The sequence below is a fragment of the Streptomyces sp. NBC_00846 genome, assembly GCF_045207325.1.
GTDB lineage: Bacteria > Actinomycetota > Actinomycetes > Streptomycetales > Streptomycetaceae > Streptomyces.
Window position 1 is genome coordinate 1552272 of sequence record NZ_CP108846.1, and the last position, 57671, is coordinate 1609942.

Genomic DNA, 57671 nt, shown 5'->3' on the forward strand with positions numbered 1-57671 from the left:
GCGCCACGAGGCGCAATGAAATCGAGTGAGGGTGAAAGGACCTCACCGCCGGTCAGTCGCAGCTGACCGGTGAAGCTGGGGGCAGCCGAAGTGCGGAAACGCGCACAACGGTGAGAGCAGCCCCGACAACGTACGGGACGGGTCGGCACTGTCAGATGGCCCGGGTCCGGCTAGCAGCGAGGAGAAGGTGTACGCGAGGAACCACTGTCCGAAGCTCTGTAACTGTCGCACTCGACTCAAACCTGACGGATACGGGTCGAGGTGCAGCGCGTGGCCGTCCCGGGATGCCGGGTTGGTCAACTCCGAAGCCGGATCGCGGGTCCGGTGGGGAGGCCATGTTGAAAGCCTGCGGCGTAGGCATGGCGAGGCTGCCGGGGTATAGGTGGGCACCTCCCTCCTTGATCGATTTCGTGGTGAACGTGGGAACCATCCGCAGTCGCCCTCTCCACCGGACAACCAGTCCGGTGGCGGGTAGGTCCGTTGTCGACTGAGGGCTGTCGGATGGGGCGGAGGCCCCGTAGTAGTCGTGGGAGTAACGACCCGTCAAGGAGACCGGGAAAGCCGGTCGCAGGGCCAAGGGGGCCAGCAAGCCAGCAGACGAAGTTACTGGAAGGTCAGGAGGTTGTCGCCGGTGAACACCGACGAACTTGAGCACGCCGTGTATCAGGCGGAGCGCAAGGTACTGAAGATCCAGACCAAGCTGCACTGTTGGGCCCGTGATGATCCTCATCGCAGGTTCGATGACCTCTTCAATCTCGTCGCCGATCCCGCCTTCCTTCTGGTGGCGTGGGATCGGGTGCGGAGCAACAAGGGTGCACGCACGGCCGGGGTGGACGGGCGCACAGCTCGATCCGTTGAGGCCGGGCAGGGCGTCGAGGACTTCCTCGACGGACTGCGGTCGCAGGTCAAGGACCGTAGTTTCCAGCCGCTGCCGGTGCGGGAACGGATGATCCCCAAGACGGGCGGCAAGCTGCGTCGCCTGGGAATCGCCACCGTGACCGACCGGGTGGTCCAGGCATCCTTGAAGCTGGTGCTGGAGCCGATCTTCGAGGCGGAGTTCCTCCCGTGCTCCTACGGGTTCCGCCCGAACCGTCGGGCTCATGATGCGGTGGCCGAGGTGCGTCACATGACGTCCCGCTCTTATGAGTGGATCGTCGAGGGCGACATCAAAGCCTGCTTCGACCGTGAACATGCCGCGAGCGGCCATCAGTTCGCGCAGGCGCCACCGGTAGCCGATCTGGCGTGCCATCAGCAGGTCCTTCCCGGCCGCAGAGCGGCTTCGATGGTGGCGTCCAGGACGCGGCGCAGGGAGCGGGTGCGGAAGTCGGAGGAGACGCAGGTGTAGATCGCAGTGGTCGAAGCATGGTCGTGGCCGACCTGTTGTTGGACGAACAGGGGGTCGTGGCCGTCCTCGATCAGGTGGGTGATGTAGGACCTGCGCAGCGAGTGGAACTCCAGCGCGGGGTCCAGGCCGACGGCTTCCCGGTAGGCGGCGAAGCGGGAGTCCAGCCGCTGGACCCCGACCCGCAGGCCTCGCTCGGACGGCCAGAGGGCCCGGCTTGGCGAATGCCGCATCCCGGGCCGCACCTCGCTGATCCATTCCTCGATCGTGCCGGGTGTCCAGTGCCAGACGGTCAGCACGCTGCGGCGCTTGGGTGGCGACCCCTTCTTGGCCTTGCCGTAGCGGACCAGCAGGGTGCCGAACTCACCGAACTCCCGGCCTTCTGGGTTGCGGCCGAAGTCGGTGAGGTCGAGCATCCGGGTCTCGTTGCGTCGAAGGCCGTAGGCGTAGGCGACCTTGAACAAGGTGGCGTCCCGGAAGGCCGGCAGCCAGCCCTTGCGGCCCTTGCCGCGAACACGCAGCACTTCCTCGTCGGCGTGGTCGAAGAACGCTTCCAGCTCGGGCCGGGTGAAGGCCCGTCGTTCCGGCTCGCCCTCGGCTTCGTCGGCGTGCGTTGCAGCGTTCCAGTCGTAGACCACCTGGACTGGGTGGGTACCGAAGTGCCGCAGGCACTCGTCGCTCCAGCCGTAGGCTGGGTTGGTCGGGAAGTCGCAGAACTGGCGCACGGAGCCCTGGTAGTTGCGCAGGGTGGAGCGGACGCATCCGTGCACGGCTCGCAGATCGGCCGACCACTCGTCGACGTGCTGCGGATTCCACGGCATCGCATCGGCGTGCCGGGTGAAGGCCCGTACCGTGCGTTCCTGGTCATCGGCGTACCCCAGCGAGAGATTCCGAGCGAGCTGCTGGTTGCGCCAGCCCTTGATCATCGCCTCAAAGACCTGCTCGTCCGGCCGCAGCAACGGCAGACCGTCAATCAGGTGCAGCCGAGCAGACCCTGGAACGAGGCCGTCCCCACCCATCCGCCATCACTCTCCGTCGATCGCATCTGACGCGAGAATTTCGCATCAGATGCGAGCCGGGGGCGTCTTCGCAGTTCAATCGCTCGATGGAGTGAGACCCGCAGATGTCCGCCGACAAGACCGCTACCGTACTTCCGAGACCAACGTGCCCGCGGGACTGCCGCCCTACAGCCCTGGGCCCGCCTCCAGGACGGGTGTCGCCTGTTCGCATCCGATGCAATTGGCGTCGGTAGGATCAATGGAACCGTGGTTATCGGTGAGATTGATCATGGTGGGGCTGGTGGGTGACACCGAACCCAGTGACGGCCCATCAGGTCCCTGCTCCGCGCCTCGGTAGGCTCGGTGCCAGCGCGGAAGGACCTCTGCGATTCAGCACCTTGTCCTCCAGGCCCCGGCACCCGTCATCGCGTAGGCCCTCGGCTACCACGACAAGACCGCCACCCGTCTGGTCACCGAAGCCGGCGGCACGTGGAGCCGATACGCCCCCGGCGACCGTGGACGGTGACGCCAGCCCCAAGGCGAACCCACCAATTTCACTGGCCGGTCACCGAACGTCGGTGGGGCGGCGCACGTAGGTGGCGGAGGGGTAGTCGGCAAGCAGAATCATCACCTCATCCCCATCGCGCAGCAGCGTGTCGTAGCGCGGGGCCGCATCGCTGGTGCCGGTCACCACATAGCGGGCGTCCTGCTCCTCGTCAGGATGCAGGGTGGTGGGTACCTGCGGCACCGCAACCCTCACCGGCAGCGCGTCGGGAAGGCCGGCCAGCGCTTGGCGGAGCTCGCCGACGGTCCACTCGGGCACGGCGTGCTCATAGGGCTCCACGTCATCAAGGCTCGTCACGCCCGGGATCGTAGCGGCGGGTATGTGCTGAGCACCAGGTACAGGCGCGCGATCGGGCGTGATCGATACCACCCACGACGCTCAGTAGCCACAGAACCGGTTTCCCGGCGAATACGCGACACATGAACATGCGGGCCTACCAGTCCCAAGGCCGTGCTTGAGCGGGGAGAGCCGGGCCACGTCCTCGTCCAGCACCGGGTGCTCGCGCTCCTCCGCGGGCAGCGCGCGCAGCTGCTCGACGGAGGCGTCCGGGTATCGGGTGGTCCACAGCACCGCGGCGTTGAGGACCAGGCCCAGCGCGCCGAGCTGGTCCTCCTGCCCCGCCGTGACCCGAACCCCTGCGCGAAGAGCACCACTCGTGGTATAGGCACCCACTCCATGATCCATCTCACCGATAACCACGGTTCCATTGATCCCCGAGGCCGAACACGTGCCGCAAGCCACTCACCCCTTACGAAGCAGCACGCACCCGCCTCCTCGCCCCCGCGGCTAAGGGACGCAAGGCACAGGCCGCAGGTAAGCCCCGTGGCGAAAAGGTCGACGGTGTCTCTTCTCCCAACTTGGGAGAAGAGACAGGCACGGCTCTGACCAGGGCAGGGGCGTAGCGCTACGGGAGCGGCGGGCCACGGCCACGACACCACGCTCGGCGACGAGCGTCCGCAGCTGCCGCAGTGGCGCGCCCTCGGCTGGTGACGGCGGCCGCGAAGGCACTCTCCACGCGTACGGACACCGGCCGGGGTGGGCAACGGATAGTTGCCCACCCCGGCCGGTGCTGGTTCCCATCCTGCCGGACGGCCGACGGGGAACGGTCGGTCAGGCGTCGACGCTGGAGCCCTCGTCCGCGGCCTTGTCCGCCTCCGCGACCGCCTCGGCCCGCTCCTGCTTTTTGTTGGCCACGAGGCTGGTGATCGTGGTGATCACCAGAACGCCGCAGATGACGCCGAGCGAAACCGGGATGGAAATCTCGGGGACGTGCACTCCGGACTCGTGCAGTGCGTGCAGCACCAGCTTCACGCCGATGAAACCGAGGATGGCCGAGAGGCCGTAGCCGAGGTGGACCAGCTTCTTCAGCAGGCCGCCGATCAGGAAGTACAGCTGCCGCAGCCCCATCAGGGCGAAGGCGTTGGCCGTGAAGACGATGTACGGGTCCTGGGTCAGGCCGAAGATCGCGGGGATGGAGTCCAGCGCGAACAGTACGTCGGTGGTACCGATGGCGAGCATGACGATCATCAGCGGCGTCAGAACGCGCTTGCCGTTGTTACGGATGAAGAGCTTGGTGCCGTGGTACCGGTCGGCGACCCCGAAGCGGCGTTCGATCGTCTTGAGGAGACGGTTCTCCTCGAACTCCTCCTCCTCGTCGGCCCGCGCCTCCTGGATGAGCTTCCAGGCGGTGTAGATCAGGAACGCGCCGAAGATGTAGAAGACCCACGAGAAGTTGGCGATGACGGCCGCACCGGCGGCGATGAAGATCCCTCGCAGGACCAGCGCGATCAGCACGCCCACGAGCAGTACCCGTTGCTGGAGGTGGGAAGGGACCGAGAACTTCGCCATGATCAGGACGAAGACGAAGAGGTTGTCGACACTGAGCGACTTCTCGGTGATGAAACCGGCGAAGAACTCACCCGATGCCTGACTCTCACCGAAGACCAGCAGGCCGAGTCCGAAGAGCGCGGCCAGTGCGATCCAGATGATCGTCCAGATTCCGGCTTCCTTGGTCGTCACGTCATGGGGTTTGCGCCCGATGAAGAAGTCGACGGCAATAAGGGCTGACAGACCAAGAATGGTCAGCACCCAGAGGGTCCATGAAACGTCCACTGCGCCTCCGGCAGTTCGCTACGGCTACTGATCAGCGTCGTCGCTGCCGGAGGTCTCTTCCACCCGGGCGCACGGGCTGCGCACCACGGGCCGGCGCCCCGGGACCGGTCACAGTCCGTACTGACGGGAACGCCGCGTATGGGAGTACTCCCCTCCGCTCAAAGAACAGTACAGGGATTACCAAGGAAAGGTAAAGACTAGGGTAAGGATCTTTCAAAAGAGCTGGTCAGATGGGTGAGTTTCGGTTGCCGCCGGCTTCGCCGCTCAGGCCCGCCGGGGGCGGCGGGCCGCGGCCACCCTGGCGAGCACCTGTTCGAGGACCCGGCTCCCGGGTGGCATCCTCAGTGGCTCGTACGTCCACGCGTGGCCCACCCAGGGATCGGCCAAGTGGTCGTCGGCGACCGGGGTGATCCGGAGCAGCGAGCGCCACAGCGGGTCGAGCACCGGTCCGTACGCGCCGGCGTCCTCCCGGTCCGCGACCATCAGCAGATGGACGCCGACCGAGGGTCCCTCGTCGGCGAGGTACCGGAGCTGGGTGACGGCCCGATCGTCGAAGCCGTGCGGGAAGTCGTTGACGATCAGCAGTTGCTCGCCCGTGTCCAGGTCCGGCGGAAGCGAATCCGCGGCACCGGCCCGTATCGCCATCTGCACCAGGTCGACGCGCCGGGTGAGCCGGGCGAGGACCGAGGCCACGCCCCCGGCTCCGGCGGCGGGCTGCCCGGCAAGGGCTCCGGCTTCGGCCAGCGGCGCGAGCGCTCCGGCCGCCGAGCCCGCAGGGTCGATGACATGGACGGAGAACTCGTCGGCCGGGTACACGGCCAGCAGCCGGGCCGCGTGCGCGACAGCGTTGTCCATGGCGAGGCGGCGCAGCTGAGCCGTATCCATGAGAGCCGCGGCCTCGGACGCCGTACGGCCGCTGTCGACCCAGATGCCCCGCTCCAGCGGCAGCCGTACCAGCAGCGGGATGCGCAGCTCCGGGCTCTCGGGCAGATGGAGCTCGCCGATGCTCAGCGCCATGGGGATCTCCATCGGGACGCGATAGGCGTGCCAGACGGGGTTGTCCCACCCCGCGAACGCGGCGGGGAGCGCGGGTTCGACGACGGCGGACTCGGCGGCGAGCTGGGCGAGGTCACGGTCGAGGGCCTCGCGGGCCCGGGCGGTCAGCTCGTCGCGCCTGGCCCGGGCCTGTTCGCGGGCCCGGTCACCGGCGCCGCCGATCCGGTTACGCGGGTCGGACAGAGCCCGGTCGAGTTCCTGGTCCATGCGGGACTCGGCGAAGTCGACGGCACTGCGGTACGCGGCGGTGGTGCGGGCCAGGTCCTCGAACATGCCCCAGATCTGGTTGTAGAGGCGCTCGTCCATCGACCAGCCGGTCGCGTCCCCGGCGACGGGCTGTGCGGGGCGGCCCGGCTCGGCGGGTGACGCGGTGGGCGGCGGCGGCGGGGGCGCGGTGGCCTGGCGGCGCGGGTGCGCGTAGTTGATGGGGCGGCCCGCCGTGGCCGCGGACGGCGGGGCGGTGGGTTCGGTGAGCGGTTCGGGTGGCTGGGCGGCCGTCGGTGGTGCGACGGGTGGCCGGGGGCGGTCCGCGTGCGCCACCGGGCCCGTGCCGTGACCGATCCGGCCGGTGTCCGGGGTGCGCGGCGGGGGCGGGGCGACCGAGCGGGCCGTCGCGCGAGCGACCGCGTCCTGGATCGCGTGGGCCAGCTCGGCCGCCTGGGGGAGCCCCTGGTCGGCGAGCATGGCGGAGAGGCCGGCCGCGTAGCCCTGGCCGACGGCACGGACCTTCCAGGCGCCCTGGCGGCGGTAGAGCTCCAGGGCGGTGACCGCGGACTCGGTGTCCAGGCCGGTGAGGGTGAAGGTGGCGATCTCGCTGCCGTCGAGCCCGGTGACGGCGACGTACGGCGCGGCGACCGCGCCGAACCGGACCGGGCAGTCGGCGCCCGTGGGCAGGGCCAGCAGCACGGTGACCCGGTGCACCGGGTCGGGCAGCGCGTCGAGGTCCACGGCGAGCCGGTGGTCGGCGGCGGCCTGTCGGGACACTTCGAGCCCGGGCAGCTGGGGCGATCCCGGGTGGGCGATCCACTCGGTGCCGCGTACCGTGCCGTTCTCGTCGCCGAGCGTGGCACCGGCCACGACGGGCGTACCGGCCGATACCCGGATCTCCAGACGGGTCTGGGGCAAGGTGTGGTTCTGCCCCCGGACCAGCTCGGCCGTCATTGCCCTGTCCCCTCGGTGAGTTGCTGCTGCGTCATGCGGTGCCGCGCGATGCGGCGTCATGCGGTCCGACACCGTAGGGACCGGTGCTATGTGGACCGGTGCCATGTGGTGCAGCTCCCGGCGGCCGATGCCTCCGGGAGCTGCGCGTGCCGATGTCGACCGGCCGGTCGGGCCGTGCCTACAGGTGCGGCAGGATCGCCGGCATCAGGTCCTGGAAGGTGCGGCCGTTGGCCGGGTTGCCGAGGGCGGTCATCTGCCATCCGTTCCCCGAACGGTGCACCTTCGCCATGATCTGGGCGGTGTACTGCCCGCCGCCGTCCAGCGTGTAGCGGGCCAGCTCCTGGCCGTTGGTCTCGTCGACGATGCGGCAGAAGGCGTTCTGCACCTCCTGGAACGTCTGCCCGGTGAAGGAGTTCACCGTGAAGACGATCTGGTCGATGTGGACCGGCACCCGCTGCAGATCGACGAGGATCGCCTCGTCGTCGCCGCCGGAACCGGCGCCGCCGACCAGGTTGTCCCCGGTGTGCTTGACCGATCCGTCGTCACTGACGAGGTGGCGGAAGAAGACCACGTCGACCGGCTGCTTGTCGGCGAACAGCACCGCCGACGCGTCGAGGTCGATCTCCCGCGTACGCGAACCGAACAGACCACGGCGCGGCGCCGCCTGCCAGCCGAGCCCCATCCGTACCGCGGTCAGGGTCCCCCCGTCGCTCTTCTGCAGGCTGATGGCCTGACCCTTGGTCATATTGACCGTCACGCGCTGTCCCCTCTCCGCTTGCCCCGCATCCGTCCGTGCGCGGTTTTCCCAGCACCCTACGCAGTCGCGCCGGAGGCGCGGCCGCTTGGGGCGATTTTGTATCGGTCCTGCAACACACCCGCCGCGACGGGGTCAGGCGAGACCCGCCTCCCTCATCTGGCGCAACTCCTTCTTCAACTCACCGACCTCGTCGCGCAGTCGGGCCGCCACCTCGAACTGCAGGTCCGCGGCGGCCGCCCGCATCCGGTCGGTCATCTCCTCGATGATTCCGGCCAGTTCGGCCGCGGGCCGGTCGGTGACCACCGCGCCCTTGCCTCCGGCCTTCTTGGCGCCGGCCGTCTTCGCGCCTGCCGTCTTGACGCCCAGCGTGGGAACGGGGGCCTTGGCACCCTTCGCCTGGCGGTAGCCGCTGCCGAGCAGCTGCTCGGTGTCGACCTCCTCCCGGGCGATCGTGGCGACGATGTCGTTGATCTTCTTGCGCAGCGGTTGCGGGTCGAGGCCGCGCTCGGTGTTGTAGGCGATCTGCTTCTCGCGGCGACGGTTCGTCTCGTCGATGGCCTGCGCCATCGCCGGGGTGATCTTGTCGGCGTACATGTGGACCTGTCCCGAGACGTTTCGGGCGGCGCGCCCGATGGTCTGGATCAGGGACGTCCCCGAGCGGAGGAAGCCCTGCTTGTCCGCGTCGAGGATGGCGACGAGCGACACCTCGGGCAGGTCGAGGCCCTCGCGCAGGAGATTGATGCCGACCAGTACGTCGTACTCGCCGGAGCGCAGCTCGCGCAGCAGCTCGATGCGGCGCAGGGTGTCGACGTCGCTGTGCAGATAGCGGACCTGGATGCCGAGCTCCAGGAAGTAGTCGGTGAGGTCCTCGGCCATCTTCTTGGTGAGGGTGGTGACGAGAACCCGCTCGTCCTTCTCGGCGCGCGTGCGGATCTCGTGCACCAGGTCGTCGATCTGGCCCTCGGTGGGCTTGACGACGACTTCCGGGTCGACGAGGCCGGTGGGGCGGATGATCTGCTCCACGAAGCCGTCCCCCCTGGACAGCTCGTACTTTCCGGGTGTGGCGGAAAGATAGACGGTCTGGTTGATCCGGCCCAGGAACTCCTCCCACTTCAGCGGGCGGTTGTCGAGCGCGGAGGGGAGCCGGAAGCCGTGGTCGACGAGGGTCCGCTTACGGGAGGCGTCGCCCTCGTACATGGCGCCGATCTGCGGGACGGTGACATGCGACTCGTCGAGGACGAGGAGGAAGTCCTCGGGGAAGTAGTCGAGGAGGGTGTTGGGGGCGGTGCCGGGTGAGCGGCCGTCGAAGTGCATCGAGTAGTTCTCCACACCGGAGCAGGTGCCGATCTGCCGGAGCATCTCGATGTCGTACGTGGTGCGCATCCGCAGCCGCTGGGCCTCCAGCATCTTGCCCTGCTTCTCCAGCTCGGCGAGGCGCTGCTCCAGCTCCTGCTCGATGCCGTTGACCGCCTTCTCCATGCGCTCGGGGCCGGCGACGTAGTGGCTGGCGGGGAAGACATGGAGGGACTGGTCCTCGCTGATGACCTCGCCGGTGAGCGGGTGGAGGGTGGAGAGCGCCTCGATCTCGTCACCGAACATCTCGATGCGGACGGCGAGCTCCTCGTAGACCGGGAAGATCTCGATGGTGTCGCCGCGGACCCGGAACGTGCCGCGGGTGAACGCGAGGTCGTTGCGGCTGTACTGGATCTCGACGAAGCGGCGCAGCAGCTGGTCGCGGTCGATCTCGTCACCGACCTTGAGCTGGACCATCCGGTCCACGTACTCCTGGGGCGTACCGAGGCCGTAGATGCAGGAGACGGAGGCGACCACGATGACGTCGCGCCGGGTGAGCAGCGAATTCGTCGCGGAGTGGCGCAGCCGTTCGACCTCCTCGTTGATCGAGGAGTCCTTCTCGATGTAGGTGTCCGACTGCGGGACGTACGCCTCGGGCTGGTAGTAGTCGTAGTACGAGACGAAGTACTCGACGGCGTTGTTGGGCAGCAGCTCGCGGAACTCGTTCGCCAGCTGGGCCGCGAGCGTTTTGTTCGGCGCCATGACGAGGGTGGGGCGCTGCAGCTTCTCGATCATCCAGGCGGTGGTCGCCGACTTGCCTGTGCCGGTCGCACCGAGCAGGACGACGTCCTTCTCATCCGCACGGATGCGACGCTCCAGCTCTGCGATGGCCGCGGGCTGGTCGCCGCTGGGCTGGTAGGGACTGACGACCTCGAAAGGCGCCACCGAACGTTCGATCTTCGAAACGGGCCGCATGCAACCACCGTACGACCCACCACTGACAACCGGGCCCGGCCGGTCGTGGTACCGGTCCGGGGGTCACCATTCCCCTGGCGGCGCGGGGTCGCGGGGCCTGGAGTGGAACGACGCCGGATCGGCATGTGTTCCGAACCTGGGGACCTGCCGCGGGACCGGCCGGGGGGCCGGGATTCCGGGGCGGCGTCCGGCCCCGTTCAGGGCCTTGGGGTCGTCCCAGTCCGGGGTGCCCATCACCATCAGGGGGTCGAACATCACGACCACCGCGGCCAGGAGCAGGAAGCAGCCGGGGCCGATCATCAGCGGTACGAGGGGGGCGGTCGGCCCTTCGTCCGAACCGGCGCCGACGAGGGCACCGGGATGCAGGTGGACGCTGAGCGCGGCCATTCCGGTGTAGTGCATGCCGCTCACCGCGACGCCCATCACGACACTCGCGCCGAGGCTGGGCAGGAAGCCGTGGATGGAGACGGCCGCCCAGAGCGCGACCGTGGCGGCCACCACGGCGATGACCACGGAGAGGGTCACGGTGACCGTGTCGTATTCGAACTGCCCCGGAAGACGCATTCCGGCCATACCCAGGTAGTGCATGGTGGCCATGCCGAGCCCGGTGATCGTGCCGCCCGTCACCAGTGCCATGCGGGTGGCGCCCCGGTACCCGACGATGAAGATGCCCATGGCGACCATGCCGATCGCGACCGCGAGACTGGCGAAGGTGATCGGCTTGTCGTAGTCGATGACCACCCCTTCGACGGAGAACCCCGTCATCGCGATGAAGTGCATCGTCCAGATTCCGGAGCCGATGGAGGTCGCGCCGAGGGCCAGCCAGCCGGCCTTGAAGGAACGCTCGGTGCGCAGCGAACGAGTCGTGCAGCGCAGCCCGAGGGCTGCGCCGAGGCAGGCCATGAGGAAGGCCGCGACGGGCGTCACCATTCCGTAGCTGAAACCGTCGATCGTGCCCTGCATGCTCGTACGCCCTTCGCGGAAGCCCGGGTTCGAGGTGACCCTAAGGCGCGAGGCCCGGCAGACAAACAGAAGAGCTGCATTTTATCGACACGGAAATCGGTCCGTGACCCGGTCTCAGGAGCGGCGTTCGCGTTGTGGCCATCATTCGCCTGTCCCCCGTTGGGGGACGACTGCCACTCTCGGCCCGTCCGTAACTCTGACGCGAGGAGTACACGTGTACGCACGTACCGCCACCGCCACCGCCGCCGTCGTTGCCACCGCCCTCATGGGCGCCGGCGCCCTCCCGATGTCGACCACTGATACGCGGACCACGAGCACGGTCACGGCCGGGCACACCAGCACGACGGGCATCCGGACCGTGAGTGCCCGGACCGAGGACACGAAGCCGGACGCTCCGGCCGTCTTCGCCCACCGGGGCGCTTCGGCCTATGCGCCGGAGAACACCCTGGCGGCCGTCGACAAGGCCGACGCCCTCGGTTTCGACTGGGTGGAGAACGACGTCCAGTTCACCAAGGAAGGCGTGCTGGTGGTCGTGCACGACACCGATCTGAAGCGGACCACCGATGTCGAGGAGGTCTTCCCGGACCGCGCGCCGTGGGCGGTCAAGGACTTCACGGCCGCCGAGATCGCCCGGCTGGACGCGGGCAGCTGGTTCGGTCCGCAGTTCGCCGGTACCCAGGTGCCCACCCTCAATCAGTACCTGGACCGGATCGAGCGCAACCACCAGAATCTGCTGCTGGAGATCAAGAGCCCGGAGATCTATCCGGGCATCGAGAAGGAGACCCTGCGGGTGCTGGGCAAGAAGGGGTGGCTCGACCGCGATCACGTCAAGCACCGGCTCGTCATCCAGAGCTTCGGCGCGGACAGCGTGAAGAAGGTGCACGAGCAGCGTCCGGACGTCACGACCGGCTTCCTCGGTACCCCGGCGGTGGTCGATCTGCCCTCGTACGCGGCGTTCACCGACCAGATCAATCCCTCGTACACGTCGATCTCCGCCGACTATGTGAAGGCGGTGCATGCGCTGAAGGGCGCACACGGCAAGAAGCTCCGGGTCAACACCTGGACGGTCAACGACGCGGCGACCGCCACGAAGGTGGCGGGCTTCGGCGTCGACGGAATCATCACCAACACCCCAGATGTGGTGCGCGAGGCCATGGGCTGACAGCTCGGCCGCCCCGGCTCCGCAGCCCGTTTCCCCCGGCTCCGTGGCCCGTTGTCAGTGGTCGGCCGTACGGTGGTTTCCATGAACAGCAACGGGGTTGTCGAGTGGGCCGTCGTCGAGAGCGACATCGGCCCGCTGCTGCTGTCCGCGACCGATGCGGGGCTGGTGAGCGTGGTCTTCCATGCCCGTCCCGAGGTCAGGGAGAAGGCGGTCGGGCAGTTGCGGACGCGACTGGGTGCGGAGCCGGTGGAGAATCCCGGCTCCGCACGGCTCGCCGAGCCGATACGCCAGCTCGCGGAGTATTTCGCGGGCTCGTTGCGGGAGTTCACGCTGGACCTTGACTGGTCGCTGACATCCGGTTTCAACCGCCAGGTGCTCCGCGAGCTGGCGACGGGGGTGCCCTACGGGGCGGTCGCCGGATACGGGGACCTGGCCGAGCGCGTGGGGCAGCCGGGGGCCGCGCAGGCGGTCGGGGCGGCCATGGGCTCCAATCCGCTGCCGGTAGTGGTGCCGTGCCACCGGGTGGTGGAGAGCGACGGCGGACTCGGCGGGTTCGGCGGGGGCCTCGAAACCAAGCGGAAGCTGCTGGCTCTGGAGGGTGTGCTGCCACAGCCGCTGTTCTGATTCGGGTCGCGGGGAGGGCTGGTCCTTCCCGATCCGTAGCCCTGCCGTGGCCTTTCCATGGCCCCGCCCGGACCGAACCCGGATTCGTACCCGTGTACGGGCTGGCACACTGCGTCAGTGACCAACACCTTCGACTCACCTGACACCCCCACCGAGTCCGGCCTTCCCGGCGCCGGCCCGGTCACGGCGGACGAACTGCCCGGACTGCGGCGCAGAACGTCCGCGGTGCTCGTGGCCAGCCAGATACTCGGCGGCCTCGGCGTGCCCATCGGTATCGCCCTTGCCCCGGTCCTGGCCACGGAGGTGAGCGGTTCCGAGGCGCTGTCCGGTCTGGCCCCGACCGCGTCGGTGACCGGTACGGCGCTGTTCTCACTGCCGCTGGCCGCGTTGATGATCTCACGGGGACGGCGCCCCGGTCTCGTGCTGGCGTATCTGATCGGTGCGCTCGGCGCGGGGCTCGTGGTCCTGGCCACCGTCGTGGAGAGTTTCCCGCTGCTGCTGCTCGGCATGGCCGGGTTCGGTGCCGGCTCCTCGGCCAATCTGCAGGCCCGGTTCGCCGCCGCGGATCTGGTCGAGCCCGACCGGCGCGGCCGGGCGATCTCCACCGTCATCTGGGCCACGACGATCGGTTCGGTTCTGGGGCCGAACATCGCGGCCCCGGTGGGACATGTCTTCCGCGGCACCGCGATATCCGAACAGGCGGGTCCGTTCTTCTTCGCGGCCGGGATCTTTCTGCTGGCCGCCCTGGTGGTCTGGGCGCTGCTGCGGCCGGATCCACTGCTCACCGCGCGGGCGCTGGCGCCGCAGGAGAGCGAGTCCCCCGCAGGCCGTTCGCTGCGTGCCGGTATCGCGGCGGTCCGGGCGTCTCCGATGGCGCGGCTGGCGCTGGTGACGGTGGCCGTCTCGCACACCGCGATGGTCTCGATCATGGTGATGACCCCCGTCGATATGGGCCATCACGGCGCCGGGCTCCAGCTGATCGGCCTGGTCATCAGCGGCCACATCGCGGGTATGTACGCGTTCTCCCCGGTAATGGGCCGGCTGTCCGACCGGTTCGGCCGGCTTACCGTGATCGGCCTGGCGGTCGGGTTGCTCTCCTGCGCCGCACTTCTGGCCGGCACGGCGGGCGCCAGTCACGGGCAGACGGCGGCCGGTCTCTTCGTGCTCGGGCTGGGCTGGTCGGCCGGGCTGGTAGCGGGTTCGGCACTGCTCACCGACTCCGTGCCGCAGCCCGCCCGCGCCGCCGTGCAGGGTCTGTCGGATCTGACCATGAACACGGCAGCGGGCATCGGCGGCGTGATCGCCGGAGTGATCGTCGCCCGGGCGAGCTACGGCTGGCTGAACGTGGTCGGCGCATGCCTGCTGCTGCCCATGGCTGCGCTCGCCCTGCGCCAGGCACTCACCCGGCCCGCGGCACACGCCGAGACAGCAGCCCCGGGTACGGCGCCGGCAGCGACTGCACCCGGGGCACCTGCTGCCCCCTCCTCCGACGACGTCTGAGGCTGCCGAGGCTGCCGAGGCTTCACAGGCTGATGTGGTACGCCTTGCGCAGCGTCTCGTGCACGGTCCACGTCGTACGGTCGCCCTCGCGCAGTACGCAGGCGTCCCCCGGCCCGATCTCCAGCGCGGCCCCGCCCTCGACGGCCACGGTCGCGCGCCCGCTGACGACTACGAACAGCTCATTGGCCTCGGTGTCGGTGACCACTCCGGGAGTGATCTGCCAGATCCCGCGCACCTGCTTGCCGTCGGGCGACTCCCAGAGCACCTTGCCGGTCACCACGGGGTCGCCCGAGACGATCTGTGCCGGGTCGAGCGGTTCCGGTTCGAGTTCGGCAGCCGGAATGTGCACGGTGAACGAGGCGGGAGCTTGATCAAGTGTGGTCATGACTGGTCACCCTAGCGACCGCTCCGGAGCGACTCGGCACCAGGACCGGGAGAACATGCGCAGAAGACGAGTAGTCCCGCAGCACGTTTGAGGCCGGCGCGCCCGCGACAGGGATGTGGACATGTCATTGAATGCGTCGCACAGCGCACATTCCTTCGCCCCCGTCCTCTCCACCGAGGTACGGGCGGCCCTCGCCACGCACCACCCCGTCGTGGCTCTGGAGTCGACGATCATCGCCCACGGCCTGCCGCGCCCACGCAATCTGCGGGTCGCCGAGGAGCTCGAAGGGCTCGTACGGTCCGCGGGCGCGGTGCCCGCCACGATCGCCGTACTCGACGGACGGGCCCACATCGGCCTGGACAAGGACCGGTTGGAGCGGGTTGCCACCGACCCGGCGATCCGGAAGCTGGGCCACCGGGACCTCGCACCGGCTCTGGCGGCGGGCGCGAGCGGGGCGACGACCGTGTCCGCGACGGCGTTCCTGGCCGCGCACGCGGGCCTGCGCGTCTTCGCGACCGGCGGTCTCGGCGGCGTACACCGGGGCTGGACGGAGACCCAGGACGAGTCCGCGGACCTCCGGCTCCTCGCGCGGACCGGCATCACCGTGGTGTGCGCGGGGGTGAAGTCGGTCCTCGACGTTCCCGCGACGTTGCAGCGTCTGGAGACGCTCGGTGTCGGCGTGCTCGGTTACGGCACCGACCGTTTTCCCGGCTTCTACCTGAACAGCTCGGGCGAACCGGTCGACTGGACCGTACGGACGCCCGAGGAGGTCGCGGAGGTGATGCGGGCCCAGGACGCGCTCGGCGGTCCCGGTTCCGCGCTGATCGTCGCCAACCCCGTGTCCGTGGAAGATCAGTTGGACCCCGCGCTCCATGACCGCGTGCTGGCCGAGGCCCTGGACGCGTGCCGGGAGCGCGGCATCGTGGGCCAGGCCGTCACTCCGTTCCTGCTGGACCGGCTGATGCGTGGGACCGGGGGCGCTTCGCTGGAGGCCAATCTGGCGGCCGTACGCGGAAACGTATCGCTTGCCACGCGGATCTCCGGTGCGTGGGCCGCCGCCGCGCAGGACACGACATCGCGCCGGAGCCCGGCGGCCGGTCAATGACCGACGACAGGCCGATCACCGGTGACGGGCCGATGGCCGACGACGGACCGATGGCCGACAGCAGGCCGATGGCGGACCACAGGCCGAAGACCAACAGCGGGTCAATGACCAACAGCGGGCCGATGAGCGGCGGCGGTCTGCTCGTCGTCGGGGACGTGGTCACCGACGTAGTGGCCCGGCATGCGACGGCACTGGTCCACGGTACCGACACCTCGGCCCGGATCCGTACTCTCCCCGGCGGCGCGGGCGCCAACGTCGCCTGCTGGGCGGCGCGTTCGGGCTGCCGCGACGTACGGCTGCTGGCCCGCGTCGGCGCCGACCGTGCGGTCTGGCACCGTGACGCGCTCCGACGGGCAGGGGTACGTTGTCTGCTGGCCGTGGACGACGACGTGCCGACCGCCACCGTCGTCGCCCTCGTCGATGCCGCCGCCGAGCGCACCTTCCTCACCGACAGCGGTGCCGTGCTCCGTCTCTCCCCCGGCGACTGGTCGACGTCGATGCTCGACGGCATCGCCCATCTCCATCTCTCCGGATACCTCCTCTTCGCCGCGACGAGCCGGGCGACGGCCCTGCTCGCCCTGCGGGAGGCCCGGCGGCGGGGGGTCACGGTGAGCGTCGACCCGGCGTCGGCCGGCTTCCTCGCCGAGCTGGGCGTCGACCGGTTCCTGACAGTCGTGGAGGGCACGGATCTGCTGCTGCCCAATGCGGACGAGGCCCGGCTGCTCACCGGACTACCCGAACCGGCCGACGCGGCGGCCAAGTTGAGCCTTCAGGTGCCCCGGGTGGTCGTCACGCTCGGCGGGGACGGGGCCCTGCTGGCCGTCGCGGGCACGGTGACCCGGCGCATCCCGGCTGTTCAGGTGCGGGGTGCCGTGGACTCGACGGGTGCGGGCGACGCGTTCACCGGCGGCTTCCTCGCGGCGCACCTCGCGGGGGCGGACGACACCTCGGCCGTGGCGGCGGGCTGCCGGTCGGGGGCGGAGGCGGTCACCACCGTGGGGGGCCGCCCCGGTCCATGACGCACCCGGCTCGCCGGATCGGCCCCGCCCGTTACCCGCTCCGCCCCCACCCGGTCCAGGCGGGGTGCATGGGATCGTCGGCCCGTACGAGCGCGTCCGCGCGTCCGCCGGGCGCCACCTCGTCCTCGTACCGCGCGAAAGCGGGCAGGGTCCAGCGCTCGCCCGCCCCGGTACGCCGCCGCAGTGCGCCCGGCGACAACCGCAGATGGACGCTCAGGTCGAACGGGAACCAGTGCAGGAAGCACTGCGCAGGTACTGGGCGGCGGCGCTGGGGCGTATCCCCGAGCTGAAGTTCGAGGTGGTGGACGTCCGGGCGAGCGTCCATGCCCTGGTGATCGACTATCGCAACCAGATCGGCGGCCGGGTCAGTGAGGTGCTGACCTTCCGCGACGGCCTGGTGAGTCCGGCTTCGGGGCATACGGGGAGACGCTCGCCGACTGACGACCGCGCCGGCGGCGGTGGGCGGGTGCGCGTCACGCCGTCTACTTCTTCGCGCCGCAGTCCACCGCGTCGGCGTCGTCCGAGAGGGCGCTGCCCTCGGGCAGGAGATACGTCGCCCAGATCACCACAGGTTCGGTCCCCAGGTTGCGTCCGATGTGGCGGTGCTTGGCCCCGGACGGCTCGATGAAGGACGAGCCCGCGGATATCACCTCGACCGAGCAGTCGTCCATAGTGCGCGTCAGCGTCCCGGACTTGACGACGGCGATGACCTGACCGCTATGAGTGTGCCAGCCGGTGGAGCCGCCCGGCTCGACGGTGATGGTCCGGAAGGTCACGTCGGTGCGGCCGTTCGGGGTCTTCACCTCCAGCTTCCCCGTCGATGTGCCCTTCGCGAGCACCGTGCCACTCACACCGCTGCCGGGTGTGGCGACGGCTGCCGACGGCACGAAGCCGAGCGCGTCCGCGCGGCCGTCCGTGCCCAGGACTTTGGCGAGTCGCGCCTGCTGTACGCGCCGCCCACGGTTCCCCTGCTGTCTTCCGGCCTTCACATGCGACTCCTCTGCCTCGGGGTTCCGGAAGCATCCTGGACACCCCGGACCGGACGTCCCGAACCGGAACCCCGGACCGGAAATCCGGAACCGGTCATGTCAAATGCCCCCACGCTACCCGCGAGTTGACCCGCGAAACCCTCGCGTTCCGACGGTCGCCCCCGCGCCGTCCCGGTCATTCGCCGCGGAGTTCGGCGACGAGCGGCCCGTCGCCAGACACCTCGATGCGCCCGTCCTTGACGGCCTCGGTAAGCGTCAACTCCCCCCGTCCGAGCGCCAGGCAGACCTCGACGTCGAGGGCGATACGGGCATCGGCATGGTCGGCTGGGCCATCCCCGTAGACCGCCTGTGCAGCCGTCGGATTCCCCGTCCCCCCGGCCGTCGCACCACCGGCGCGTACATGGAACTCGCCCTCGTCCAGCCGGACTTCGACGACTCCGGCATGGGTCAGCCCGTCCAGCGCGCGCAGCAGCGGAAGCGCGAACCAGTGCGCCCGCACCGCATCGGTGGGCCGCCGCTCGGTGAGCGCGGGCGCGCCCCACTCCGCGAGGGCGGCGAGTACGGGCAGCAGTCCGCGGCCGCGCCCCGTCAGTTCGTACACCGAGGCCGCGGCGGGCGGTGGGAGCCTGCGGCGGGTGGCCAGGCCGCCCTGCTCCATGTCCTTGAGCCGGGAGGCGAGGACGTCGGTACTGACGCCCGGCAGGTCGGCGTGGAGGTCGGTGTAGCGGCGGGGGCCCGCCAGCAGTTCACGGACGATCAGCAGGGTCCACCGGTCGCCCACGGAATCGAGGGAGCGTGCGGTGGCGCAGAACTGGTCGTAACTCCGGCGGCGGGCCGGGCGGGTTGCGGACTGTTGCTGACGTGGCATGCGACGCAGTCTAGACATGTTGTTGGACTTTCCAAGCCCGAGCTTGGTAAAACCAAGTATCGCAATCAGGTCGGGGAGGCCACCGCATGGAATTCCGGCAGTCCAGCAAGCTCAACGAGGTCTGCTACGAGATCCGGGGCCCGGTCATCGAGCACGCCAACGCCCTGGAGGAGGCGGGCCACAGCGTGCTCCGCCTCAACACGGGCAATCCGGCACTCTTCGGTTTCGAGGCGCCGGAGGAGGTCGTCCAGGACATGATCCGGATGCTTCCGCAGGCCCACGGCTACACCGATTCGCGCGGCATCCTGTCCGCCCGCCGGGCGGTGGCGCAGCGCTACCAGGCGATGGGGCTGGCGGACGTCGGGGTCGACGACATCTTTCTCGGCAACGGCGTCTCGGAGCTGATCTCCATGGCCGTCCAGGCGCTCCTGGAGGACGGTGACGAGGTGCTCGTCCCGTCCCCCGACTATCCGCTGTGGACCGCGGTGGTGACCCTCGCGGGCGGCAAGGCCGTGCACTACACCTGTGACGAGGCCTCGGACTGGAACCCGGACCTCGCGGACATGGCGTCGAAGATCACCGACCGCACCAGGGCCGTCGTGATCATCAACCCGAACAACCCGACCGGTGCCGTCTACCCGCGCGAGGTCCTCGAAGGCATCCTCGATCTGGCGCGCAGGCACGGCCTGATGGTCCTCGCCGACGAGATCTACGATCAGATCCTCTACGACGACGCCGAGCACCACAGTGTGGCGGTCCTCGCCCCCGACCTGGTCTGCCTCACCTTCAGCGGTCTGTCGAAGACGTACCGGGTGGCGGGGTTCCGCTCCGGCTGGATGGTGGTCTCCGGCCCGCAGCAGCACGCCCGCAACTATCTGGAGGGGCTTACCACGCTCGCCTCCATGCGCCTGTGCCCCAACGCGCCCGCGCAGTACGCCATCCAGGCGGCGCTCGGCGGGCGGCAGTCGATCCGGGAACTGGTCGCGCCCGGCGGCAGGCTGTACGAGCAGCGCAACCGGGCCTGGGAGAAGCTGAACGAGATCCCGGGCGTGTCGTGCGTGAAGCCGAAGGGCGCGCTGTACGCGTTCCCGCGCATCGACCCGAAGGTGCATCCGATCGTCGACGACGAGAAGTTCGTCCTGGACCTGCTGCTGCGGGAGAAGATCCAGGTCGTGCAGGGCACTGGCTTCAACTGGCCGCGGCCCGACCACTTCCGGATCCTGACCCTCCCGTACGCTGACGATCTCGACGCGGCGATCAGCCGCATCGGCCGTTTCCTGACCGGATACCGCCAGTGATCGGATGCCCCCGGTGACCTGCCCCGTCTGCCGCGTTCCCGTCCTCACCCAGTTCGCCTCGCCCGAACTCGTCGGCCCGATCGTCGAGGGCGGACTCGATCCGGCCACCGATCCCGCGTGGGCGGAGTCGGGAGCGGCGTCACCCGCCGAGTACGCGCGCTGGTCCGGTCATCTGTGCGGCGTGACCTGCCTGCGCATGGCGCTCGGCGCCGGGGAGGGCTCGGGCGCCGTATCGGCCCGGGCCGCCGGGGCCCCGTCCCTGTTCGCGCTGCGCGACGGGGCGCTCAAGTACGGCGCGTACACGGAGGATGCCGAGGGGGTGATCCGGGGCCTGATCTACGCGCCCTTCGCACAGTACGTACGGGAAGTGCACGGACTCGACGCCACGGTCCACCGCCACCTCTCCGTGCGGGAGATCCTCGATCTGCTGGACGGCGGCCGGACCGTCATGGCCTCGGTGCACTACGGCATCCGGCATCCGGAGCGGCCCGCTCCGGGGCTCGGCGGGCATCTGGTGCTGCTGACGTCCCGTACGGCCGACGGCGCCGGTGTCCACTTCCACAACCCCTCGGGCACGACGGCCGGGACGCGTGTCGCGGACCTTCCGCTGCCCGGTTTCGAGCGCTTCTTCGCGAGGCGCGGGGTGTCGCTGCCCGCGAGCGGCGCGTTGTCCGGAACGGGAGCGGGCCCGGGGGCGTAGCCGGCCCCCGAGCCCTGGTGTGCCACCCATGCGGCACGCCGACACTTTTAAGGACCCATGTCAGGTTTATGTCGCCGCGTCCTGCCTTTAGACGACCGCAGATCGAAGCTCTGCGAGCCGGAGTCGAACCGGCATCTCGACGCCCATGGGCACGGGCCCGTTTGATTCGGCGATGGGTGGCGAATGCTGAGTCTGGAGCAAGAGTCTGAGATTGATCGCGGTCTGCCTCTGCCATTTGGGCTACCCCGGCCCGTTCATGTGCGGGCCGCACAGAATGCCGGGGGGAGGACTCGAACCTCCACTGGAACCGCGTCATCACGACAAGCTTCAGTTTCAGCTTGCGCTCCTCGCGCACCCCGGCCGCAGTGAACGGCCGGGGAATCAATGGTCGGTCACCCGAAGAGGTAACCGAATACCGCATCACCCACCCGCTGGTCGGTGACGTCCACGCCGTTGGCCTCCTCGCGGGCGAACTTCACGGCCTGCTGGAGCTTCTCCACCCGGTCCAGCAGTTCGTTGACCCGCCGCGCGGGCAGGGCTCCGGAGAACTTCACGGTCGTCCAGTACCCGATCGGAACGTCCTCGTAGTACACCTCGACCTGCGCCGGATGCTTGTCGGTGGCCTCCGCCTTCACGTGGTTGCGGGGCACCTTCTTCGTACGGAGCGTCCTCACCGGCTCGGTCTTCCAGGAGTCCGTCGACGGGTCCTGGGTCCAGGCTTCGGCGGCGTCGAGCACAGGAAGCCTGCGGACAAAGGTGTTGATGTCCGTCAGCTGCTTCTCCAGGAAGAGCAGATACGACACCGGCACCTCGCTCACGAGGACCCGTCCGTCGACCTTCACATCCGCGCGGGCCGCGCAGTTCGCCCAGTCCTTCGTGGCGGTCACATCGAAGAGCCGGGTCAGGGTCGTCGCGGTCTGTCGCAGCACGTCCTCGGCCTTGATCTGCACGAGCGTCGACTCGGGCGGCAGCTGCTCACCCTCCTCGTCCTTCGGCTGATACGTCCGGGAGATCCCGGCCAGCAGACCGGTCTTCTGAAGGCCGTGATGCGCCGCCGTCAGGTCCTGGTGAGCCTTGGACTTGACGCCCTTCTCCACTGCGATGATCTGATTGAGTTTCGCCACATCGAGGAAGCTAGCAGCGCCGAGCCGATGGGAACCAAGGGTTTTTTCACAGCAACGCCCTTCAACGGGCCATCGGAGGCGCGGGGTACGCGGGCGCGGCGGGATTTCGGTGAATCCCTCGGATTCGGTGAAGCAGCGGGATTCGGTGAAACCCCTGGGTTCCGTGAAGCAGTGGGATTCGGTGAAACCCCTGGGTTCCGTGAAGCAGTGGGATTCCGGTGACGCCCCGGTCCGACCCGTACGGGTGGTTTCCGGTGGGTGCTCCCATGTCCTGCCGCCGTCCGGCGCGCGTCGCTTGCCACAGTAAGCCCCGCGCATCCGCTCCGCAGGCCCTCACGGACCCCCGCGCAGACTCCGAACGAAGGTTCCCGCCTTGCCTCGCTTCCCCCACTTCACCCGTACGAAGGGCCTCACCGGCCCGAAGCAGCACACCGCACTCACCGCTGCCGCCCTGACCGTCCTGGCCGTGGGCACACCGGTCGCGTACGCCACGCTCGGCAACGAATCCCCCTCCGCCTCGCGGCCCGCAGCATCGTCCGTCGCCGTGCGCGGGAAGGCCTACATCGAGACCCGGCTGTTCTTCGGCACCGAACGCCCTGACGGCGGAGTGACTGTGACCGATCGTCAATTCCTTGCGTTCATCGACGAAGAGGTCACACCGCGCTTCCCGAACGGGCTGACCATCAAGGACGGCCGCGGCCAGTGGCGCGACTCCAAAGGGGTCATCGAACGGGAGCGCAGCTACGAACTGACCCTGCTCTACCCCGCGTCCGAGGCCCGCGTACGCGATGCCCAGATCGAGCGGATCCGCGACGCCTACGAGAAAGCCTACGCCCAGGACTCGGTGGCTCGGCTCGAAGAGCACACGACCGCCGACTTCTGACACCCGACCGCCGACTTCCGGAACAAGACGACGATCTACCACTGGTGGCCCTCGAAACCGGCGCTCCTGCGGGTGGCCCTGATCCATGCCCGGGTCCTCGACATCGACATCCCCGACACGGGCAGCCTCCGCGGTGATCTGATCGCCCTCACCGAACAGATCACCGCCTGCTCACCGACGGGCGCACCGAACCCGTCGCCCGCGCCATGACCTCGGGCACCGGCCTGCCCGACGACGAACTCGCCGCCCTCACCCGCGACTTCTTCGCCGATCGCTTCTCCCGTGAACAGCCGGTCTTCACCCGCGCCGCCGCCCGCGGCGAACTCCCCGTGGACGCCGACCCGATGCTGCTGCTGGAACTGATCGCGGGGGCGGTCCGGATGCGGGTGCTGTTCCGCCGCGAACCGGTGCCGGCGGACTTCGCCCGGGATGTCGTCGATGCCGTACTGCCTCGCTGACGGCGCCGGGAACGGGCGCGGTCCGGTCGGGTTCAGCCCCCGCCGAGTTCCATGAGTGCGCCCACCGGGTCGGAGTCCGGGGTGGCGCGGGGCCACCAGTCGTCCTCGCCCGGCTCGGATTCGTAGCCGTACCAACGGCCGTCGTGGCCGAAGCGGAGCTGGAGTGTGCCGCTGGGGTGGGTGAGGTGGTTGCGCCAGGGGTGGAAGCGGGGGAAGTCGGCGGCAGCGAGCGCGGGGCGGGCGCGGTCGAAGGGGCCGGCCGGAGGGTCCCAGGGTGTTTCGAGGACGGCCAGTCCTTCGGCGCCGCCCTGGCGCCAGGCTGCGACGGCCCGGGCCAGGTCGGTGGGGGTGCGGCCGGTGGCGTACGCCAGCTCGCGGTAGAGGGCGCGGGTGGTCGCGGTGAGTCCGGCGGTGGGCCGGGACGCGGCCAGCCGCACCGCGTCCTGCCAGGCGGTGAGACCGGCGAGCGGGTCGAGGCCGGTGGTGAGGAGCGCGTGCGCACGGGCCGCCGCGTCCGTGGCCAGGTGGTCGAGGGCGAGCGGCTCGCGGGCGCCGGGCAGGCTCGGGTACGAGGGTGGCTGCCCCGGGTGCGGCAGGACCGGGAGCGGGGCGGGGAGCGGCGGGAGGTAGCGGTCCGCAAGGGCTTCGCCGGCCGGCACGGAGGGGGTGGCGGGGGCGGCGGGGCGTTCCCGGGCGGAGTGCGCGGCGTTGCGGCGGCCCAGCTCTTCGAGGAGTTCGCGCTCGCCCCGGCCGCGCAGCAGCAGAAGGACGAACGGGTCGGCGTCCAGGAGCCGGGCCATCTGGTAGCAGAGGGCGGCCACATGCTTGCAGGGCCAGCCGTGATCGGGGCAGGAACAGCCGGGATCGAGATCGCCCGCGGTGGGCAGCAGCCCGATGCCGGCCTCGGCCGCCGTCTCGGCCAGCGAGTGCGGCATCTCCTTGGCGAGCAGTGCGGCGAGGTGACCGGGGCGGGCAGCCACCTCGTCCAGGAAGATGTCCCAGTCGGCATCGGTGAACGACCGCAGACGCAGCTCGGCGCGGTAGGGGCGGGGGCGGCTGCCGTGGACGTAGGCGACGACTCGTCCAGGGGTGACGGTGATCGCGGCGACCTTGCCGCTGTCGGCGTACGTACGGCCGCGGAAGAGCCGTCCCTCGTCCATCGACAGGGATTCCAGGGCGGCCACCCAGGCGCGGCCCCACCAGCTGTCCGCGAAGGGTTCGTCGCCGTCGCACGTGCGGGGCGGCACGGCCTCGAAGGTGCGCCGCAGATCGTCGGGGCCGGGGCGTGACCTGGCCACCGGCCGACCGGCCGGCCGGGGCTCGGGGCGGGCGTACGGACGGGGCAGGGGCTGCGGGCGGGGGCTCATGACGGCGGCCTCCGGAGCGAGACGAGATCGGCCAGGTCGCGGTCGCTGAGCTCGGTCAGCGCGGTCTCGCCGGTGCCGAGGACCGTGTCGGCCAGGACCCGCTTGGTCCGCAGGAGCTCGTCGATCCGGTCCTCGACCGTGCCCTCCGCGATCAGCCGGTGCACCTGCACGGGCTGTGTCTGGCCGATGCGGTACGCCCGGTCCGTGGCCTGTTCCTCGACGGCCGGGTTCCACCAGCGGTCGTAGTGGATGACGTGGGCGGCCCTGGTGAGGTTCAGTCCGGTGCCCGCCGCCTTGAGGGAGAGCAGGAAGACCGGGACCTCGCCGGACTGGAAGCGGTCCACCATCCGTTCCCGCTCGGCGACCGGTGTGCCGCCGTGCAGGAGCTGGGAGGGGACGGCGCGCGAGGCGAGGTGGGCGGAGAGGAGCCGGGCCATCGTCACGTACTGGGTGAAGATGAGGACGGAGCCGTCCTCGGCGAGGATCGTGTCGAGGAGTTCGTCGAGCAGGGCGAGCTTTCCCGAACGGCCGGTGAGTCGGGTCGGCTCCTCCTTCAGATACTGCGCGGGGTGATTGCAGATCTGCTTGAGCGAGGCCAGCAGTTTCATGATCAGACCGCGCCGGGCGATGCCCTCCGAGGCCTCGATGAACGCCATCGTCTCGCGGACCGCCGCCTCGTAGAGCGTGGCCTGTTCGCGGGTGAGGAAGACGGGGTGGTCGGTCTCCGTCTTGGGCGGCAGCTCGGGGGCGATGCCCGGGTCCGACTTCTTGCGGCGCAGGAGAAAGGGCCGGACCAGCCGGGAGAGCCGTTCGACCGCTTCGTCGTTGGCGAGCCCGGCGGCCGTACCGGTGTTCTCGACGATACGGGCGTGGCGGGCCCGGAACGCCTTGAGCGGGCCGAGCAGTCCGGGAGTCGTCCAGTCGAGCAGGGCCCACAGCTCGGAGAGGTTGTTCTCCACGGGCGTGCCGGTGAGGGCGACCCTCGCCGGGGCCGGGATGGTGCGCAGCGCCTTCGCCGTGGAGGAGTGCGGGTTCTTCACGTGTTGGGCCTCGTCGGCGACGATCAGTCCCCAGCTGTGGTCGGCGAGTTGCGCCGCGCTCGAACGCATCGTGCCGTACGTGGTGAGGACGAAACCGCCGTCGGGATCGGCGAGTGTGCGGCCGGTGCCGTGGAAGCGGCGCACGGGGACGCCGGGGGCGAAGCGGTTGATCTCCCGGTGCCAGTTGCCGAGGAGGGAGGCGGGGCAGATCACCAGAGTGGGCGCGGGGTGGGCGCGGTGCAGATGCAGGGCGATGAGGGTGATCGTCTTGCCCAGGCCCATGTCGTCGGCGAGGCAGCCGCCGAGGCCGAGCGAGGTCATCCGGTCCAGCCAGGCCAGGCCGCGCAGTTGGTAGTCGCGGAGCGTGGCGTCGAGACCGGGCGGCGGGGCGATGGTGGTGTCGTCGGCGGTGATGCGGGTCCGGAGCGCGGCCAGCGCGCCGACGGGCACCGCTTCGACCTGTTCTCCGTCGACTTCGGCGCTGCCGGTCAGCGCGACGGCGAGGGCGTCGACCGGATCGAGCAGCCCGAGCTCCCGCTTGCGCGCCTTGCGCACGAGCGCGGGGTCGACGACGACCCACTGGTCCCGCAGCCGCACCACCGGCCGGTGGGCCTCCGCGAGAGCGTCCATCTCCGCCTCGGTCAGCCGCTCGTCGCCCAGCGACAACTGCCAGTCGAAGGAGAAGAGCTGCTCGGCGTCGAAGAACGAGGTGCCGTCGGTGGCGGAGCCGGGCGCGGGCCGCACGACGGTGGCGGCGGTGAGGGAACGGGCGAGCTCCCTGGGCCAGTGGATGCTCACCCCGGCCGCCGTCAGCCGGGCTCCGGCGTCGCCCAGCAACTCGTACAGCTCGTCCTCGTCGAGCGCGAGCACATCGGGTACCGGCTGGTCCAGCAGCCGCTCCAGCGGCGTCCAGACGCGGGCGGCGCGGCGCAGTGCGAGCACCGCGTCGATCCTGGCCCGGGGACCGAACGGCTCTCCGGCCCCGCCGTGCCACAGGGCGGCGGCGTCGACGACGTAGGTCGGGTCGGCCAGGCTGTGCACCTGGGTGATGGCCGCGGCGGCGTGCCGCGCAGCGCCGGGACGGACATCCGCGGCCGTCGCGGCGGAGGCGTCGTCGTCGATGCCGTTTCGGCCGTTGTCGGCGTCGTGGCCGTGGCCGTCGCCGTCGTTTTCGTGGTGGACGGCGTACGTATCCGCCGTGTCGAAGAGTTCGTATGCCGCCAGGTCGAGGCGCAGCGAGACCCGTACGCCCGCGTCGAGCCCCGCCGCGACTTCGACGGCCCAGTCACGGGCTTCCGGCAGATGCTGGGCCTCGCGGGCCGCGAAAGGTGCCCCCATCGCGTATGCGGCGGCGGGCGTACGGGGCAAGGTGTCGGCCACCGCGTCGAGGAACGTCCCGAGCAGCCACTCCGGGTCGGGGACCTGGAGCGGTGCGCGGTCCGGGAGCGGGACCGCGTACCCCTCGGCCGGCATGGCGGCGGCGATCGCACGGAGGTGGGCGATGTCCTCGGCATCGCGCGGTCCGGCCCGCCAGGCGTCGTGGTCGTCGCCTGTCAGGCCGGGAAGCAGTCTGCCGCGCGCCACCAGGTTGAGTGACTGGAGCGCGGCGGCGCCCCAGCAGCGGGTCGCGGGGTGGGCGGACCGCTGGTGCCGGGCGCGGGCCAGCAGCGGCACGGCCTCGCACAGGGGCAGCAGGACCGCGGGCACCGCACACCGTCGGACGCCGTCCTGCTGTCCGTGCCGACGGACGACGGTGATCTCCGCGGCGGCCGCACCGGGCGCCGCACCCTCACGATCCGCGGAACCGGCCTGCTCCGGGAGGGGGCCGCCATCGGGATCCCAGAAGGCGACGCGCCCGTCCCTCGGCAGCGATGCCGGAAGGAAGACGGCTGCACATCTCAGAAGGCGGACGGCGGACTCGTCCAGCCGGTGTTCTGCCGTGGTCATCGGCCCCCTCCCGTCCCGCCCTGTTCCTCTTGATCGTCCTGATCCCTATGACTCCTGCGAGTCTAGGCGGGGGGTCTGACAACCGGTCGCGCACCCGTATTCCAGCAGGTCAGAAGTTCAGCGCGTGGTTCAACGCCCGGTCCGGCACCCGGTCCATCGCCGGGATGGATCCACGCATGCCTCAGTGCCTGGCGAACGGCTTCGAACGAGACGGCCGCGCGGGTGCGGTGCCCGCGAGAACAGCGGGCGTGGGTACAGGCGCCCCGGACTGCGACTTCTGCGCCCGCGTCCGTGGCTGCGGCTGTGCCTGACCGGTGCGCTCGGGCTGCGCCTGGGCCGGACGCTCGGGCTGCGCCTGGGCCGGACGCTCGGGCTGCGCCTGCGCGGGACGCTGCGGCGGCCGCACGGCCTGCCGCGGCTGCAGCTCCGTCTGCTGGCCGGGCTGCTGGGCCCTCTCCAGGAAGCGGAGCAGCTCCACCGGGAACGGAAGCACCAGCGTGGAGTTCTTCTCGGCCGCAACCGCGACCACCGTCTGCAGCAGGCGCAGCTGGAGCGCGGCCGGCTGGCTGGACATCTCCTTCGCCGCCTCGGCGAGCTTCTTCGACGCCTGAAGCTCGGCGTCCGCGTTGATGACGCGGGCCCGCCGCTCACGGTCGGCCTCGGCCTGCCGGGCCATGGAGCGCTTCATCGTCTCGGGCAACGAGACGTCCTTGATCTCCACGCGGTCGATCTGCACGCCCCACCCGACCGCCGGGCTGTCGATCATCAGCTCAAGACCCTGATTCAGCTTCTCGCGGTTGGACAGCAGATCGTCGAGGTCGCTCTTGCCGATGATCGACCGCAGTGAGGTCTGTGCCATCTGCGAGACCGCGAACCGGTAGTCCTCCACCTGGATCACAGCATTCGCCGCGTCCACCACCTTGAAGTAGATGACAGCGTCGACCCGCACCGTCACGTTGTCCCGGGTGATCCCGTCCTGCGCGGGCACCGGCATCGTCACGATCTGCATATTGACCTTGTGCAGCCGGTCGATGCCGGGGATCACCATGGTGAATCCGGGCCCTCGCACATCGTTACGAAGCCTGCCGAGCCGCAGCACGACACCCCGCTCGTACTGCTTGACGACCTTGGCCGCCGCCGACAGGTACAACGCACCCGCCGAGGCCGCAGCCACTGTCGCGATCACGAGCTCCTGGACCATGACGGCCCCCTGAATGCCGGAAATACCGAAACACGACAATCAATCGCTATTACCACGGTATGCCCACTATCAACCGATATGAACATGGGTCGCGGCTCTCCGCTTACGGCTGTCCCCCGCCCGGCCCCGCCCCGGATGCCGGGTCGCCGGGGAGCGGGCAGGGTGACCAGCGTCAGCACGTTCTCCGTGGCGTACGCAGTGCCGTGGCGCGAGCGGTGCCGACGGCTGAGCCGGACGAGACAGACGAGGACCCGCCCATGCCTGTGATCGATCACCGACGCCGCCTTCTCGGCACAGCGGCCGGGACCGTGCTCCTGACCCTCACCGTCGCAGGCTGTTCCGGCCTCGGCCGGACCGCGGTCGGGCCGGTCACCTACACGACGGAGCGGAACGCCGTGATCATGGTGAACAGCCCCTCGGTGAAGGGCTGCCACCGGCTCGCTCCCGCAGGTGCCAAGGAAGTGACCAACGGCACCCTGATCGACATCATTCTGTACCGCACACCCGACTGCACCGGGCCGGGTACGACGTACGTCGCGACGACGGTCAGCGACGTCACCGGGGTCCGTAACCTCCCGTGGCGCAGCTTCACCACGGTCCACTGACCGGTGGTCACCCCGCCTGCACTGACGGACTGACCAGCCGTCGCCACTATTGCACCGACTGCATGACCAGCCGTCAACAGCGGCGTTCCGAGGGATCGTTGGCGTCGAAGCCGTCAGCATCGACGCCGTACGGCCGGCCCGTCAGTACACCGGGTACCGCTCGGCCGGCCACGCGACCGCGTGCTCGAACTCCACGCACAGGTCGTCAGCCACCTCCGTGATCACCGCACGTCCTTCGGTCGCAACCAGCCAGGACGGCGGAAGGTGTACGTCCCCGTGGCGGGCGCCGAGCAGATTACCGCAGACCGCACCGGTGGAGTCGCTGTCGCCCGAGTGGTTGACGGAGAGCAGCAGCGACTGGGCCACCTGGTCGGCGCCCGGCAGCACCAGGGCGCAGTACACGGCGATGGCGAGGGCCTCCTCGGCCACCCAGCCCGCGCCCAGCGCCTCCACCTTCTCGGCGGTCGGCTCGCCTTCCGCGGCCAGGTCGACGGCCGCGCGCAGGGCCGCCATCGTCTCCTCGTGCCCAGGGTGGCGGCGCAGCAGCTCCATGGCCCGCAGTACCGCGCCCGCCATCGAGTCGCCCTCCAGGAGATGGGCGACGATCGCGGCGAACGCACCGGCGGCGTACGCACCGGTCGGGTGGCCGTGGGTGATCTGCGCGCACCAGTGGGCGAGCCGGAAGCCCGCCTCGGCGCCCTTCCCCACCAGTCCGAAGGGAGCGGACCGCATCACCGTGCCGCACCCCTTGGACCCGGTGTTGACGGGACCGGGCTCGCCGAGCCGCCTCGACGGTTCGGGGACATGGCCGGTCGCGAGGCCCGTCAGGCAGGCATTGCCGGGGGCCCGGCGCGCGTACAGCCAGGGCTGCTGCCTGAGCCAGCCGGTCCGCACCGGATTGTCGGCTCCCCGGGCCGGCGGAGCCGGGTGGTTCTGGGTATCCAGCCAGCGCAGGTACGCGTTCCGCACGATCCCGATCTCGGCGCCGCCGACCCCCTTCGACATCGCGCGGGAATGGGCCCTGATGAGGCCCTCGGCGGTGAACAGGGTCATCTGCGTGTCGTCCGTGACACGTCCGACGACCCCTTCCTCGTCCGCGAGAAGTTCCTGTACGCCGTGTTCACCGTGCGCGCGGCGGATGCCGGCGAGCGAGAGGAACTCCACGGGATTCCCCAGGGCGTCCCCGATCGCTCCGCCCAGCAGACAGCCCCGGACCCTTGCCCTGCGACCGACGCGGTCCCCCCACGATGTGCCGTTCACACACGATCCCCTCAATCCCATGTCGGTATGTCCCCAAAACGGCGTCGCGGGTCCATCCTGGTAGGAGAGGGCGATTGCCATGCGTACAGGTAATGAACCGACGACTGCCCGCAGTCCTCTGCGGCTGCGGCTCGGCCTGAGTCTATGGGGGCTGGCCTGGGCCGTCTTCGGGCTGACGGTGTTCACGCTGACCGACCGCCCGGGGTGGGCCGCCGCCTGCGGTGCGCTGCTTCTGCTGGTCCTCGTGGACATGGCGGTGATCGTCCACCACATCCACCAGGGCCCGCACTACCAGCCGGGGCGCAATATTCCGCCGTACGAACCCGACCACGGCGGGCGCGGCAGGTACGGGCACTGACCGGGACGCGACGTCCGCCGGGCGGCCATGCCGCCCGGCGGGGCGGTGTCGGGGTCAGCTCTCCGTACGGAAACGGGCCGCCTTCAGGTACTCCGGGTTCGGGTCGAGGGCCGCGGCCAGCCGGAAATGACGGGCGGCCCGGTGGGAACGGCCGGAGCGTTCGAAAGTGCGCGCGAGCGCGAAGTGCGCGAAGGCGTTGTCCGGTTCACGCTCCAGGACGAGTTCGAATTCGAGCTCGGCGGGACGCAGTTGGGCGGCGGCAAAGAAGGCACGCGCCCGCAGCAGCCGGGCGGCCGTGTTCTCCGGATGGGCCGCGATCACCGAGTCCAGGAGCTTCACCGCGCCCCGGGGGTCGCGCGCCGCCAGCAGGTGTTCGGCCGCGCGGAAGTCGATGACGTCGGTTTCCGGGGTCCTCTCGGGCACGATTGCATCCTTCCCTTCACTACGCGGCTCTCAACACCCGGCCGGGGCCCGGTATTCCGGTACGGACATCAGCCGGCCGCGGCCCGCTTCGTCAGCTCCGACCAGACCTTGCGGACCTGCGGCTCCAGTTCCTCCAGCGGTCCGTCGTTGTCGATGATCAGGTCGGCCACGGCACGCCGCTGCTCCCGGGTGGCCTGCGCGGCCATCCGGGCGCGGGCCTCGGACTCGGTCATGCCGCGCAGCCGTACGAGCCGGTCGAGCTGCGTCTGCGGACCGGCGTCCACGACGACGACCAGGTCGTAGAGCGGGGCGAGGCCGTTCTCGGCGAGGAGGGGAACGTCGTGGACGACGACCGCGTCGGGGCCCGCGGCCCGTTCCAGTTCTGCGGAACGGGCACCGACCAGCGGGTGGACGATCGCGTTGAGGGTGGCGAGCCGGTCGGCGTCGGAGAACACGATCGAGCCGAGCCTGGGGCGGTCCAGGGTGCCGTCGGCGGTGAGGATGTCCGCGCCGAACGCCTCGACGACGGCCGCAAGCCCCGGGGTCCCCGGCTCGACGACCTCCCGGGCGATACGGTCCGCGTCGATCAGCACCGCTCCGTACCCCACGAGCATCCGTGACACTTCACTCTTGCCGGCGCCGATCCCGCCGGTCAGGCCCACTTTCAGCATGCCGGGCAGCCTAGTGCCCCTCCGGCAGGCCGGTGGGGCCGGTCAGATGTCTCCCTCGCGCTCCGCGAGGAACCGCTCGAATTCGAGACCGATCTCGTCGGCCGACGGCAGGTCGACCGGCTCGGCCACCAGATTGCCCCGGGTCTCGGAGCCCGCGACCGCGTCGTACTGGTGCTCAAGGCCCTCGATGAGCGAGACGAGCTCCTCGTCGCCCTGGTCGATCTGCCGGTCGATCTCGGTCTGGGTGCGGTGGGCCTCTGTACGCAGCGTATGGGCGACGGTCGGCAGGACCAGGCCCGTCGCGGCCGTGATCGCCTCCAGGGCGGTGAGCGCCGCGTCCGGGTATGCGGAGCGGGCGACGTAGTGCGGCACGTGGGCGGCGACGCCGAGGACGTCGTGTCCGGCCTCCATCAGCCGGTACTCCACCAGGGCCTCGGCGGAGCCGGGGACCTGCGCCTCGTCGAACGGGCTGCGGTGGCCGGGCATGAGGTCCGTGCGGTTGCCGTGCGGGGTGACGCCGACGGGGCGGGTGTGCGGGACGCCCATCGGGATGCCGTGGAAGTTCACCGCGAGGCGGACGCCGAGGCGCTCGACGATCTGCTCGACGGCGGTGGCGAAGCGCTCCCACTCCACATCGGGCTCGGGCCCGGAAAGCAGCAGGAAGGGCGCCCCGGTCGCGTCCTGGACGACCCGGACGTCCAGCGTCGGCGTCTCGTAGGCCGCCCAGCGATCACGTCGGAAGGTGAGCAGCGGGCGCCGCGCGCGATAGTCGACGAGCCGGTCGTGGTCGAAGCGGGCGACGACCTGGTGCGGCAGCGTTTCGAGCAGGCCGTCGACGATCTGTTCACCGGTCTCGCCCGCGTCGATGTATCCGTCGAAGTGGTAGAGCATGACCAGGCCGGCCGACTCCTGGGCGAGCGCCATGTCGACGACGGCCAGTCCCTTCGGCTCCCATTCGTACAAACTCTGCGGATCAAGCACGGTTACCGCTCCTCCTCGTGTTCCCTGAGAAGAACGCCGGACGGGGCACGAGCATTCCCGGACCATGCCCCTTCACCCAGCGGTTCATGCCAGAACTTGCGCGAGAACGCGGGTGTGCTGTGCCGTCACCGCCTACGGGACGTTGCCGGTACGAGACGTTGCCGGTAAAGACGCTGACATTCATGTTGGTGAACACCTCGACGTGAGCGTCGAGTTGACGACGGAAGCCGAGTCGCACCGGTCATCTGTGAACAATGGTCCACACCTTGACGCGGCCTCACCTCGTTCCTACCGTCACTGGGCAGCAAGTTCAGGGACTCGCCCTACGTTCACGTACGGGAACCTCTCGAACTCCTCCGACGGGAAGGCAAACCCCCATGCGCACCCGCACGCTGCTACGACACCGGGCACGACGGCCGAGGCATGGGCGAGGGCATCTACGTCGGCACGGCGGGCAACCTCTCCGACCGTAGCGACCGGGTCCAGATCCTGAACAACACGATCGGCCCCGGGGTCGGCGGCAAGAACGTCGATATCGAGGAGGGCACCACCGGGGCGGAGATCATCGGCAACATCTTCGACGGCAGCGGCCTGACCGGCGCCAACTACGACGACTCCTGGGTCGATGTGAAGGGCGACGACGTCCTGGTCGACGGCAACAAGAGCTCCCGTACGACCAACAATGGCTACGAGACCCACACCCCGCAGAGCGGCTGGGGCTGCGGCACCGTCTTCCGCAACAACATCTCGGACCTGTCCGGCTCCACGGGCAACAAGCAGATCGCGTTCAACGTCACCAACTACAGCGCGAGTTGTCCGACCACCGTCTACAGCAGCAACACGGCGACCGGCGGCAAGGGCCTGACCAACATCACCGTGACGCCGTAACGGCCCACGCGGCGACCTCGCACGGCCCCGGACATGAGTGAGGCCCGCCCCCCGAAGGGAGCGGGCCTCACTTTTCAGCTACTGCGGTCGATCACCGACCGGAGGGGGCACGGAGCGTCAGCTCTGGCCGCCCGCCAGCTTCTCGCGCAGGGCAGCCAGGGCCTCGTCCGACGCCAGGGCGCCGGAGTTGTCCGCGGACTCCGAGGAGTACGAGCCGCCACCGCTGCCGCCGGAGGCAGCCGGGGCGCCACCGGCCGGGGCAGCAGCGCCCTCGGCAGCAGCGGCCTCGTCGGCCTCGCGGGACTTGATGACCTGGGCCTGGTGCTGCTCGAAGCGCTGCTGCGCCTCGGCGTACTGCGTCTCCCACGCCTCGCGCTGGGTCTCGTAGCCCTCGAGCCAGTCGTTGGTCTCGGGGTCGAAGCCCTCGGGGTAGATGTAGTTGCCCTGATCGTCGTAGGACGCGGCCATGCCGTACAGGGTCGGGTCGAACTCGACCGAGGCCGGGTCGGCACCGAAGGACTCGTTGGCCTGCTTCAGCGAGAGGCTGATGCGGCGACGCTCCAGGTCGATGTCGATGACCTTGACGAAGATCTCGTCGTTGACCTGGACGACCTGCTCCGGGATCTCCACGTGGCGCTCGGCCAGCTCGGAGATGTGGACCAGGCCCTCGATGCCCTCGTCGACGCGCACGAACGCACCGAAGGGAACGAGCTTGGTGACCTTACCGGGAACGACCTGCCCGATCTGGTGCGTACGGGCGAACTGCTGCCACGGGTCTTCCTGCGTCGCCTTGAGCGACAGCGAGACGCGCTCGCGGTCCATGTCGACGTCGAGAACCTCGACGGTGACTTCCTGGCCGACCTCGACAACCTCGGAGGGGTGGTCGATGTGCTTCCAGGACAGCTCGGAGACGTGCACGAGACCGTCGACGCCGCCGAGGTCCACGAACGCACCGAAGTTGACGATCGAGGAAACGACGCCGGAGCGGACCTGGCCCTTCTGCAGGGTCGTGAGGAAGGTCTGGCGGACCTCGCTCTGGGTCTGCTCCAGCCAGGCACGGCGGGACAGGACCACGTTGTTGCGGTTCTTGTCCAGCTCGATGATCTTCGCCTCGAGCTCCTTGCCCACGTAGGGCTGAAGGTCGCGGACACGACGCATCTCGACGAGCGAGGCCGGCAGGAAGCCGCGGAGGCCGATGTCGAGGATGAGACCACCCTTGACGACCTCGATGACGGTACCGGTGACGATGCCGTCCTCTTCCTTGATCTTCTCGATGGTGCCCCAGGCACGCTCGTACTGAGCGCGCTTCTTCGAGAGGATCAGGCGGCCTTCCTTGTCCTCCTTCTGGAGAACCAGGGCCTCGATCTCGTCGCCGACCTTGACGACCTCGTTCGGGTCGACGTCGTGCTTGATCGAGAGCTCGCGGCTCGGGATGACACCTTCGGTCTTGTAACCGATGTCGAGGAGAACCTCGTCCCGGTCAACCTTGACGATGACACCGTCAACGATGTCGCCGTCGTTGAAGTACTTGATCGTCTCGTCGATCGCCGCGAGGAACGCGTCCGCGTCGCCGATGTCGTTGACCGCAACCTGCGGAGTGGTGGCGGTGGTCTCGGTGCTGCTCGTCATGTGGGAAAGGGCTCCGGTACGGACAGTGAGTCGTAGGTACTGCTACGCCGAGAGCCCGTATCGCCTCTGCAGAAGCCGGACAGCCTGGGAAGCGTCCGACCCGCGAGCGGGAGGCGCCTCGTGAACCGAGGGGACATACAACAGACGCGAGCGCGGCCTGCTAGGTCTGAGGCGCGCAGGCTCGCAGCGCAACTTGTAGCATACGGGGGCAGCCGGGCACGGTCAATGCACGAAGGCGCACACCCGGGGCACAACGGCCCATATCCGGCGCAATTCGTGTTCTCCGAGGCCACATCGGCGCCGGGAGACAATTGCGTGAGCACGGAGCCGTAAGGACAGACACCCCTGGTTACGTACCGCGTGCGGCGGGGTGAAGGCAAACTACAACGACGGACACGATGAGCCAAGAGAACCACCCGGCCGAGCCCGAAGCGACACGCCGCAGCGCGTCGCAGGCCGAGAGCAGCCGGGCCAGTCGCGGCTGGTGGGACCGGAACGCCGACGAGTACCAGAGCGACCACGGCTCCTTTCTCGGCGACGACCGTTTCGTCTGGGGTCCGGAGGGGCTCGACGAGGCCGAGGCCGCTCTGCTCGGCCCCGCCGGGTCGCTGAAGGGCCTGGACGTCCTGGAGATCGGGGCGGGCGCCGCGCAGTGCTCGCGCTGGCTCGCCGCCCAGGGGGCCCGTCCGGTGGCCCTGGACCTCTCGCACCGACAGTTGCAGCACGCCCTGCGGATCGGCGACGAGGTCCCGCTGGTGGAGGCGGACGCGGGGGCGCTGCCGTTCCAGGACGCCTCCTTCGACCTGGCGTGCTCCGCCTACGGCGCCGTGCCGTTCGTCGCCGACCCCGTGCAGGTGTTCCGCGAGGTGCACCGGGTACTGCGCCCCGGGGGCCGCTGGGTCTTCTCGGTGACGCATCCGGTCCGCTGGGCGTTCCCGGACGAGCCGGGGCCCGAGGGTCTCTCGGTCGCCGCCTCGTACTTCGACCGCACCCCCTACGTCGAGCAGGACGAGCGGGGCGACGCGGTCTACGTCGAGCACCACCGGACGCTGGGCGACCGGGTGCGGGACGTGGTGGCCGGCGGATTCCGGCTCGTCGATCTCGTCGAACCGGAGTGGCCCGCCTGGAACCACCAGGAGTGGGGCGGCTGGTCCCCGCTGCGCGGGAATCTGATCCCGGGCACGGCGATCTTCGTCTGCGTACGGGACTGACGCCGGGGGCCGGTCCCGGGGCCGGAAAACGGTCTCGTGGCCGGGATGGGCCTCGGGGTACGGGAGCGGAGGCGTGTCGTACGAGACTGGGGGCGTGATCCGTACCGACGCCCTGGACCAGTTGCCCGTACGCACCGCTGTGCCCGCCCTGGAGCGGGCGCTGGAGGACCGCGGTGTCGCGGTGCTGTGCGCGCCGCCCGGCACCGGCAAGACCACCCTCGTACCCCTGGTCCTGGCCGGCCTGGCCGGTCCGGCCGGGGGCGGCCCGGCGCGCAGGGTGGTGGTCGCCGAGCCGCGGCGGATCGCGGCGCGGGCGGCGGCGCGGCGGATGGCGTGGCTCGTCGGGGAGCAGGTCGGCGGGCGGGTGGGGTTCACGGTCCGCGGGGAGCGGGTGGTGGGGCCGGACACGGTGGTGGAGGTGGTGACCACCGGGGTGCTGCTCCAGCGGCTGCAGCGCGACCAGGAGCTGGCCGGGGTCGATGCGGTGATCATCGACGAGTGCCATGAGCGGCATCTGGACGCGGACACGGTCGCCGCGTTCCTCCTTGACGTGCGGGAGGCGATCCGGCCCGATCTGCGGTTGGTCGCCGCGTCCGCGACGACGGATGCGCAGGGCTGGGCGCGGCTGCTGGGCGACGCCCCCGTGGTGGAGGCGCAGGGTGTTTCGCATCCGGTGGAGGTGGTGTGGGCGCCGCCCGCCGGGCCGGTGCGGCCGCCGCACGGGATGCGGGTCGATCCGGCGCTGTTGACGCATGTCGCGGCGACGGTGCGCCGGGCGCTCGCCGAGCGGGACGGCGACGTGCTGTGTTTCCTGCCCGGTGTCGGCGAGATCGGCCGGGTGGCGGGGCAGCTGGCGGGGGTGGCGGCCGAGGTGCTCCAGGTGCACGGGCGGGCTCCGGCGGCGGTGCAGGACGCGGTGCTGGCCGGGTCGTCCGGCGGGCGGCGGGTGGTGCTGGCGACGTCGGTGGCGGAGTCGTCCCTGACGGTGCCCGGGGTGCGGGTCGTGGTCGACTCGGGGCTGGCCAGGGAGCCGCGCACCGATCATGCGCGGGGGCTGAGCGCGCTGACGACCGTACGGGCCTCGCAGGCGGCGGGCAGGCAGCGGGCGGGGCGGGCCGGGCGTGAGGCGCCGGGGACGGTGTACCGGTGCTGGGAGCAGGCGGAGGACGGGCGGCTGGCGCGGTTCCCGTCCCCGGAGATCAAGGTCGCGGATCTGGCGGCGTTCGCGTTGCAGGCGGCCTGCTGGGGCGATCCGGACGCATCGCGGCTGGCGCTGCTCGATCCGCCGCCCGCGGGCGCGATGGGCGCGGCGCGCGAGGTGCTGACGGCGGTCGGCGCGGTGGACGCGGCGGGGCGGGTCACCGGCCGGGGTGTGCGGATGTCCCGGCTGGGCCTGCATCCGCGGCTGGCGCGGGCCCTGCTGGACGGCGCCGCCGAGGTGGGCGGGCGGCGGGCGGCCGAGGTGGTGGCGCTGCTGAGCGAGGAGCCGCCGCGGGAGTACGGCGACGATCTGGCGGTGGCGCTGCGTACCGCCCGGCGGGGCCGGGACGGGTATGCGGCGCGGTGGCGGCAGGAGGTCCGGCGGCTGTCGTCGTCGGTCGAGGACGTGGGTGGGGGTTCCGGTCCGGACGACGCCGCCGTCGGTCTGGTGGCCGCGCTGGCGTTCCCGGAGCGGGTGGCGCGGGCGCGGGGCGAGGGGGCGTTCCTGATGGTGTCGGGGACGGGGGCGGAACTGCGGGACGGGTCGGGGCTGCGCAGCGCGCCGTGGCTGGCGGTCGCGGTCGCCGACCGGCCCGCCCATGCCGCGTCCGCGCGGGTGCGGCTCGCCGCCGTCGTCGACGAGGGCACGGCGCGGGCGGCCGCCGGGCAGCTGCGGTTCGCGGGCGAGGAGGTCCACTGGGCGGGCGGCGATGTGGTGGCCCGCCGGGTGGAGCGGCTGGGTGCCGTCGAGCTGTCGGCGCGCCCGCTGAAGCAGCCGGCGCCGGAGCTGGTGCGCGAGGCGCTGGTCGAGGGTCTGCGGCGCGAGGGGCTCGGGCTGCTGCGCTGGACGCGGGACACCGGGCAGTTGCGCGAGCGGCTCGCCTTTCTGCACCGGGAGCTGGGGGAGCCCTGGCCGGAGGTGTCGGACGGTGCGCTGCTGGACCGTACCGGGGAGTGGCTGGAGCCCGAACTGTCGCGGGCCCGGCGCCGTTGCGACCTGGCGCGGATCGACGCGGGGCAGGCGCTGCGGCGGCTGCTGCCGTGGGCGACCGGCGAGGCGGCCCGGCTGGACGAGCTGGCGCCTGAGCGGATCGAGGTGCCGAGCGGTTCCCGTATCAGGGTGGAGTACGGCGGGGCGCAGCCCGTACTCGCGGTGAAGCTTCAGGAGCTGTTCGGCCTGCGGGAGACGCCGCGGGTGGCCGGGGTGCCGGTCCTGGTCCATCTCCTCTCCCCCGCCGGCCGTCCCGCGGCGGTCACCGCGGACCTGGCGTCGTTCTGGCGGGAGGGCTACCGGGCCGTGCGGGCGGAGCTGCGCGGCCGGTATCCGAAACATCCGTGGCCGGAGGACCCCACGACGGTGGAGGCGACCCGGTTCACGAAGAGGGCCCGGCGGTAGGCGGCGCGGGTGAAGGAGCGGGGCCGGGGTGCGTGCATCGCAAGGCGGAGGAGTGAGTCGGATGGGGTCTCCCCTGCTCGAGCGCAGCCGAGAGCTTGGGGAAGGAGCGTTGGTGATCGACGCCAACGCCGCGAGGCGCGTGCCCCAGCCCCGCGACGCCGCGAAGCCTACTGCCGGGCCCTCCGGGGCGCGGCTCAGGCGGGGGTGGGAAGAGGGCCCGGCTCAGGCGGGTGCAGGTTGCGGGTCGGGGGTGGGTGCCGTCGTCCCGTCGGGCAGTTCGCCGTCCGGGCGACGGGAGCGTGCCTCCAGCCACAGGGCGAGTGCGAGCAGGACCGTGCCGAGGGCGAGGAAGCCCCAGGGCAGGTACGAGGTGAGCAGCAGGACCAGCAGGCGCTGGGACTTGACCAGGGCGACGATCGAATCGACGTAGTCCGCGCGCATCTTCACGTGCCCGGCGAACACGGTGACGGTGTCCTGGGGCAGGCCCATCGCCTTGGCGTTGCGCAGCTCCTCCTTGTGGATCTCCTCGCCGTTGACGGGCGCTCCGGTGACCGGGTCCACCCAGAACATCCGCTTGGTGGTGTACCAGCGGGTCATGCCCGTCTTGGCGATCTGTTCCGGGGTGATGCCCTTGATGGGCATCTTCTTCGGCATCGGGACCTTGGTCCACGGGATGGTCTGCTCGAAGTAGTAGACGTCCATGCCGTGGAAGGTGCGGGTGCCCTTGTAGTGGATGGGCGAGCTGGTGCGGGCCTGCGCGTCGAAGTACTCGTAGTCGCGCTTCTCGGTGAGGAAGGGCCACTTGAACTCGATGCCCTCGCGCCTGACCGGGTCGCCGTCGACGGATTCCCCGGTGGCGTGGACGGGGGCCTGGCTGTGCGCGTCGAAGATGTAGCGCTCGGGGATCTCGGAAACCATCTTGCCGTCCGGACCGACCACGTAGCTGAGGGCGTCCCAGACGACGACGTCGCGGCCGGCGCTGCGCTCGATCTTCTCGGACTCCTCCACGTTGCCTTTGAGGGTCTGCACGATGGTGACCTTGGGGACCCGTTTGACCTTCATGTTGTCGTTGTAGTCGAGGAGGGTGGCGGGCTTCGCCTCCAGCACCGTTTCCTGGTACTGACTGGGCGGGATCTTCGCGAGCCTGGGGAAGGCGTACCAGCGCATCAGGGGCGACATGGCGGCGAAGAAGACGGCGAAGGCCAGGAGTACGAGGCTGGCTCGGCGGCGCATGGTGGTGGTGCCCTCCCTCAGCTTCTGTTGCTTCTTCCGGTTACTGGTTCTTGGGGCCCGGGACGGTGGTCAGCAGAGGTTTGGGCGAGGTCTCTCCGGGCGGGGCGCCGATCGCGCCGATGGTGAAGACGAGCGCGAGGGCTGCGGCCAGCCCGATGGCGGCGGCGACGAGGGCACGCATGCCGGTCCTCCCGGAGAGCACATATCTGATGGGTCGTCAGGGTTGGGGCACCGTAGCAACGCGGGCGCGAGATGAGAACACCGGGCGCGGGATCAGAAGACGTGGAACAGCCCCTCTGCCGGGTGGTGGCGGAGGGGCTGCCGGGACGTGCGGCCGGGCTGATCAGGCGGCGGGGGGCTCCGGGCTCTGCGGTGCCTCCGGGGTCGGTGATGTCTCCGGGGCCGGCGGGACCTCGACCTCCAGCTCGATGACGATCACGGCGCCGCCCTCGGTGGTGAGGCGCAGCTTGTAGGTGCCCGCGGTGCCGTCGGCGTAGATCTTCGGGAGCTTCAGGGTGCCGTCGGCGCCGGTCCTCAGATTCGTGAGGGTGCGGACGGTCTTGCCGTCCGCGTCCTTGAAGTACGGGCCCTTGTCGTTCTCGGCGGGCTCCGCCGCGTCGGTGATCATGGTGGCGGTGACGGCGACACCGTCGGCGATCGCGTCCTTGTAGGTGGCCTTGACCTCGACGGTGTCGGCGAACTCGGCGCCGGGCGCGGCGGTCAGGGCCTTGTCGTCGGTCCTGGCGATCGCGTCGGCACGACGGGCGGTGACGGTCGCGCCGTAGGTGACGGGGGGCAGGGAGCGGCCGGTGGCGATGGCCCGCACCGTGAACTTCCCCGTCTTCTCGCCCGCCTTCAGCACCGGTGCGGTGACCGTGCCGTCGGCCGTGGTGAGGAGGGTGGCCGCCTTCTTCCCGCCGTCGAAGGCGGCGTCCGTGTCACCGGCGATGGTGAAGGTCACGGACACCCTGGCGAGCGGGCCGCCGAGGCTGTTCCTGGCCCGCACCTTGATCCGCTCGGTGAACGTGTGGCCCGCGGTGGCGGTCAGCGTGCCGGTGCCGGCGTTCTCCACGCCCGCGAGGGTCTGGGACGGCGTGGGCGTGGGGGTGGGGGTGGGCGTGGGTTCGGGGGTCGGGCCGGTCGTGGTGCCGCCGCCCGGCTTCGAGGGGGCCGGGCTCGGCTTCGGCCCGGGCTCGGCGGATCCGGACGGCGAGGGGGAGGGACTCGGGCTGCCGGGCCTCGCGTCCGTACCGCCGAGGCCGGGCGGGACCACGCCGGTGCCGTCGGGGATCTCGTGGGTGCCGCGCTTGTAGTACTCGAACCAGGAGCGGACCGTACGGAGGTAGGCGTCCGAGTGGTTGTAGCTCAGGACCGCCCGGTCGAGATCCGTGGCGATGGACAGGTCGCGGGAGCCGGCGCAGAGGTAGTGTCCGGCGGCGAGCGCCGCGTCGTAGATGTTGTTGGGGTCCTTGCGGCCGTCACCGTTGCCGTCCTGGCCCCAGGTCGCCCAGGTGGACGGGATGAACTGCATCGGGCCGACGGCGCGGTCGTGCGTCGCGTCCCCGTCGTACGCCCCGTTGTCGGTGTCCTTGATCAGGGCGAAACCCCGGCCGTCGAGGACCGGGCCGAGGATCGGGGAGAACGTGGTGCCGTTCGCGTCGACCCGGCCGCCGCGCGCATGGCCGGACTCGACCTTGCCGATCGCGGCGAGCAGCTGCCACGGCAGCCGGCAGGCGGCGTCGCTGCTCGCGAGGCTCTGCTCGGCCTTCTTGTACGCGGCCAGGATCGACGCCGGGATACCGGATTCCGCGCTGCCGGTGACGGGAAGATTCGTGGACGTTCCCGGCTTGTCGGGCGTGATCAGCGGGGGCAGCTCCGTGTAGTACGGCGAGTTGCCGGTGGCCGCGCCGTCGGGCGGAGGTGTCGTTCCGGTGGACTGCGGGTCGCCGCTGCCGCCGGCCAGCGGTATGCCGGGGGCCCCGGAGGCGGAGAGCGCCGCAACGGCGACGGCGGCCACGGCGGTGGTGGTCGCCCCCTTGCGAAGCCGCCGACCGAACTGCGCTGCCATACCTCTGGCCCCTCCCCATCGACGACTGTCCGCGCTCCCCAGCGCCTGGACTCAGGCGACCCTACGGCAACTTGTGCCGCCGGAACACCGTGCACTGACCGGTTCTTGCCTGTTTTTCACGTTCTCGACAGCAAGTTGTACGGCCGTCGTCGGGCGGGCGACGGGGGCTCGCGCATACTTGCCGCCATGCCGTTCACCCTCAGTCATGCCGCCGCCGTGCTCCCGGGGATGCGGCGCAACGGAACGGCGCGTGGCCCGCTCCTCGCCTCGGCCCTCGTCGCGGGCTCGTTCGCGCCCGACATGACGTACTACGCGGATACCGCGATCCCTGGAGCCATGGAGTTCGGGCAGGTCACCCATTCGGTGTGGGGCGTGTGCACGGTCGATGTGCTGATCACCGGGGTCGTGGTGGCGCTGTGGCTGCTGCTGCGCGAACCGTTGGTGGCGCTGCTGCCCGGGGCCTGGCAGGGCCGGGTGCACACGTTCGTACGGGGCCGGCGCGCACCCGGGCGGGGGGCGTGGGGTGTCCGGGACGGTGGGTGGTTCGCGCTGTCGGCGGTCATCGGGGCGGCCACCCATGTCGTCTGGGACGCCTTCACCCATCACGACCGGTGGGGTGTGCGGCTGGTGCCGGTGCTCGACGGGAGCGTGGCGGGACATCCCGTGTTCCAGCTGGTGCAGTACGGCAGTTCAGCCGTGGCACTGGCCGTGCTCGCCCGGTTCACGGCGTCGGGGCTGCGGCGGACGGGGGCGTGCCCGGCCCCGCCGTCCGTGCCCGTGCTGAGCCGTCGGGGGCGGTGGTCGGTGGGAGCGCTGCTGAGCGTGTGCGTACTGCTCGGTGTCGTACACCGGTGCGCGCGCTGGTACGCGTACGTCGGGCACATCGACACCCCGCTGGACATCATCCCGACCGCCTGCTTCGGCGCCGGGGCGGGGGCGGCGGTGGGCCTGGTGCTGTACGGGGCGTGGATGCGGCTGCGGCGACCGCGGGCGTCCGTGCCCCCGGTCGCCGGACGGGCCTGATTCCCGGGAGTCCCCGAAAAACCCGGGCCCGTCCGGCGCCGCCGGGTCAGTGCGCCGCGGACTCCCAGTCCGTGCCGACACCGACCGAGACATCGAGCGGGGCGCGCAACTGCACGGCCGTGGACATCTCGTGGCGGAGGATCTCCTCCACCCGCGCGCGCTCGCCCTCGGCGATCTCCAGCACGATTTCGTCGTGGACCTGGAGCAGCATCCGGGACTTCAGCTTCGCCTCGGTCAGCGCCCGGTCGACATGGAGCATGGCGACCTTGACGATGTCCGCCGCCGTGCCCTGGATCGGTGCGTTGAGCGCCATCCGCTCGGCCATTTCACGGCGTTGGCGGTTGTCGCTGTTGAGGTCGGGGAGGTAGCGGCGGCGGCCGAAGACCGTCTCCGTGTAGCCGGTGGCCCTGGCCTCCTCCACCACACGGTGCAGATAGTCACGCACTCCGCCGAACCGCTCGAAGTAGGTGTCCATCAGGCCGCGCGCCTCGCCCGCCTCGATGCTCAGCTGCTGAGAGAGGCCGAACGCGGAGAGCCCGTACGCAAGTCCGTAGCTCATGGCCTTGATCTTGCGGCGCATCTCCGGGTCGACGGCCGACTTGTCGACGCCGAAGACCTGCGAGGCGACCGTCGTGTGCAGGTCCTCGCCGGAGGTGAACGCCTCGATGAGGCCGGCGTCCTCGGAGAGGTGGGCCATCACCCGCAGTTCGATCTGGCTGTAGTCGGCCGTCATCAGCGTTTCGAAGCCTTCACCGACGACGAAGCCCCGGCGGATGGCCCGGCCCTCGTCCGTACGGACCGGGATGTTCTGCAGGTTGGGGTCGGTGGAGGAGAGCCGGCCGGTCGCCGCCACCGTCTGGTTGAACGTGGTGTGGATACGGCCGTCGGCCGCGATCGTCTTGATCAGGCCCTCGACGGTGACCCGCAGCTTCGCCTGTTCGCGGTGGCGCAGCATGATGACCGGCAGCTCGTGCTCGGTCTGGGCGGCGAGCCAGGCCAGGGCGTCGGCGTCCGTCGTGTATCCGGTCTTCGTCTTCTTCGTCCTGGGCAGGCCCAGCTCGCCGAAGAGGACTTCCTGGAGCTGCTTGGGCGAACCGAGGTTGAACTCGCGGCCGACCGCGGCGTGCGCTTCCTTCACCGCCTGCTGCACCGCACCGGCGAACTGCTGCTCCATGCCTTCCAGATGGTCCCGGTCCGCGGCGATACCATGCCGCTCCAGGCGGGCCAGCAGGACGGACGTCGGCAGCTCCATGTCATGCAGCAGCTCGGCCGCGCCGACCTCGGCGAGCCGGGCGGTGAAGGCGTCCCCCAGGTCCAGGACCGCGCGGGCCTGCGTCATCAGGGCGTCGGCCTCGGCCTGGTCGTCCGCGCCGAAGGCCAGCTGCCCGTCGGACGCCGCCGCGGGGGCCAGCTCCCGGCCCAGGTACTCCACCGCCAGTGCGTCCAGCGCGAAGGAACGGCGGCCCGGCTTGACCAGATAGGCGGCCAGCGCGGTGTCCATCGTGACGCCGTCGACCTGCCAGCCGTGCTCCGGGAAGACCCGCATGGCGCTCTTCGCGTTGTGCATGACCTTCGGCCGCTCCGCGTCGGCGATCCAGGCGGCGAACGCCTGCTCGTCGCCCTCGTCGAGCTCCGCGGGGTCGAACCAGGCCGCCGCCCCGCCGGCCGCGGCGAGCGCGATCTCGGTGACCGTGCCCGTGCCCAGCGCCCACGTGTCGACGGTGGCGACGCCGAGCGGCTGCCCGCCGTGCTCGGCGAGCCACGGCGCCAGCTCGCCCGCGCCCAGCACCGCGCCGTCCAGCTCGATGCCCGCGGCGGGCGCCGGGGTCTCGTCCTCGGCCGCGCCCGGGTCGACGGCCAGCAGCCGCTCGCGCAGGCTCGGGTTACGGATCTCCAGGACGTCGAGCACACCGGTCACCGCGGTGCGGTCGTACGGCGCGCGCTCCAGGTCCTGCGGGGTCTTCGGCAGCTCCACGTCGCGGACCATCTCGGTCAGCCTGCGGTTCAGCCGCACCGCGTCCAGGTGATCCCGGAAATTCTGACCGGCCTTGCCCTTGACCTCCTCCGCGCGCTCCACCAGCTCGTCGAACGAACCGAACTGGTTGATCCACTTCGCGGCGGTCTTCTCACCGACGCCGGGGATGCCCGGAAGGTTGTCCGACGGGTCACCGCGCAGCGCCGCGAAGTCCGGGTACTGCCGCGGCGTGAGCCCGTACTTCTCCTCGACCTTCGCCGGGGTGAAGCGCGTCAGCTCCGAGACGCCCTTCGTCGGATACAGCACGGTGACGTTGTCCGTGATCAGCTGGAACGAATCCCGGTCACCGGTGACGATCAGCACCTCGAAGCCGGCCGCCTCGGCCTGCGTGGCCAGCGTGGCGATGACGTCGTCGGCCTCGAAACCGTCGATCGCGAAACGGTCGGCGTGCATCGCGTCGAGCAGCTCGCCGATCAGCTCCACCTGGCCCTTGAACTCGTCCGGCGTCTTCGAGCGGTTCGCCTTGTACTCCGGGAACTCGTCCGAGCGCCAGGTCTTGCGCGAGACGTCGAACGCCACCGCGAAATGCGTCGGCGCCTCGTCACGCAGTGTGTTCGCCAGCATCGAGGCGAAGCCGTACACCGCGTTCGTCGGCTGCCCCGACCCTGTCGTGAAATTCTCCGCAGGCAGCGCAAAGAACGCCCGGTACGCCAGGGAGTGCCCGTCCATCAGGAGCAGGCGCGGTCGGTTGTCTGCCGTCTTCTTCGATGCCGTCTCAGCCACGCCCCCGATCCTGCCACGGACCACTGACAATCCCGACCGCGCATGACTCCCGGACCCTCCGCCCCGGCCGCGTGGCAGGATCGCGCGAGGAACACGTACCGCACCGATACGTAAGCGCACCGCGCGCACGCGCATCGGCACCGCCTCGAAGAGGAGCGCACCATGGCCACGAAGCCGCCCACAGGTGACCCGGTCCAGGACGCACCGCAGGTCGAACCCGCGCAGCACGCCGCCGCCGGACTGCCGGCCGTGGCCCACAGTCTGCTCATCGCCCAGCAGCAGATGGGACTGCGGCGCACCGCGCAGACCCTCCTCAAGGTCAACCAGAAGAACGGCTTCGACTGCCCGGGCTGCGCCTGGCCCGAGGGCGACAAGCGGCACACCGCGGAATTCTGCGAGAACGGCGCCAAGGCCGTCGCCGAGGAGGCGACGCTGCGCCGTGTCACCCCCGACTTCTTCGCCGCCCACCCGGTCGCCGATCTTGCCTCGCGCAGCGGGTACTGGCTGGGCCAGCAGGGCCGGATCACCCAGCCCATGTACCTCCCCGAGGGCGCCGAGCGGTACGAGACGGTGACCTGGGAGCGCGCCTTCGGCATCATCGCCGAGGAGCTGGGCGCGCTCGACTCCCCCGACGAGGCCCTCTTCTACACCTCCGGGCGCACCAGCAACGAGGCGGCGTTCCTGCTCCAGCTGTTCGCCCGCGAATTCGGCACCAACAACCTCCCCGACTGCTCCAACATGTGCCACGAGTCCTCCGGCTCGGCCCTCGTGGAGACCATCGGCATCGGCAAGGGCAGCGTCTCCCTGGAAGACCTCCACCAGGCCGACCTGATCATCGTCGCCGGACAGAATCCCGGCACGAACCACCCCCGGATGCTCTCCGCCCTGGAGAAGGCGAAGTCGGCGGGCGCGAAGATCATTTCGGTGAATCCGCTGCCCGAGGCCGGCCTGGAGCGGTTCAAGAACCCGCAGACCCCGCTCGGCATGGTCAGGGGCGCCGCGCTCAACGATCTCTTCCTGCAGATCCGTATCGGCGGCGACCAGGCCCTCTTCCGGCTCCTCAACAAAATGATCCTGGAGACCGAGGGCGCCGTCGACGAAGACTTCGTACGAGAACACACCCACGGCTACGAGGAGTTCGCGACCGCGGCCCGCGAAGCCGACTGGCAGCAGACCCTCGCCGCCACCGGCCTCGACCGCGGCGCCATCGAAGAGGCCCTCGCGATGGTCCTCGCCTCCAAGCGCACCATCGTGTGCTGGGCCATGGGCCTCACCCAGCACAAGCACTCCGTGCCGACCATCCGCGAAGTGGTCAACTTCCTCCTGCTGCGCGGCAATATCGGCCGCCCGGGCGCCGGAGTCTGCCCCGTCCGCGGCCACTCCAACGTCCAGGGCGACCGCACCATGGGCATCTTCGAGCGCCCCTCCCCCGCCTTCCTCGACGCCCTCGACAAGGAATTCGGGATCACCTCGCCGCGCCACCACGGCTACGACGTCGTCCGCTCCATCGAGGCCCTGCGCGACGGCGATGCCAAGGTCTTCTTCGCCATGGGTGGAAACTTCGTCGCGGCCACCCCCGACACCGACGTCACCGAGGCCGCGATGCGCCGCGCCCGCCTCACCGTCCACGTCTCCACCAAGCTCAACCGCTCGCACGCCGTGACCGGCACCCGCGCGCTGATCCTGCCGACACTGGGCCGCACCGACAAGGACGTCCAGGCGAGCGGCAAGCAGTTCGTCACCGTCGAGGACTCCATGAGCATGGTCCACGCCTCGCGCGGCAACCTCACCCCGGCCGGCCCCCATCTGCTCTCCGAGCCCGCCATCGTCGCCCGCCTCGCCCGCGCCGTCCTCGGCCCCGGATCGACCACCCCCTGGGAGGAGTTCGAGAAGGACTACGCGACGATCCGCGACCGCATCTCCCGCGTCGTCCCCGGCTTCGAGAACTACAACGCCCGCGTCGCCCGGCCCGGCGGCTTCACCCTCCCCCACGGCCCCCGCGACGAACGCCGCTTCCCCACCACGACCGGCAGGGCCAACTTCACCGCCGCACCCGTCGAGTACCCCGAACTCCCCGAAGGCAGGCTGCTGTTGCAGACCCTGCGCTCCCACGACCAGTACAACACCACCATCTACGGCCTCGACGACCGCTACCGCGGAATCAAGGGCGGCCGCCGCATCGTCCTGGTCAACCCCGAAGACGCCCACGCACTCGGCCTGGCCGACGGCACCTACACCGACCTGGTCAGTGAGTGGAAGGACGGCGTCGAACGCCGCGCCCCCGGCTTCCGCGTCGTGCACTACCCGACAGCCCGGGGCTGCGCCGCCGCCTACTACCCGGAGACCAACGTGCTGGTCCCCCTCGGCTCCACGGCCGACATCAGCAACACCCCCGCCAGCAAGTCCGTCGTCGTGCGCTTCGAGAACGTCCAGGGGCAGACCGGCCAGGAATGATCCGTACCCACAACCCACCAGGGCCTGCCCTGCGGATCAGGGCCGGACAGGCCCTAAGCGTTCGCTCAGTCGTCTGATAAGAACAATGCGTACAGCAACAAGACGGTGAACCACCGCAGACGATCGGAGCCGGACCCCATGGGCGAGCACACCACACCCAAGTTCCCCCAGGAGATCATCGACGAGTACGCCGCACTCGGCGTCGACCTGCCCGCCCTCTTCTCCGCCGGCCACCTCGGCGAGCGCATGGGCGTCACGATCGTCGAAGCCTCCGCGGACCGCGTCGTCGGCACCATGCCCGTCGAGGGAAACACCCAGCCCTACGGACTGCTCCACGGCGGCGCCTCAGCCGTCCTCGCCGAGACCCTCGGCTCGATCGGCTCCATGCTCCACGGCGGCGCCACCAAGCTCGCCGTCGGCGTCGACCTGAACTGCACCCATCACCGAGGGGTACGAAGCGGCCTCGTCACCGGCGTCGCCACCCCCGTACACCGCGGCCGCTCCACCGCCACCTACGAGATCGTCATCACCGACGAACACGACAAGCGGGTCTGCACCGCCCGACTCACCTGCCTGCTCCGCGACGCACCCCGGCCCGACGCCGCCTGACCAACCGGAACACACCGCACCACCCGCACCACCCGCACCGCACCACTGCCCGGCCGGACCACCATCCGGCCGGGCAGAGCCATTTCCACCCACAACAACCCACGCACACACCACAGTTGAACAACCCAACCGGTCAACACCCTTGACCGCACACTCCGTTGTATGGCCCACTCAGCACTTCCCGCACACCACACCGCGTCGACCACACCGACCCGAATGTAACACTGTGTAACAAACACATCATGTGCAAACAGCCCCACGCAACACCCCGAACCCGGCCCCACCGCCGCCGGGCACCTCGTCACGCCCACACGCCCCCCTCCCCGCCCCCACCGCGCGACAGCAGCAAGATCCACCCAAGCCCCTTAGCAGAGCTGCACGTTCTCACCATCCGGTCACTCCACCCGACCGGCAAAAAACCGTACATGTCGGCACAGCCACCTCAAGCCTTGCTCAAGGGCATAACAAGACAGTCACATCCTGCGGCGGACCCATCCCTGACCCCCACACCTGCGCCTAGAGTCACCGCCAGTCACCGCGCCGCCGGGCGCGTCTGCAGCACGGCCCTGTACCAACCAGTACGGCCCGGCGAACGACACGGCACCTCAAGCAGAGGAGGCCGCGCCAGGGAAAGGACCTTTCGTGCGACACCGTTCTTTGCTCATCCTCACCACAGTGCTCACCACCGGAGCACTGACACTCACCGCCTGCGGGTCGCGCGACGACAGCAACAAGAGCAGCAGCGGCGACACCCAGACCGTCGTCATCGGCGTCGACGCGCCCATCACGGGCGACCTGTCCGCCCTCGGCCTCGGCATCAAGAACTCCGCGGACCTCGCCGCCAAGACGGCGAACAAGGAAAAGACCGTCCCCGGCATCAAGTTCGAGGTCAAGCCGCTCGACGACCAGGCACAGCCCTCCGTCGGCCAGCAGAACGCCCAGAAGTTCATCGACGACGCCACCGTCGTCGGCGTCGTCGGCCCGCTGAACTCCGGCGTCTCCCAGTCGATGCAGAAGCCGCTCAACGACGCCTCCCTCACCCAGGTCTCCCCCGCCAACACGGGCACCGAACTCACCCAGGGCGAGAACTGGAAGACCGGCGACAAGAAGCGCCCCTACAAGACCTACTTCCGCACCGCCACCACGGACCAGATCCAGGGCGCCTTCGCAGCGAAGTACCTCTTCAACAACGCGAAGATCAAGCAGGTCTACCTCATCGACGACCAGAAGCCCTACGGCGCCGGCCTCGCCGCCTCCTTCAAGGCGACCTTCACCACCCTCGGCGGCAAGATCGTCGGCACCGACCACGTCAACCCCGACGACCGCGACTTCAACGCCGTCGTCACCAAGGTCAAGAAGTCCGGCGCCAAAGCCGTCTACTACGGCGGCGAGTACCCCGCCGGCGCACCCTTGAGCCAGCAGCTCAAGGACAGCGTCAAGATCCCCCTCATGGGCGGCGACGGCATGTACAGCGCCGACTTCATCAAGCTCAACAAGAAGGCCCAGGGCGACATCGCCACCTCCGTCGGCAAGCCCGTCGAGGAACTCGACTCCGCCAAGAAGTTCATCACGGACTACAAGACAGCCGGATACAAGGACGCCTACGAGGCCTACGGCGGCGGCACCTACGACGCCACCTGGTCGATCATCGAAGCCGTCAAGATCGCCGTCGCCGACAACAACGGCAAGCTCCCCGACAACGCCCGCGTCAAGGTCCTCGAAGCCATGAGCAAGGTCAAGTTCGACGGCGTCACCGGCCCCGTCTCCTTCGACGAGTTCGGCGACACCACCAACACCATGATGACCGCCTACCAGGTCGACGGCGGCAAGTGGACGTCCAAGCTCAGCGAGGTCTACAAGCCCTGACCCGGCCCGCCCTCCCGGGCACGCACTGAACACCAGACCGCGCGGGAGCGCTACCAGCGCTCCCGCGCGGTGCCATATCCGAACCACTCCACGGAGGCCCTGCGGTGAACGAACTGCCGCAACAGCTGGCCAATGGACTCATCCTCGGCGCGATGTACGGTCTCATCGCGATCGGCTACACGATGGTCTACGGAATCATCCAGCTCATCAACTTCGCCCACGGCGAGATCTTCATGATCGGAGGCTTCGGAGCTCTCACCGTGTACCTCTGGATGCCGGCCGGCGTCTCCCTCCTCGCAATCATCCCAATCATGATCATCGGCGGCGTCATATGCTCCGTCGCCGTCAGCACAGCCGCCGAACGCTTCGCCTACCGGCCCCTGCGAGGCGCCCCCCGACTCGCACCGCTCATCACCGCGATCGGACTCTCCCTCGCACTCCAGCAGGCCATCTGGAAGTGGTACCCCGACGCCAAGAAGGACCGATCCTTCCCCCAGTTCAAGGGCGAAGCGATCGACATCTTCGGCGCCCACATCCAACGCGGTGACCTCTTCGTCCTCATCACCGCACCCATCTGCATGATCGCCCTCGGCCTCTTCGTCTCCAAGACCCGCACCGGCCGCGGCATGCAGGCCACCAGCCAGGACCCCGACACCGCAAAACTCATGGGCATCAACACCGACCGCATCATCGTCATGGCCTTCGCCATCGGTGCCGCGTTCGCCGCCGTCGCCGCCGTCGCCTACGGGCTCAAGAACGGCCAGATCGGCTTCAAAATGGGCTTCATCATGGGCCTCAAAGCCTTCACCGCAGCCGTACTCGGCGGCATCGGCAACATCTACGGCGCCATGCTCGGCGGCGTCGTACTCGGCATCGCCGAATCCCTCGCCACCGGCTACATGAGCAACGTCCCCGGCATGGAACTCTTCGGCGGCGGCGCCTGGAAGGACGTATGGGCCTTCGTCCTCCTCATCATCGTCCTGCTGCTCCGCCCCCAGGGCCTGCTCGGCGAACGCGTCGCGGATCGGGCGTGATACGGATGACCACCAACCAGACCACCGCGCCCGGACCCGCCGCCTTCCTCCCGGTCCCCGCAGCCGCGGCCCGCATCGGCACCCTCGCCGGCGCCGCTCTCGCGCTCGTCGGCACCTTCCTCGCCTGGACCTGGACCAACGAATTCCCCGGCAACCTCACCGTCACCGGCTACCCCGGCGGCCTCCAGGTCCTCACCCTCATCAGCGCCGCACTCACCCTGCTCTTCGCGCTGTCCGGGTACGGCATCCGAGGCCTCGGCTGGCTCACCCCCGGCGGCACCAACAGCCCCGTCCGCCTCCTGGCCCTCGGCACCCTCGGCACCACCGGCTACACCATCGGCGCCATCACCTACGACCTCGGCGGCGTCGTCAACCTGGAACCCGGCGCCTGGGTCAGCGGCATCGGCGCACTCATCGCCGCCATCGCCGCACTCGGCCTCCCCGACGACCAGCCACACACCACCACCGCCACCGCGACCACCGCCTGGCAACGCTTCCGCAACAGCCTCGGCGCCCCACCGGCCCGCCGCACCAACCCCCTCCCCTCCTGGGCCGAAATCCTCATCATCGCCGTAGCCTTCGGCATCGGCCTCTACATCTTCAGCTACGGAATCGACACCGACTACGCCGAACTCTTCATCGGCTTCCTCATCACCGTCGGCTTCGCCTTCACCGCACTCCACCGCGCCGGACTCATCTCCCGCGTCACCGCACTCACCACCAAACACCGCAACGTCACCCTCACCGCCGCCCTCGTCGCAGCCGTCTGCTTCCCGTTCACACAGCAGAAGGAGGAGTACGCGCTCATCGGCGCCAACATCCTCATCTTCGCGACCGTGGCACTCGGCCTCAACGTCGTCGTCGGCCTCGCCGGCCTCCTCGACCTCGGATACGTCGCCTTCCTCGGCGTCGGCGCCTACGCCGCCGCCCTGGTCTCCGGCTCCACCATGTCGGCCATCGGCGTCGAATTCCCCTTCTGGGCCGCCGTACTCACCGGCGCCGCAGCCTCACTCGTCTTCGGCGTCCTCATCGGCGCACCCACCCTGCGACTACGCGGGGACTACCTCGCCATCGTCACCCTCGGCTTCGGCGAAATCTTCCGCCTCACCGTGAACAACCTCAACGGCAACAGCGGACCCGACCTCACCAACGGCTCCCAGGGCATCCCCAGCATCCCCGACCTCAACTTCTTCGGATTCGACTTCGGACTCAAGCACGACATCCTCGGCTTCAACCTCGGCAGGTCGGCCAACTACTACCTGCTGATGCTCGTCTTCACCGCCGTCGTCGTCCTCGTCTTCCGCCGCTCCGGAGAATCCCGCATCGGCCGCGCCTGGGTCGCCATCCGCGAGGACGAAACCGCAGCCACCGCCATGGGCATCAACGCCTTCCGGCTCAAACTGCTGGCCTTCGCCCTCGGCGCCACCCTCGCCGGCCTCGCCGGAACCGTCCAGGCACACGTCAACTACACCGTGACACCCGAGCAGTACCAGTTCGCCGGCTCCGTACCACCCAACTCCGCATTCCTCCTCGCCGCCGTCATCCTCGGCGGCATGGGAACCCTCAGCGGACCCCTCGTCGGCGCCGCACTGCTCTACCTCATCCCGGCCAAGCTCCAGTTCATGTCGGACTACCAGCTCTTCCTCTTCGGCGTCGCACTCATCCTCCTGATGCGCCTGCGCCCCGAAGGCCTCGTCGCCGACCGCAGGAAGAAGCTCGAATTCCACGAGACCGACCAGCTCGACCTACCCGAGCCACGGCAGTCCGAAGAAACCGGCGCCGGCATCGCCAAGGCGGGGGCGTGACCACCATGACCACCACGAAAACCGCCACCACCGTCCTCGACGCCAACGGCGTCACCATGCGCTTCGGCGGCCTCACCGCCGTACGCAACGTCGACCTCACCGTCAACACGGGCGAGATCGTCGGCCTCATCGGCCCCAACGGCGCCGGCAAGACCACCTTCTTCAACTGCCTCACCGGCCTGTACGTCCCCACCGAGGGCAAGGTCAGCTACAAAGGCACCGTCCTGCCGCCCAAGCCCCACCTCGTCACCCAGGCAGGCATCGCCCGCACCTTCCAGAACATCCGGCTCTTCGCCAACATGACCGTCCTGGAAAACGTCCTCGTCGGACGCCACACCAGGACCAAAGAAGGCCTCTGGTCCGCCCTCCTGCGACTCCCCGGCTTCACCAAGGCCGAACACGCCAGCCGCGAACGAGCCATGGAGCTCCTGGAGTTCATCGGCCTCCAGGACAAGGCCGAACACCTCGCGCGCAACCTCCCCTACGGAGACCAGCGCAAGCTCGAAATCGCCCGCGCACTGGCCAGCGACCCCGGACTCCTGCTCCTCGACGAGCCCACCGCCGGCATGAACCCGCAGGAAACCCGCGTCACCGAAGAGCTCATCTTCGCCATCCGCGACCAGGGCATCGCCGTCCTCGTCATCGAGCACGACATGCGGTTCATCTTCAACCTCTGCGACCGCGTCGCCGTCCTCGTCCAGGGCGAGAAACTCGTCGAAGGCACCTCCGACGTCGTCCAGAGCGACGAACGCGTCGTCGCCGCCTACCTCGGCACCCCCTTCGAAGGCGCCCCCGGCGCCGAAGAAGTCGCCGAGGTCGAAGCCGCCGAAGCCGTCGCCACCAAGGCCGCCGACGCCGCCACCAACAGCACCACCGAAACCGACAGCACCACCGGCCCCACCGGCACCGAGGAGGAGGACGCCCGATGACCGCACTACTGGAGGTCGAGGACCTCCGCGTCGCCTACGGCAAGATCGAAGCCGTCAAGGGCATCTCCTTCACCGTCGAAGCCGGCCAGGTCGTCACCCTCATCGGCACCAACGGTGCGGGCAAGACCACCACCCTGCGCACCCTCTCCGGACTGCTCAAGCCGGCCGGCGGCCGCATCACCTTCGACGGCCAGCCACTCGCCAACATCCCGGCCCACAAGGTCGTCTCCCTGGGCCTCGCCCACTCCCCCGAGGGACGCCACATCTTCCCCCGGCTGACGATCACCGAGAACCTCCAGCTCGGCGCCTACCTCCGCAACGACAAGGCAGGCATCGAAAAGGACATCCAGCGCGCCTACGACCTCTTCCCCATCCTCGGGGAACGCCGCAAGCAGGCCGCCGGAACCCTCTCGGGCGGCGAACAGCAGATGCTCGCCATGGGCAGGGCCCTCATGTGCCAGCCCAAACTCCTGATGCTCGACGAACCCTCCATGGGCCTCTCCCCGATCATGATGCAGAAGATCATGGAGACCATCGTCGAACTCAAGGCCCAGGGCACCACCATCCTGCTCGTCGAGCAGAACGCCCAGGCCGCACTCTCCCTCGCGGACCACGGCCACGTCATGGAGGTCGGCAAGATCGTCCTCTCCGGTACCGGCGCGGACCTCCTCCACGACGAGTCCGTCCGCAAGGCCTACCTCGGCGAGGACTGACACCCCTCCCGTACACATGCAGGAGGCCCGCACCCGGCCGACCGGGTGCGGGCCTCCTGCATGAGCGCGTACGCGTGTACGGGCCTACTCGGCCGCCTTCTTCTTCTCCTCGGCGTCCTCGATCAACGCCTCGGCAAGCTGCTGCATCGACAGCCGACGGTCCATCGACGTCTTCTGGATCCACCGGAACGCGGCCGGCTCCGACAGACCGTAATCCGTCTGCAGAATGCTCTTCGCCCGGTCCACCAGCTTCCGCGTCTCCAACCGCTGCGCGAGGTCGGCGACCTCACCCTCCAGCGCCTTCAGCTCCGCGAACCGCGACACCGCCATCTCGATGGCCGGCACCACGTCGCTCTTGCTGAACGGCTTCACGAGATACGCCATCGCCCCGGCGTCCCGCGCCCGCTCCACGAGATCGCGCTGCGAGAACGCGGTGAGCATCAGGACCGGCGCGATGGACTCCTCGGCGATCTTCTCCGCGGCGGAGATCCCGTCCAGGATCGGCATCTTCACATCGAGGATGACCAGGTCCGGCCGGTGCTCCCGGGCGAGCTCGACGGCCCGCTGCCCGTCCCCGGCCTCACCGACGACCGCGTAGCCCTCTTCCTCCAGCATCTCTTTGAGATCGAGACGGATGAGCGCCTCGTCCTCCGCGATGACGACGCGGGTCGTCAGCGGCGGAACGTGCGACTTGTCGTCGTCGGCTGCGGGCTGGGGCGACTCGGGCGTGGTCACGGGGCTCCTCGTTCAGGGCATATGGCTCTCCACGAGCCTACCTAGCTACGGTATGGTGTCACTACGCAGGGCGCTCGCAGCCCTTCCTTTCTAAGGCCCCAGTACTCCAACTGGTTAGAGAGGCGGCTCTCAAACAGCCGAAAGTGTGGGTTCGAATCCCACCTGGGGCACTTTTCCTTAGATTCCAAGGTCGCGAGGAAACGCCATAGATTCACGTGATCGTGTGACTGCAGTGCCGTTTCCGCCCCAGAACACAACGATCCGTCCAGGCTCGGCCACGTGTATGACCTTGAAACGCGTCAGCATGCGCTGGCCCTCCTCCATCAGGGCTTCAGTCAGAACTCCGTAAGCAAACAAACCGGAATTTCCCGAGCCGCCATCCGTTCCTGGCAGACGCGAATAGAGCCCCTCGGATACAACCGCGGCGCCGACTGCCCTCGGTGCATGGGTATCCCAAGCCCCCCGATGCTCCCGACGCATACGCGTATCTGCTCGGCCTCTACCTCGGCGACGGCTGCATCAGTTCGAACAAACGAGGCGTGTACTCCCTCCGCATCGCATGCGCCGACGCCTGGCCGGGCCTCATCGACGCCTGCGTCGAAGCCGTACAGATCACACGACCGGCCAACAAGGTGTGCCGGGTGTCAAGTCCGGGCTGCCAGTACGTGACTTGCTTCAGCAAGCACTGGCCCTGTCTCTTCCTCCAGCACGGTCCCGGCAAGAAACACGACCGCCAGATCGCTCTCGAACCCTGGCAGCAGAGGATCGTGGATGCTCACCCGTGGGAGTTCATCCGCGGCCTCATCCACTCCGACGGGTGCCGCATCATCAACTGGACCGCGAAGCTCATCGGTGGCGAACGGAAGCGCTACGAGTACCCCCGGTACTTCTTCACCAACAAGTCGGACGACATCCGCAAGCTCTTCAGCG

47 protein-coding genes, 1 tRNA gene and 6 pseudogenes (1 of these 54 only partly in view) are annotated in these 57671 nt (G+C 69.7%); 27 read left to right on the plus strand and 27 right to left on the minus strand.

Annotation, left to right across the window (positions count from 1 at the left end; all coding sequences use genetic code 11):
• Positions 1-631 precede the first annotated feature (631 nt).
• Positions 632-1345, plus strand: a complete 714-nt coding sequence (locus tag OG936_RS07220; protein WP_406493331.1) for a reverse transcriptase domain-containing protein — start codon at positions 632-634, stop codon at positions 1343-1345.
• Here the strand turns inward: OG936_RS07220 and OG936_RS07225 are convergent.
• The 3 genes and pseudogenes from OG936_RS07225 to OG936_RS07235 form a co-directional block, all read right to left on the minus strand.
• Positions 1249-2301 (minus strand): tyrosine-type recombinase/integrase, encoded by a 1053-nt coding sequence (locus OG936_RS07225; protein ID WP_406493333.1) that lies wholly within the window; start codon positions 2299-2301, stop codon positions 1249-1251. The two genes, OG936_RS07220 and OG936_RS07225, sit on opposite strands and share 97 nt — an antisense overlap.
• Positions 2302-2905: 604 nt before the next feature.
• Positions 2906-3202, minus strand: coding sequence for a DUF6225 family protein (locus tag OG936_RS07230; protein WP_406493334.1), 297 nt, complete (start codon positions 3200-3202; stop codon positions 2906-2908).
• Positions 3203-3364: 162 nt separating this feature from the next.
• Positions 3365-3535, minus strand: a pseudogene (locus tag OG936_RS07235) (Tn3 family transposase); the annotation flags it as partial.
• Between the two features lie 288 nt (positions 3536-3823).
• On the opposite strand from OG936_RS07235, the pseudogene OG936_RS07240 reads away from it, so the two are divergent.
• Positions 3824-3895 (plus strand): annotated as a pseudogene (locus OG936_RS07240) (MBL fold metallo-hydrolase); the annotation flags it as partial.
• 120 nt (positions 3896-4015) lie between these two features.
• On the opposite strand, the gene OG936_RS07245 reads toward OG936_RS07240, so the two are convergent.
• The 5 genes from OG936_RS07245 to OG936_RS07265 all read right to left on the minus strand — a co-directional run bounded on the left by OG936_RS07245 (position 4016) and on the right by OG936_RS07265 (position 11222).
• Complete coding sequence (locus OG936_RS07245; protein WP_406493335.1) at positions 4016-5017, minus strand: TerC family protein; 1002 nt, start codon at positions 5015-5017, stop codon at positions 4016-4018.
• Positions 5018-5281: 264 nt separating this feature from the next.
• Positions 5282-7234: a TerD family protein gene (locus OG936_RS07250; protein ID WP_406493337.1), complete on the minus strand. Its 1953-nt coding sequence runs from the start codon at positions 7232-7234 to the stop codon at positions 5282-5284.
• A gap of 178 nt (positions 7235-7412) precedes the next feature.
• Complete coding sequence (locus OG936_RS07255; protein WP_073747806.1) at positions 7413-7991, minus strand: TerD family protein; 579 nt, start codon at positions 7989-7991, stop codon at positions 7413-7415.
• Between the two features lie 132 nt (positions 7992-8123).
• Positions 8124-10259, minus strand: a complete 2136-nt coding sequence (gene uvrB, locus OG936_RS07260; RefSeq protein ID WP_266745546.1) for an excinuclease ABC subunit UvrB — start codon at positions 10257-10259, stop codon at positions 8124-8126.
• 63 nt (positions 10260-10322) lie between these two features.
• Positions 10323-11222, minus strand: a complete 900-nt coding sequence (locus OG936_RS07265) for an MHYT domain-containing protein (protein ID WP_406493339.1) — start codon at positions 11220-11222, stop codon at positions 10323-10325.
• A 214-nt stretch (positions 11223-11436) separates the two neighbouring features.
• On the opposite strand from OG936_RS07265, the gene OG936_RS07270 reads away from it, so the two are divergent.
• The 3 genes from OG936_RS07270 (at position 11437) to OG936_RS07280 (ending at position 14508) form a co-directional block, all read left to right on the plus strand.
• Positions 11437-12384, plus strand: coding sequence for a glycerophosphodiester phosphodiesterase (locus OG936_RS07270; protein ID WP_406493340.1), 948 nt, complete (start codon positions 11437-11439; stop codon positions 12382-12384).
• A gap of 81 nt (positions 12385-12465) precedes the next feature.
• Complete coding sequence (locus tag OG936_RS07275; RefSeq protein WP_406493342.1) at positions 12466-13008, plus strand: methylated-DNA--[protein]-cysteine S-methyltransferase; 543 nt, start codon at positions 12466-12468, stop codon at positions 13006-13008.
• A 117-nt stretch (positions 13009-13125) separates the two neighbouring features.
• On the plus strand, positions 13126-14508 hold the full coding sequence (locus OG936_RS07280; protein ID WP_406493344.1) for an MFS transporter: 1383 nt from the start codon (positions 13126-13128) through the stop codon (positions 14506-14508).
• A 22-nt stretch (positions 14509-14530) separates the two neighbouring features.
• Here the strand turns inward: OG936_RS07280 and OG936_RS07285 are convergent, their stop codons facing one another.
• Positions 14531-14893 (minus strand): cupin domain-containing protein, encoded by a 363-nt coding sequence (locus tag OG936_RS07285; RefSeq protein WP_406493345.1) that lies wholly within the window; start codon positions 14891-14893, stop codon positions 14531-14533.
• Positions 14894-15014: 121 nt separating this feature from the next.
• On the opposite strand from OG936_RS07285, the gene OG936_RS07290 reads away from it, so the two are divergent.
• Together OG936_RS07290 and OG936_RS07295 are read left to right on the plus strand one after the other, a co-directional pair.
• Complete coding sequence (locus tag OG936_RS07290; RefSeq protein ID WP_406493347.1) at positions 15015-15998, plus strand: pseudouridine-5'-phosphate glycosidase; 984 nt, start codon at positions 15015-15017, stop codon at positions 15996-15998.
• Between the two features lie 104 nt (positions 15999-16102).
• Complete coding sequence (locus tag OG936_RS07295) at positions 16103-17017, plus strand: carbohydrate kinase family protein (protein ID WP_406500344.1); 915 nt, start codon at positions 16103-16105, stop codon at positions 17015-17017.
• Between the two features lie 31 nt (positions 17018-17048).
• Here the strand turns inward: OG936_RS07295 and OG936_RS07300 are convergent.
• The 3 genes and pseudogenes from OG936_RS07300 to OG936_RS07310 form a co-directional block, all read right to left on the minus strand.
• Positions 17049-17252: pseudogene (locus tag OG936_RS07300) on the minus strand (uridine kinase); the annotation flags it as partial.
• A gap of 247 nt (positions 17253-17499) precedes the next feature.
• A complete protein-coding gene (locus OG936_RS07305; protein ID WP_406493349.1) occupies positions 17500-18006 on the minus strand; it encodes a cupin domain-containing protein in 507 nt (168 codons plus the stop codon).
• A 175-nt stretch (positions 18007-18181) separates the two neighbouring features.
• Entirely contained in the window at positions 18182-18874 is a 693-nt protein-coding gene (locus tag OG936_RS07310) for a winged helix-turn-helix transcriptional regulator (RefSeq protein ID WP_406493351.1), read from the minus strand.
• Between the two features lie 86 nt (positions 18875-18960).
• Between OG936_RS07310 and OG936_RS07315 the strand changes: the two genes are divergently transcribed.
• Both OG936_RS07315 and OG936_RS07320 read left to right on the plus strand, forming a co-directional pair.
• Positions 18961-20172 (plus strand): pyridoxal phosphate-dependent aminotransferase, encoded by a 1212-nt coding sequence (locus OG936_RS07315; protein ID WP_266906994.1) that lies wholly within the window; start codon positions 18961-18963, stop codon positions 20170-20172.
• A 13-nt stretch (positions 20173-20185) separates the two neighbouring features.
• Positions 20186-20872: a peptidase gene (locus tag OG936_RS07320; RefSeq protein WP_383749983.1), complete on the plus strand. Its 687-nt coding sequence runs from the start codon at positions 20186-20188 to the stop codon at positions 20870-20872.
• Positions 20873-21147: 275 nt separating this feature from the next.
• Here the strand turns inward: OG936_RS07320 and OG936_RS07325 are convergent.
• Positions 21148-21233 (minus strand): annotated as a pseudogene (locus OG936_RS07325).
• A 31-nt stretch (positions 21234-21264) separates the two neighbouring features.
• Positions 21265-21996, minus strand: coding sequence for a hypothetical protein (locus OG936_RS07330; RefSeq protein WP_266745558.1), 732 nt, complete (start codon positions 21994-21996; stop codon positions 21265-21267).
• A gap of 373 nt (positions 21997-22369) precedes the next feature.
• On the opposite strand from OG936_RS07330, the gene OG936_RS07335 reads away from it, so the two are divergent.
• The 3 genes from OG936_RS07335 to OG936_RS07345 all read left to right on the plus strand — a co-directional run bounded on the left by OG936_RS07335 (position 22370) and on the right by OG936_RS07345 (position 23337).
• Positions 22370-22879, plus strand: a complete 510-nt coding sequence (locus OG936_RS07335) for a DUF3574 domain-containing protein (protein WP_406493354.1) — start codon at positions 22370-22372, stop codon at positions 22877-22879.
• A gap of 72 nt (positions 22880-22951) precedes the next feature.
• On the plus strand, positions 22952-23089 hold the full coding sequence (locus tag OG936_RS07340; protein WP_406493355.1) for a hypothetical protein: 138 nt from the start codon (positions 22952-22954) through the stop codon (positions 23087-23089).
• The gene (locus OG936_RS07345; RefSeq protein WP_406493356.1) at positions 23086-23337 is read left to right on the plus strand and encodes a TetR-like C-terminal domain-containing protein; all 252 of its coding nucleotides are present in this window, start codon (positions 23086-23088) and stop codon (positions 23335-23337) included. Before OG936_RS07340 ends, OG936_RS07345 begins: the two co-directional genes overlap by 4 nt.
• 32 nt (positions 23338-23369) lie before the next feature.
• On the opposite strand, the gene OG936_RS07350 is transcribed toward OG936_RS07345, so the two are convergent.
• From OG936_RS07350 to OG936_RS07360, 3 genes are all read right to left on the minus strand, one after another.
• Positions 23370-24704: an SWIM zinc finger family protein gene (locus OG936_RS07350; RefSeq protein ID WP_406493358.1), complete on the minus strand. Its 1335-nt coding sequence runs from the start codon at positions 24702-24704 to the stop codon at positions 23370-23372.
• Positions 24701-27691, minus strand: a complete 2991-nt coding sequence (locus tag OG936_RS07355; RefSeq protein ID WP_406493359.1) for an SNF2-related protein — start codon at positions 27689-27691, stop codon at positions 24701-24703. Before OG936_RS07355 ends, OG936_RS07350 begins: the two co-directional genes overlap by 4 nt.
• A gap of 181 nt (positions 27692-27872) precedes the next feature.
• A complete protein-coding gene (locus OG936_RS07360) occupies positions 27873-28892 on the minus strand; it encodes an SPFH domain-containing protein (protein WP_406493361.1) in 1020 nt (339 codons plus the stop codon).
• Positions 28893-29149: 257 nt separating this feature from the next.
• On the opposite strand from OG936_RS07360, the gene OG936_RS07365 reads away from it, so the two are divergent.
• A complete protein-coding gene (locus OG936_RS07365; RefSeq protein WP_383750000.1) occupies positions 29150-29497 on the plus strand; it encodes a hypothetical protein in 348 nt (115 codons plus the stop codon).
• Positions 29498-29638: 141 nt separating this feature from the next.
• Here the strand turns inward: OG936_RS07365 and OG936_RS07370 are convergent, their stop codons facing one another.
• Positions 29639-30757 carry an ADP-ribosylglycohydrolase family protein gene (locus OG936_RS07370; protein WP_406493362.1) on the minus strand — a complete coding sequence of 373 codons (1119 nt, stop codon included), beginning with the start codon at positions 30755-30757 and terminating at the stop codon, positions 29639-29641.
• 79 nt (positions 30758-30836) lie between these two features.
• On the opposite strand from OG936_RS07370, the gene OG936_RS07375 reads away from it, so the two are divergent.
• Positions 30837-31115 (plus strand): DUF6343 family protein, encoded by a 279-nt coding sequence (locus tag OG936_RS07375; protein ID WP_406493364.1) that lies wholly within the window; start codon positions 30837-30839, stop codon positions 31113-31115.
• 54 nt (positions 31116-31169) lie between these two features.
• Here OG936_RS07375 and OG936_RS07380 read toward each other — a convergent pair whose 3' ends face one another.
• From OG936_RS07380 to OG936_RS07390, 3 genes are all read right to left on the minus strand, one after another.
• Positions 31170-31538: a tetratricopeptide repeat protein gene (locus tag OG936_RS07380; protein ID WP_383750005.1), complete on the minus strand. Its 369-nt coding sequence runs from the start codon at positions 31536-31538 to the stop codon at positions 31170-31172.
• A gap of 68 nt (positions 31539-31606) precedes the next feature.
• Positions 31607-32209 (minus strand): dephospho-CoA kinase, encoded by a 603-nt coding sequence (gene coaE, locus OG936_RS07385; protein ID WP_406493366.1) that lies wholly within the window; start codon positions 32207-32209, stop codon positions 31607-31609.
• A 42-nt stretch (positions 32210-32251) separates the two neighbouring features.
• Complete coding sequence (locus OG936_RS07390) at positions 32252-33172, minus strand: PAC2 family protein (RefSeq protein ID WP_406500345.1); 921 nt, start codon at positions 33170-33172, stop codon at positions 32252-32254.
• A 405-nt stretch (positions 33173-33577) separates the two neighbouring features.
• Between OG936_RS07390 and OG936_RS07395 the strand changes: the two are divergent.
• Positions 33578-34078 (plus strand): annotated as a pseudogene (locus tag OG936_RS07395) (sheath polysaccharide-degrading enzyme); the annotation flags it as partial.
• A gap of 117 nt (positions 34079-34195) precedes the next feature.
• On the opposite strand, the gene rpsA reads toward OG936_RS07395, so the two are convergent.
• A complete protein-coding gene (gene rpsA, locus OG936_RS07400) occupies positions 34196-35707 on the minus strand; it encodes a 30S ribosomal protein S1 (RefSeq protein ID WP_266362176.1) in 1512 nt (503 codons plus the stop codon).
• Between the two features lie 398 nt (positions 35708-36105).
• On the opposite strand from rpsA, the gene OG936_RS07405 reads away from it, so the two are divergent.
• Both OG936_RS07405 and hrpB read left to right on the plus strand, forming a co-directional pair.
• The gene (locus tag OG936_RS07405) at positions 36106-36918 is read left to right on the plus strand and encodes a class I SAM-dependent methyltransferase (protein ID WP_406493368.1); all 813 of its coding nucleotides are present in this window, start codon (positions 36106-36108) and stop codon (positions 36916-36918) included.
• A gap of 94 nt (positions 36919-37012) precedes the next feature.
• The gene (gene hrpB, locus OG936_RS07410) at positions 37013-39514 is read left to right on the plus strand and encodes an ATP-dependent helicase HrpB (RefSeq protein ID WP_406500346.1); all 2502 of its coding nucleotides are present in this window, start codon (positions 37013-37015) and stop codon (positions 39512-39514) included.
• 222 nt (positions 39515-39736) lie between these two features.
• On the opposite strand, the gene OG936_RS07415 is transcribed toward hrpB, so the two are convergent.
• From OG936_RS07415 to OG936_RS07425, 3 genes are all read right to left on the minus strand, one after another.
• Positions 39737-40747 (minus strand): DUF3068 domain-containing protein, encoded by a 1011-nt coding sequence (locus OG936_RS07415; RefSeq protein WP_406493370.1) that lies wholly within the window; start codon positions 40745-40747, stop codon positions 39737-39739.
• Between the two features lie 40 nt (positions 40748-40787).
• Positions 40788-40928, minus strand: a complete 141-nt coding sequence (locus OG936_RS07420; protein WP_383750014.1) for an SPW_0924 family protein — start codon at positions 40926-40928, stop codon at positions 40788-40790.
• A gap of 162 nt (positions 40929-41090) precedes the next feature.
• Positions 41091-42815: a lytic transglycosylase domain-containing protein gene (locus tag OG936_RS07425; protein WP_406493372.1), complete on the minus strand. Its 1725-nt coding sequence runs from the start codon at positions 42813-42815 to the stop codon at positions 41091-41093.
• A 186-nt stretch (positions 42816-43001) separates the two neighbouring features.
• Here OG936_RS07425 and OG936_RS07430 point away from each other — a divergent pair, with 186 nt between their 5' ends.
• A complete protein-coding gene (locus tag OG936_RS07430; protein WP_383750018.1) occupies positions 43002-43838 on the plus strand; it encodes a DUF4184 family protein in 837 nt (278 codons plus the stop codon).
• A gap of 46 nt (positions 43839-43884) precedes the next feature.
• Here OG936_RS07430 and polA read toward each other — a convergent pair whose 3' ends face one another.
• Positions 43885-46596, minus strand: coding sequence for a DNA polymerase I (gene polA / locus OG936_RS07435; protein ID WP_406493373.1), 2712 nt, complete (start codon positions 46594-46596; stop codon positions 43885-43887).
• 162 nt (positions 46597-46758) lie between these two features.
• Here polA and OG936_RS07440 point away from each other — a divergent pair, with 162 nt between their 5' ends.
• The 7 genes from OG936_RS07440 (at position 46759) to OG936_RS07470 (ending at position 56006) form a co-directional block, all read left to right on the plus strand.
• Positions 46759-49050 carry an FdhF/YdeP family oxidoreductase gene (locus OG936_RS07440; RefSeq protein WP_406493374.1) on the plus strand — a complete coding sequence of 764 codons (2292 nt, stop codon included), beginning with the start codon at positions 46759-46761 and terminating at the stop codon, positions 49048-49050.
• A gap of 138 nt (positions 49051-49188) precedes the next feature.
• Positions 49189-49659: a PaaI family thioesterase gene (locus OG936_RS07445; RefSeq protein WP_383750027.1), complete on the plus strand. Its 471-nt coding sequence runs from the start codon at positions 49189-49191 to the stop codon at positions 49657-49659.
• Positions 49660-50316: 657 nt separating this feature from the next.
• The gene (locus OG936_RS07450; RefSeq protein WP_406500347.1) at positions 50317-51525 is read left to right on the plus strand and encodes a branched-chain amino acid ABC transporter substrate-binding protein; all 1209 of its coding nucleotides are present in this window, start codon (positions 50317-50319) and stop codon (positions 51523-51525) included.
• Positions 51526-51629: 104 nt separating this feature from the next.
• A complete protein-coding gene (locus OG936_RS07455) occupies positions 51630-52559 on the plus strand; it encodes a branched-chain amino acid ABC transporter permease (RefSeq protein ID WP_406493376.1) in 930 nt (309 codons plus the stop codon).
• Between the two features lie 5 nt (positions 52560-52564).
• A complete protein-coding gene (locus OG936_RS07460) occupies positions 52565-54364 on the plus strand; it encodes a branched-chain amino acid ABC transporter permease (protein WP_406493378.1) in 1800 nt (599 codons plus the stop codon).
• Complete coding sequence (locus tag OG936_RS07465) at positions 54361-55293, plus strand: ABC transporter ATP-binding protein (protein WP_406493379.1); 933 nt, start codon at positions 54361-54363, stop codon at positions 55291-55293. The genes OG936_RS07460 and OG936_RS07465 overlap by 4 nt, the downstream gene beginning before the upstream one ends.
• On the plus strand, positions 55290-56006 hold the full coding sequence (locus tag OG936_RS07470; RefSeq protein WP_266745582.1) for an ABC transporter ATP-binding protein: 717 nt from the start codon (positions 55290-55292) through the stop codon (positions 56004-56006). Before OG936_RS07465 ends, OG936_RS07470 begins: the two co-directional genes overlap by 4 nt.
• Before the next feature lie 84 nt (positions 56007-56090).
• On the opposite strand, the gene OG936_RS07475 is transcribed toward OG936_RS07470, so the two are convergent.
• Positions 56091-56741 (minus strand): ANTAR domain-containing response regulator, encoded by a 651-nt coding sequence (locus OG936_RS07475; protein WP_406493381.1) that lies wholly within the window; start codon positions 56739-56741, stop codon positions 56091-56093.
• Between the two features lie 95 nt (positions 56742-56836).
• Between OG936_RS07475 and OG936_RS07480 the strand changes: the two genes are divergently transcribed.
• Positions 56837-56911 (plus strand) — tRNA-Leu (locus OG936_RS07480).
• Positions 56912-57020: 109 nt separating this feature from the next.
• Positions 57021-57671, plus strand: a pseudogene (locus tag OG936_RS07485) (terminase gpP N-terminus-related DNA-binding protein) (it continues 125 nt past the right edge of the window).

What these genes read in the sequence shown, in the direction of transcription:
- OG936_RS07250 (WP_406493337.1), bottom strand. Translation starts at nt 7,234, where the DNA reads ATGACGGCCGAGCTGGTCCGGGGGCAGAACCACACCTTGCCCCAGACC.
- uvrB (WP_266745546.1), bottom strand. Translation starts at nt 10,259, where the DNA reads ATGCGGCCCGTTTCGAAGATCGAACGTTCGGTGGCGCCTTTCGAGGTC.
- OG936_RS07265 (WP_406493339.1), bottom strand. Translation starts at nt 11,222, where the DNA reads ATGCAGGGCACGATCGACGGTTTCAGCTACGGAATGGTGACGCCCGTC.
- OG936_RS07275 (WP_406493342.1), top strand. Translation starts at nt 12,466, where the DNA reads ATGAACAGCAACGGGGTTGTCGAGTGGGCCGTCGTCGAGAGCGACATC.
- OG936_RS07285 (WP_406493345.1), bottom strand. Translation starts at nt 14,893, where the DNA reads ATGACCACACTTGATCAAGCTCCCGCCTCGTTCACCGTGCACATTCCG.
- OG936_RS07290 (WP_406493347.1), top strand. Translation starts at nt 15,015, where the DNA reads ATGTCATTGAATGCGTCGCACAGCGCACATTCCTTCGCCCCCGTCCTC.
- OG936_RS07295 (WP_406500344.1), top strand. Translation starts at nt 16,103, where the DNA reads ATGACCAACAGCGGGCCGATGAGCGGCGGCGGTCTGCTCGTCGTCGGG.
- OG936_RS07310 (WP_406493351.1), bottom strand. Translation starts at nt 18,874, where the DNA reads ATGCCACGTCAGCAACAGTCCGCAACCCGCCCGGCCCGCCGCCGGAGT.
- OG936_RS07315 (WP_266906994.1), top strand. Translation starts at nt 18,961, where the DNA reads ATGGAATTCCGGCAGTCCAGCAAGCTCAACGAGGTCTGCTACGAGATC.
- OG936_RS07345 (WP_406493356.1), top strand. Translation starts at nt 23,086, where the DNA reads ATGACCTCGGGCACCGGCCTGCCCGACGACGAACTCGCCGCCCTCACC.
- OG936_RS07350 (WP_406493358.1), bottom strand. Translation starts at nt 24,704, where the DNA reads ATGAGCCCCCGCCCGCAGCCCCTGCCCCGTCCGTACGCCCGCCCCGAG.
- OG936_RS07355 (WP_406493359.1), bottom strand. Translation starts at nt 27,691, where the DNA reads ATGACCACGGCAGAACACCGGCTGGACGAGTCCGCCGTCCGCCTTCTG.
- OG936_RS07360 (WP_406493361.1), bottom strand. Translation starts at nt 28,892, where the DNA reads ATGGTCCAGGAGCTCGTGATCGCGACAGTGGCTGCGGCCTCGGCGGGT.
- OG936_RS07365 (WP_383750000.1), top strand. Translation starts at nt 29,150, where the DNA reads ATGCCTGTGATCGATCACCGACGCCGCCTTCTCGGCACAGCGGCCGGG.
- OG936_RS07375 (WP_406493364.1), top strand. Translation starts at nt 30,837, where the DNA reads ATGCGTACAGGTAATGAACCGACGACTGCCCGCAGTCCTCTGCGGCTG.
- coaE (WP_406493366.1), bottom strand. Translation starts at nt 32,209, where the DNA reads ATGCTGAAAGTGGGCCTGACCGGCGGGATCGGCGCCGGCAAGAGTGAA.
- rpsA (WP_266362176.1), bottom strand. Translation starts at nt 35,707, where the DNA reads ATGACGAGCAGCACCGAGACCACCGCCACCACTCCGCAGGTTGCGGTC.
- OG936_RS07405 (WP_406493368.1), top strand. Translation starts at nt 36,106, where the DNA reads ATGAGCCAAGAGAACCACCCGGCCGAGCCCGAAGCGACACGCCGCAGC.
- OG936_RS07415 (WP_406493370.1), bottom strand. Translation starts at nt 40,747, where the DNA reads ATGCGCCGCCGAGCCAGCCTCGTACTCCTGGCCTTCGCCGTCTTCTTC.
- OG936_RS07420 (WP_383750014.1), bottom strand. Translation starts at nt 40,928, where the DNA reads ATGCGTGCCCTCGTCGCCGCCGCCATCGGGCTGGCCGCAGCCCTCGCG.
- OG936_RS07425 (WP_406493372.1), bottom strand. Translation starts at nt 42,815, where the DNA reads ATGGCAGCGCAGTTCGGTCGGCGGCTTCGCAAGGGGGCGACCACCACC.
- OG936_RS07430 (WP_383750018.1), top strand. Translation starts at nt 43,002, where the DNA reads ATGCCGTTCACCCTCAGTCATGCCGCCGCCGTGCTCCCGGGGATGCGG.
- OG936_RS07440 (WP_406493374.1), top strand. Translation starts at nt 46,759, where the DNA reads ATGGCCACGAAGCCGCCCACAGGTGACCCGGTCCAGGACGCACCGCAG.
- OG936_RS07445 (WP_383750027.1), top strand. Translation starts at nt 49,189, where the DNA reads ATGGGCGAGCACACCACACCCAAGTTCCCCCAGGAGATCATCGACGAG.
- OG936_RS07460 (WP_406493378.1), top strand. Translation starts at nt 52,565, where the DNA reads ATGACCACCAACCAGACCACCGCGCCCGGACCCGCCGCCTTCCTCCCG.
- OG936_RS07470 (WP_266745582.1), top strand. Translation starts at nt 55,290, where the DNA reads ATGACCGCACTACTGGAGGTCGAGGACCTCCGCGTCGCCTACGGCAAG.